The 44,550-nt window shown below is 70.8% G+C and carries 41 protein-coding genes; 20 read left to right on the forward strand and 21 right to left on the reverse strand.

Annotated elements, in window-relative coordinates:
• Both IF12_RS23510 and IF12_RS0122080 read right to left on the reverse strand, forming a co-directional pair.
• A partial coding sequence (locus IF12_RS23510; RefSeq protein WP_035750096.1) for a hypothetical protein occupies positions 1-282 on the reverse strand: 282 nt, incomplete at its 3' end.
• Between the two features lie 445 nt (positions 283-727).
• Entirely contained in the window at positions 728-1,810 is a 1,083-nt protein-coding gene (locus tag IF12_RS0122080) for a nicotinate-nucleotide--dimethylbenzimidazole phosphoribosyltransferase (protein ID WP_030162408.1), read from the reverse strand.
• Between the two features lie 50 nt (positions 1,811-1,860).
• On the opposite strand from IF12_RS0122080, the gene dapF reads away from it, so the two are divergent.
• Entirely contained in the window at positions 1,861-2,643 is a 783-nt protein-coding gene (dapF, locus tag IF12_RS0122085; RefSeq protein ID WP_030162410.1) for a diaminopimelate epimerase, read from the forward strand.
• Positions 2,644-2,980: 337 nt separating this feature from the next.
• Here dapF and IF12_RS0122090 read toward each other — a convergent pair whose 3' ends face one another.
• Positions 2,981-4,369 (reverse strand): NAD-dependent malic enzyme, encoded by a 1,389-nt coding sequence (locus IF12_RS0122090; RefSeq protein WP_030162412.1) that lies wholly within the window; start codon positions 4,367-4,369, stop codon positions 2,981-2,983.
• A 205-nt stretch (positions 4,370-4,574) separates the two neighbouring features.
• Here IF12_RS0122090 and hflX point away from each other — a divergent pair, with 205 nt between their 5' ends.
• Together hflX and IF12_RS0122100 are read left to right on the forward strand one after the other, a co-directional pair.
• Entirely contained in the window at positions 4,575-5,999 is a 1,425-nt protein-coding gene (hflX, locus tag IF12_RS0122095; protein WP_030162414.1) for a GTPase HflX, read from the forward strand.
• Between the two features lie 71 nt (positions 6,000-6,070).
• A complete protein-coding gene (locus IF12_RS0122100; RefSeq protein ID WP_133884228.1) occupies positions 6,071-7,861 on the forward strand; it encodes a hypothetical protein in 1,791 nt (596 codons plus the stop codon).
• Between the two features lie 13 nt (positions 7,862-7,874).
• On the opposite strand, the gene lexA is transcribed toward IF12_RS0122100, so the two are convergent.
• A complete protein-coding gene (gene lexA, locus IF12_RS0122105) occupies positions 7,875-8,531 on the reverse strand; it encodes a transcriptional repressor LexA (RefSeq protein WP_051704768.1) in 657 nt (218 codons plus the stop codon).
• Between the two features lie 441 nt (positions 8,532-8,972).
• On the opposite strand from lexA, the gene nrdR reads away from it, so the two are divergent.
• From nrdR to IF12_RS0122135, 6 genes are all read left to right on the forward strand, one after another.
• Positions 8,973-9,437, forward strand: coding sequence for a transcriptional regulator NrdR (gene nrdR / locus IF12_RS0122110; RefSeq protein WP_030162417.1), 465 nt, complete (start codon positions 8,973-8,975; stop codon positions 9,435-9,437).
• Positions 9,438-9,500: 63 nt separating this feature from the next.
• Positions 9,501-12,350 carry a vitamin B12-dependent ribonucleotide reductase gene (locus IF12_RS0122115; protein ID WP_030162419.1) on the forward strand — a complete coding sequence of 950 codons (2,850 nt, stop codon included), beginning with the start codon at positions 9,501-9,503 and terminating at the stop codon, positions 12,348-12,350.
• Between the two features lie 72 nt (positions 12,351-12,422).
• Positions 12,423-13,088, forward strand: coding sequence for a phosphotransferase (locus IF12_RS0122120; protein ID WP_030162421.1), 666 nt, complete (start codon positions 12,423-12,425; stop codon positions 13,086-13,088).
• A gap of 146 nt (positions 13,089-13,234) precedes the next feature.
• Positions 13,235-14,437 carry an Hsp70 family protein gene (locus IF12_RS0122125; protein WP_030162423.1) on the forward strand — a complete coding sequence of 401 codons (1,203 nt, stop codon included), beginning with the start codon at positions 13,235-13,237 and terminating at the stop codon, positions 14,435-14,437.
• A gap of 35 nt (positions 14,438-14,472) precedes the next feature.
• Positions 14,473-15,069: a TetR/AcrR family transcriptional regulator gene (locus IF12_RS0122130; protein WP_030162426.1), complete on the forward strand. Its 597-nt coding sequence runs from the start codon at positions 14,473-14,475 to the stop codon at positions 15,067-15,069.
• A gap of 17 nt (positions 15,070-15,086) precedes the next feature.
• Positions 15,087-15,998, forward strand: coding sequence for an alpha/beta fold hydrolase (locus IF12_RS0122135; protein WP_081913852.1), 912 nt, complete (start codon positions 15,087-15,089; stop codon positions 15,996-15,998).
• 49 nt (positions 15,999-16,047) lie between these two features.
• Here the strand turns inward: IF12_RS0122135 and IF12_RS27095 are convergent, their stop codons facing one another.
• From IF12_RS27095 to IF12_RS26370, 5 genes are all read right to left on the reverse strand, one after another.
• A complete protein-coding gene (locus IF12_RS27095) occupies positions 16,048-16,965 on the reverse strand; it encodes an FHA domain-containing protein (protein WP_156036881.1) in 918 nt (305 codons plus the stop codon).
• Positions 16,966-17,053: 88 nt separating this feature from the next.
• A complete protein-coding gene (locus IF12_RS24535) occupies positions 17,054-18,121 on the reverse strand; it encodes a PP2C family serine/threonine-protein phosphatase (RefSeq protein WP_081913854.1) in 1,068 nt (355 codons plus the stop codon).
• Between the two features lie 12 nt (positions 18,122-18,133).
• Positions 18,134-20,539, reverse strand: coding sequence for a serine/threonine-protein kinase (locus tag IF12_RS0122150; protein ID WP_051704772.1), 2,406 nt, complete (start codon positions 20,537-20,539; stop codon positions 18,134-18,136).
• A gap of 10 nt (positions 20,540-20,549) precedes the next feature.
• Positions 20,550-21,533: a glutamate ABC transporter substrate-binding protein gene (locus IF12_RS26365; protein WP_030162439.1), complete on the reverse strand. Its 984-nt coding sequence runs from the start codon at positions 21,531-21,533 to the stop codon at positions 20,550-20,552.
• Complete coding sequence (locus IF12_RS26370) at positions 21,530-22,912, reverse strand: hypothetical protein (protein WP_030162441.1); 1,383 nt, start codon at positions 22,910-22,912, stop codon at positions 21,530-21,532. Before IF12_RS26370 ends, IF12_RS26365 begins: the two co-directional genes overlap by 4 nt.
• A gap of 183 nt (positions 22,913-23,095) precedes the next feature.
• Here IF12_RS26370 and IF12_RS0122165 point away from each other — a divergent pair, with 183 nt between their 5' ends.
• From IF12_RS0122165 to IF12_RS0122175, 3 genes are read left to right on the forward strand one after another with little or no spacing between them, the layout of a single operon-like run.
• A complete protein-coding gene (locus IF12_RS0122165) occupies positions 23,096-23,551 on the forward strand; it encodes a deaminase (protein WP_030162443.1) in 456 nt (151 codons plus the stop codon).
• 10 nt (positions 23,552-23,561) lie between these two features.
• Complete coding sequence (locus tag IF12_RS0122170) at positions 23,562-24,392, forward strand: sulfurtransferase (RefSeq protein WP_133884231.1); 831 nt, start codon at positions 23,562-23,564, stop codon at positions 24,390-24,392.
• The gene (locus IF12_RS0122175) at positions 24,389-24,994 is read left to right on the forward strand and encodes a hypothetical protein (protein WP_030162449.1); all 606 of its coding nucleotides are present in this window, start codon (positions 24,389-24,391) and stop codon (positions 24,992-24,994) included. Before IF12_RS0122170 ends, IF12_RS0122175 begins: the two co-directional genes overlap by 4 nt.
• A gap of 326 nt (positions 24,995-25,320) precedes the next feature.
• Here the strand turns inward: IF12_RS0122175 and IF12_RS0122180 are convergent, their stop codons facing one another.
• From IF12_RS0122180 to IF12_RS0122200, 5 genes are all read right to left on the reverse strand, one after another.
• Complete coding sequence (locus IF12_RS0122180) at positions 25,321-26,007, reverse strand: metal-dependent transcriptional regulator (protein WP_081913855.1); 687 nt, start codon at positions 26,005-26,007, stop codon at positions 25,321-25,323.
• 137 nt (positions 26,008-26,144) lie between these two features.
• Positions 26,145-27,113, reverse strand: coding sequence for a sigma-70 family RNA polymerase sigma factor (locus IF12_RS0122185; RefSeq protein ID WP_051704774.1), 969 nt, complete (start codon positions 27,111-27,113; stop codon positions 26,145-26,147).
• A 147-nt stretch (positions 27,114-27,260) separates the two neighbouring features.
• Positions 27,261-27,899 (reverse strand): trimeric intracellular cation channel family protein, encoded by a 639-nt coding sequence (locus tag IF12_RS0122190; RefSeq protein WP_231492682.1) that lies wholly within the window; start codon positions 27,897-27,899, stop codon positions 27,261-27,263.
• Positions 27,900-27,967: 68 nt separating this feature from the next.
• Positions 27,968-28,243 (reverse strand): DUF3039 domain-containing protein, encoded by a 276-nt coding sequence (locus IF12_RS0122195; protein ID WP_051704776.1) that lies wholly within the window; start codon positions 28,241-28,243, stop codon positions 27,968-27,970.
• A gap of 84 nt (positions 28,244-28,327) precedes the next feature.
• A complete protein-coding gene (locus IF12_RS0122200) occupies positions 28,328-28,654 on the reverse strand; it encodes a DUF3099 domain-containing protein (protein WP_030162460.1) in 327 nt (108 codons plus the stop codon).
• Positions 28,655-28,714: 60 nt separating this feature from the next.
• Here IF12_RS0122200 and dtd point away from each other — a divergent pair, with 60 nt between their 5' ends.
• Positions 28,715-29,137, forward strand: a complete 423-nt coding sequence (dtd, locus tag IF12_RS0122205; RefSeq protein WP_030162462.1) for a D-aminoacyl-tRNA deacylase — start codon at positions 28,715-28,717, stop codon at positions 29,135-29,137.
• A 207-nt stretch (positions 29,138-29,344) separates the two neighbouring features.
• A complete protein-coding gene (locus IF12_RS0122210) occupies positions 29,345-31,051 on the forward strand; it encodes a DEAD/DEAH box helicase (protein WP_369807744.1) in 1,707 nt (568 codons plus the stop codon).
• A gap of 187 nt (positions 31,052-31,238) precedes the next feature.
• Here the strand turns inward: IF12_RS0122210 and IF12_RS0122215 are convergent, their stop codons facing one another.
• The 3 genes from IF12_RS0122215 to IF12_RS26375 all read right to left on the reverse strand — a co-directional run bounded on the left by IF12_RS0122215 (position 31,239) and on the right by IF12_RS26375 (position 34,122).
• Positions 31,239-31,478, reverse strand: a complete 240-nt coding sequence (locus tag IF12_RS0122215; protein ID WP_030162469.1) for a hypothetical protein — start codon at positions 31,476-31,478, stop codon at positions 31,239-31,241.
• Between the two features lie 347 nt (positions 31,479-31,825).
• Positions 31,826-33,481: an RNA polymerase sigma factor gene (locus IF12_RS0122220; RefSeq protein WP_197034841.1), complete on the reverse strand. Its 1,656-nt coding sequence runs from the start codon at positions 33,479-33,481 to the stop codon at positions 31,826-31,828.
• Between the two features lie 152 nt (positions 33,482-33,633).
• On the reverse strand, positions 33,634-34,122 hold the full coding sequence (locus IF12_RS26375) for a LytR C-terminal domain-containing protein (RefSeq protein WP_197034842.1): 489 nt from the start codon (positions 34,120-34,122) through the stop codon (positions 33,634-33,636).
• A gap of 377 nt (positions 34,123-34,499) precedes the next feature.
• Between IF12_RS26375 and IF12_RS0122230 the strand changes: the two genes are divergently transcribed.
• On the forward strand, positions 34,500-34,796 hold the full coding sequence (locus IF12_RS0122230) for a DUF4193 domain-containing protein (RefSeq protein ID WP_030162474.1): 297 nt from the start codon (positions 34,500-34,502) through the stop codon (positions 34,794-34,796).
• A 96-nt stretch (positions 34,797-34,892) separates the two neighbouring features.
• Here the strand turns inward: IF12_RS0122230 and IF12_RS0122235 are convergent, their stop codons facing one another.
• Positions 34,893-35,375 carry a DUF3093 domain-containing protein gene (locus tag IF12_RS0122235; RefSeq protein WP_030162477.1) on the reverse strand — a complete coding sequence of 161 codons (483 nt, stop codon included), beginning with the start codon at positions 35,373-35,375 and terminating at the stop codon, positions 34,893-34,895.
• Between the two features lie 268 nt (positions 35,376-35,643).
• Between IF12_RS0122235 and dut the strand changes: the two genes are divergently transcribed.
• From dut to IF12_RS0122250, 3 genes are all read left to right on the forward strand, one after another.
• Positions 35,644-36,120: a dUTP diphosphatase gene (dut, locus tag IF12_RS0122240; RefSeq protein ID WP_030162478.1), complete on the forward strand. Its 477-nt coding sequence runs from the start codon at positions 35,644-35,646 to the stop codon at positions 36,118-36,120.
• Complete coding sequence (locus tag IF12_RS0122245; RefSeq protein ID WP_051704785.1) at positions 36,113-36,859, forward strand: DUF3710 domain-containing protein; 747 nt, start codon at positions 36,113-36,115, stop codon at positions 36,857-36,859. Before dut ends, IF12_RS0122245 begins: the two co-directional genes overlap by 8 nt.
• A gap of 337 nt (positions 36,860-37,196) precedes the next feature.
• A complete protein-coding gene (locus tag IF12_RS0122250; RefSeq protein WP_231492683.1) occupies positions 37,197-37,970 on the forward strand; it encodes a DUF3159 domain-containing protein in 774 nt (257 codons plus the stop codon).
• Positions 37,971-38,044: 74 nt separating this feature from the next.
• On the opposite strand, the gene IF12_RS0122255 is transcribed toward IF12_RS0122250, so the two are convergent.
• A complete protein-coding gene (locus IF12_RS0122255) occupies positions 38,045-39,187 on the reverse strand; it encodes a lytic polysaccharide monooxygenase (RefSeq protein WP_081913859.1) in 1,143 nt (380 codons plus the stop codon).
• Between the two features lie 315 nt (positions 39,188-39,502).
• Entirely contained in the window at positions 39,503-40,609 is a 1,107-nt protein-coding gene (locus tag IF12_RS0122260; RefSeq protein ID WP_030162486.1) for a lytic polysaccharide monooxygenase, read from the reverse strand.
• Positions 40,610-40,958: 349 nt separating this feature from the next.
• On the opposite strand from IF12_RS0122260, the gene IF12_RS0122265 reads away from it, so the two are divergent.
• Entirely contained in the window at positions 40,959-42,149 is a 1,191-nt protein-coding gene (locus IF12_RS0122265) for a class I SAM-dependent RNA methyltransferase (RefSeq protein ID WP_081913860.1), read from the forward strand.
• 41 nt (positions 42,150-42,190) lie between these two features.
• Positions 42,191-42,919 carry a hypothetical protein gene (locus IF12_RS0122270; RefSeq protein ID WP_030162492.1) on the forward strand — a complete coding sequence of 243 codons (729 nt, stop codon included), beginning with the start codon at positions 42,191-42,193 and terminating at the stop codon, positions 42,917-42,919.
• Between the two features lie 9 nt (positions 42,920-42,928).
• Here IF12_RS0122270 and IF12_RS0122275 read toward each other — a convergent pair whose 3' ends face one another.
• Positions 42,929-44,107, reverse strand: coding sequence for a DUF5685 family protein (locus IF12_RS0122275; RefSeq protein WP_030162494.1), 1,179 nt, complete (start codon positions 44,105-44,107; stop codon positions 42,929-42,931).
• Positions 44,108-44,550: the final 443 nt, after the last annotated feature.

Raw genomic sequence — 44,550 nt, forward strand, 5'->3', positions numbered from 1 at the left:
GGCGATGGCCGAGGCGGTGTTGAACGTGAAGTCGAACTGCGACAGCAGCAGGTCGCGCAGGGCCGAGAACCCGAACTCGGTGCGGTGCAGGTTCGCCGCTTGCATGTCGATGACCGAGCGGAGCACTACCGCGTGCTGGGTGTTGATCAGGTCAGCGGCCGTATCGAGTGCGGAGCGGATCGCTTGGGCCTGAGCGCGGCGGCCAGCGCCCGCGCTGTGCAGGGAGCGGGAGGCCGAGGCAGTGGCGTCGGTGCCTGCGAGGGTGCAGGTGCTGGTGTCCATGAGCGCGGCCTCCTCTCAGTCCGATTCTCGTTGGTGTGTTTGTTTTTCGGTTTCTTGTACTGAGTCAATGATGACAGGCCGTGGGGGGAGTGGCATCACCTGGAAGGGTGAATTCCATTGAGGATTATTCACGGCGACCATGAGATCGTTTGGGCCGCAGTGCAAGTCGCGCCATCCTCCTCCCCCTTGTCGCTGCCCGCCTTGACCGCAACCCAACGATCACCCCACGGCCGCAAGCAGACCAGAACAAATGCGGACCTCTTCGTCGCTGCCGCTCTCACCCGAATCCACCCACCACCCCACAGCCGCAAACCGACCCCCGCCAATCACGGACCCCTTTGTCGCCGCCATCAGTAACCCCGCCCCTAACGCCACTTCTACACGCGAACGGCGCCCGGCCCCCGGGATCGCCGGGTTCCGGACGCCGCTTGCGTCAGTTTGGGAGTCAGTCCTCGGTCTCTGCCTCGGGCTTCGCGGTGGGGGCGTTCGTCTCCGGAGCCTCCTCAGCAGGTTCGGGCGCCGCCGCCTCCTCCTCCTCTGCGGGCATCGGGAACGACTGGGCGATCCTCAGGCTCTGCTGGACCAGGTCCCAGCCCAGCGGGAGCGCCGCCGCGTCGGGCAGATCGAGCTCGAAACCGAAGTCGTCCGCCAGGCCGCCCTGCTTGGCCAGCTTGGTCACCACCGGGTGCGCGGACCGGTTGGGCGCATAGCACCACTTCGGGGAGGCCAGGCCGAAGTCGCGGGCGATCATCATGGCCGCCAGCGCCGCCGGTCCGTCGATGAGCATCGCGGTCGAGCGCGTCGCGGCCGTGAAGATCGCGGCGGCCATGGTGCCGATCGCGGCGCCGCCCAGGCGCGCGACCAGCGCCTCCGGGGTGCGCTTGAAGCCCCGGTTGAAGGCCACATGGTCGCGCAGGGCCGCGACGCGGCCCATCCAGGCCGAGTCGAAGACCGATCCGCCCGGGGCGTGGAGCGTCGGCATGTAGGAGGTGATGTCCTCCTTGGCGATGTAGGAGCAGACGGCGACCGAGGCGGTGGACGCGCCCGCGCCGAGCGCCGAGATGAGGAGCAGGTCGGCGCCCTCGTCGATCGCGCGGTCGGCGCTCTCACGTCCGAGGCGCAGCGCGGCCTCCAGCTCGGTGTCGTCCAGGAGCGGCCCTTCGACGCCGGTGCTGGCGCCGGTGCGCACGACGGTCACCGGGAGCCCGGAGCGGGCGGCGTGCTCGGCCAGCGCGCCCTCGCCCTTCTCCAGGGCCGCGGCCTGCTCATCGACCGGGGCGTAGTCGCCGGTGTCCCAGCCGTCGGGGTAAGCGCCGGCGAACAGGAGCATCCGCGGGGCCGCGAACGGCTCGGGCGCTTCGGTGGCCTGCATGCGGGCGGCCCAGCCTATGGCGGTCTGGAGGCTGCCGAGTCCGGCGCTTTCGATGAGGGCGTCTTGGAGCCGCGCGTTGGCGCGGGTGGTCCACACCCCGTTGGGGAACTTCGCTTTGAGGTCGGCGAGGGGCCCGGCGTCGGTCGTCTGTGTCACGGCACAAGGCTAGCGCGAGAGTGATGGGGCACAATTGCCAAGTGACCACCATCGACTTCGCCAAGGGCCACGGCACCGGCAACGACTTCGTGATCGTGCCGGACCTGGAGGACGCCCTCCCGTTGAAGGACGCCCAGGTGGCGGCGCTGTGCGACCGCCGGTTCGGGATCGGCGGGGACGGGTTGCTGCGCGTGGCGCCGTCTGACGACGCGGCGGCGGCGTTTTTCATGGACTACCGGAACGCGGACGGTTCGATCGCGGAGATGTGCGGCAACGGCGTGCGGGTCTTCGTGCGGTACCTGCTGGAGCGGGGGCTCGCGGAGGGCCCGGAGATTCCCGTCGCGACGCGCGCGGGGGTCAAGACGGTGCTGGTGGATGGCGACGAGCTGCGGGTGGACATGGGCCCGGCGGTGTTCGGGCCGACCTCGCAGGCGTCGGTGGAGGGCTTCACCTGGCCGGGACAGGCCGTTTCGATGGGGAACCCGCACCTGGTGTGCCATCTCGGGGACGAGGCCGAGCTGGAGGCGTTGGAGCTGTTCCATCAGCCGCGGTTCGACGCGGCGGTGTTCCCTGAGGGCGTGAACGTGGAGTTCGTGGCCGGGACTGCGCCGCAGGTGCGGATGCGGGTCCACGAGCGCGGTGTTGGCGAGACGGCTTCATGCGGCACGGGAGCGTGCGCGGTCGCGGCGGTGGCGCTGCGCCACGCCGGGCAGGACACGGGCACGTGCAAGGTGGGCGTGCCGGGCGGGACGCTCACGGTCACGGTGACCGACGAGACGGTGTACTTGGCGGGCCCGGCGGTGATCGTCGCCGAGGGCGTGTTTCGCGTCTAGGCGAACGAATCGTGTGACGGGCGTATAGCCATCCCTAACCCCCACCCACCCGGGGGAACGGTAGGTCCCACTTTCCCGCTCGGGTACGACAAGAACGGCCCCCGCGGGCGCTGCTGTCGCCCGAAGGCGTGAGGGAACCCGAGTGCCTGACGCGGCTGCGGGCCGCAGGTGGCGGGCGACTCCGAGTGCCTGACGCGGCTGCGGGCAGCAAGCGGCGGGCGGTCCCGAACTCACGACGCGTCCTTGGTTCGCGCGTGGCCCCGGACGCCTTCGGCGTCCGGGGCCACTCCGCTTCAGCGCTTCTGCCGCTCGACTTGCCAATACCTCTAAACGGCCGTTACCGCATCACGCGCTTCACCGCCGCCGCGACCGCCGGGGCCACGTTCGGGTCGAAGACGCTCGGCACGATGTACGTCGCGTTCACCTTCTCCTCGCCCACGCAGTCGGCGATCGCCGTGGCCGCCGCCAGCGCCGCGTCGTCGTTCCAACCCCGCGCCTGCGCGTCCAGCAGGCCCCGGAACACGCCCGGGAACGCCAGCACGTTGTTGATCTGGTTCGGCTGGTCCGACCGCCCGGTCGCCACGATCGCCGCGTACCGCGCCGCCTCGGTCGGGCTGATCTCCGGGTCCGGGTTCGCCAGCGCGAACACGATCGGGTCCTTCGCCATCTTCGCCACGTCCGAGCCCTTGAGGATGTTCGGCGCGCTCACCCCGATGAAGATGTCCGAGCCCTCGACCGCGCCCGCCAGGTCCCCGGCGTAGTCGTGCTTGTTGAAGTGCTGCCCGAGCCACTTCCAGGTCTCGTTCTGGGTGTCGAAGCCCGCGTGCAGCGCCCCGTCGCGGTCCACCGGCACGATGTCGCCGATCCCGGCCTTCTCCAGCAGCCGCATGATGGCCGTCCCGGCCGCCCCGCAGCCGACGATCGTCGCCCGCACGTCCGCGAAGTCCTTGCCGACCACGCGCAGCGCGTTCGTGAGCGCGGCGAGCACCACGATCGCGGTGCCGTGCTGGTCGTCGTGGAACACCGGGATGTCCAGCCGCTCGCGCAACCGCGCCTCGATCTCGAAGCAGCGCGGCGCCGCGATGTCCTCCAGGTTGATGCCGCCGTAGGTCGGGGCGAGCGCGGTGACGATGTTGACGATCTCGTCGGTGTCCTGCGTGTCGAGGCACACCGGCCACGCGTCGACGTCGCCGAACTTCTTGAACAGGGCCGCCTTGCCCTCCATGACCGGCATCGCCGCGGCCGGTCCGATGTTGCCCAGGCCCAGCACGGCCGAGCCGTCGGTGACGACGGCGACGGTGTTGCGCTTTATGGTCAGGCGCCGCGCGTCGTCGGGGTTCTCGGCGATCGCCATGCACACGCGGGCCACGCCGGGGGTGTACGCCATCGACAGGTCGTCGCGGTTGCGCAGCGGCACTTTCGGGGCGACCTCGATCTTGCCGCCCAGGTGCATGAGGAAGGTCCGGTCGGAGACCTTCTTCACATCGAAGTCCGGCATGGCCTCCAATATGTGGGTGACCTGCTCGGCGTGCGAGGCGTCGGCGGTGTCGCACGTGAGGTCGACGGTCATGCGCTTGTTGTCGGAGCCGACCACGTCGAGCGCGGTCACGATGGCCCCGGCCTGCCCGACGACGGTGGCGAGCCGTCCCGCCGCCCCCGGATCGGCCGACAGCGCGAGCCGGACGGTGATGGAGAACCCGGCGCTGGGAAGACGGGCTGCAGTCATGCCGCTCCTTAGAAGTGCACTTCGTTGTGGACGCTTTGCTCGGATGTCTTGAATAATGCCACCGCCGCGCGACCTCCCGTCCCGGCCCTGCGCTGCGATCGGGGCCTCGCCGCCGCGGCCGTCCGCGGGAGCGCTGCGCACCTTCGCGCGCGGCGGTGGCCATATTCGTTCGCCGTTGTCACGCCCGCGTGTCAAGCTTGAGGCGATGCGCGAAGAGAATCTGAACCTGCAAGAAGACCTCCCGTCCGCCGACGCCCCCTCGACTGGGGAACTGGACCTGGAGGCGCGCCAGGCACTGCGGCGCGTCGCCGGGGTCGCCTCCACCGAGCTCGAGGACGTCACCGACGCCGAGTACCGGCGACTGCGCCTGGAGCGCGTCGTCCTGGTCGGCGTCTGGACTGAAGGCTCGATCGAGGATGCCGAGAACTCGCTCGACGAACTCGCCCAACTCGCCGAGACCGCCGGGTCCGAGGTCGTCGACGGCCTGATCCAGCGCCGCTCCAAACCCGACGCCGGCACCTTCATCGGCTCCGGCAAGGTCCAAGAGCTCAAGGACACCGTCGAGGCCCTCGGGGCCGACACGGTCATCGCCGACGGCGAGCTCTCCCCGGGCCAGCTCATCGCCTTGGAGAAGGCCGTCAACGTGAAGGTCATCGACCGCACCGCGCTGATCCTCGACATCTTCGCCCAGCACGCCAAGAGCGCCGAGGGCAAGGCCCAGGTCGAGCTGGCGCAGCTCCAGTACCTGCTGCCGCGCCTGCGCGGCTGGGGCGACGCGATGAGCCGCCAGGGCGGCGGCGCGGGCTCCAACGGCGGCGTGGGTCTGCGCGGCCCCGGCGAGACGAAGCTGGAGACCGACCGGCGCCGCATTCGCGCCAAGGTCGCCAAGCTCCGCCGCGAACTGGCGAAGCTCACCGTCACCCGCGAGACCAAGCGCGACTCGCGCACCCGCAACCGCGTGCCCGGCGTCGCGATCGCCGGCTACACCAACGCCGGCAAGTCGAGCCTGCTCAACGCCCTCACCGGCGCGGGCATCCTCGTCCAGGACGCCTTGTTCGCGACCCTGGACACCTCCACGCGCCGCTCGCGCACCGCCGAGGGCCGCGAGTACACCGTCACCGACACCGTCGGGTTCGTGCGCCACCTGCCGCACCAGCTCGTCGAGGCCTTCCGCTCGACCCTCGAAGAGGTCGCCGAGTCCGACCTCGTCGTCCACGTCATCGACGGCTCGCACCCCGACCCGATCGGCCAGGCCGAAGCCGTCCGCGAGGTGCTCGCCCAAGTCGGCGCCGAGGACGTCCCCGAACTGATCGTCGTGAACAAGGTTGACCTGGTCGAACCCGACGGACTGCTGCAACTGCGCTCGGACTGGCCCGACGCCGTGTTCGTCTCCGCCCGCTCGGGCGAGGGCATCGACAAGCTCCGCGACGCCATCGAACGCGCCCTCCCGCAACCGGACACCACACTGACCGTCTGCATCCCGTACGTGCGCGGCGACCTGGTCTCGCGCATGCGATCGCGCGGCGAGGTGCTCGCCACCGAGCACCGCGGCGACGGCACCGTCATCACCGCCCGCGTCGACGACGCACTGGCCGGTGAATTGCGAGCCTTCGTCCTGGAAACCGACTGAAACGCCGTGGTCCCGAACATGTCTCATGGGGGCCCCGCCGCTGACCCGGCGTGTTCTGGAACACTTGCGTGATGCGAGAGCGCCGTGTGGGCCGAGGGGCCCTGCCTGCGCGGCTCGTCGCCGGGGCGGCTGGTGTCGCGGTCCTGGTCACGGCCGCGCCCCCCGTGTACGCCCAGGACGAGGAGTCCGGCGGCGGGAGCGTGCTTTGCGACCTCCACGATCCACGGCTCGCCAGCCCCTCGGGGATCACCGCCGCCTCCGGCGGCGACGGCTGGTGGATCGTCTCCTCCGCGGAGAACCAGGACTCGACGCTGTCGATCCTGCGCGTCGGCGCCGACTGCAACCCGCGCGAGTCCGACGAGGTCTTCATCGACCACCAGCCCCGCGACCCCGAGGCGCTGGCGCTCGACTCCGGCGGGTTCATCTGGGTCGGCGACACCGGTGACGCGCTCAATCGCGACTGGATCACCGTCAACCAGATCGAGCCGTTGGACCCGGGCAACAACGTCGCCTACCGCTACGTCTTCCCCGGCCCGAACCAGGAGGTCGAGGCGTTCCTCATCCCTCCCGGCGACGCGAAGAAGCCCCTGTTCATCACCGCGGGCGACGGCGAGGCCGCGCTGCTGTACCCGCCGGGGGAGAACCAGACCGAGAACACGCCGCTGGAGAACGTCGGCACCGTGTCCCTCAGCGAGGGCGGCTCGGTCACCGGCGCGGCGCTCAACGCCGACGCCTCCAAGGCCGCGCTGCGCACCGCGAACGCCGTCTACGAGTGGACGGTCGAGGACGGTGACGTGATCGCGGCGCTCACCGGCGCCGAGCCGCTGGTCACCCCCATCGACGACGCCGGTACCGCGCAGGGCCTCGCCTACGACGCGGATGGGAACTTCCACACGCTGTCGTCCACGGACGGCGGCGACGGCGTCTTCGGGACCATCACCGCGCACGCCCCGGCCGCCCCCGCGCCCGAGGAGCCCGCCGACACCGGCGGCGACGAGGCCGCCGCCGAGAAGGAGGGCCCGACCCTCCTCGACCGCATCCTCGACCTCGGCTTCGACACGATCGTGAAGATCCTCGCGGGCATCGCGATCCTCGGCATGCTCGTCATGGTCCTGGGCATCATCGTCATCCGCAAGCACCGCAAAGCGCAGGGCGAGGACGAGGAGGACGAGACCGAGGAGGGCTTCGCCGCCGAGGAGTCGGGATTCGGCGAGGAGGAGGACGGGTTCCTCAAAGACCTCAAGGACGACCCGGTCGACCTGGGCCTCGACTCCGGGCAGCCCGACCCCGACCTCGGCCAGGTCGCCCGCGGCGCCGTCTACGGCGCCGCCCGGCCCGAACCGACCGGGAACGTCTACGGCGCGGCCAAGCCCGTCGAGCCCACTGGCAACGTGTACGGCGCCGCGCGCGCCGAACCTGCGCCCCCAGAGCCAGCACCGCGCCCTGAACCCACCGGGAACGTCTACGGCGCCAAGCCCGCTGCGCCCCCCGCGCCGCCGGTCAAACCCGCCGGCGGGGGCGTCTACGGCGCCGCCCGCGAGGAGCCCCAGTACGGGGCGTTCGAAGGCGGCGGCCACGGCAGCGTCTACGACAACGCCGGCCCCGGCCAGTCCTTCGCCGTCCGACCCGAACCCGCGCCGCGCCCCGAGCCGGCACCGCGTCCCGAACCGACCGGGAACGTCTACGGCGCGGCGGCCAGGCCGGTCCAGCCGGCCACCCCCGCGGGCGGGAGCGTCTACGGCGGGGGAGCGGCCAAGGGCTCGGTATACGGGGCCGGGAACGACGAACGGACCCCCGAAGCCGACGAAGGCTACTGGGGTCCGTCCGATGAAGGCGGACCCGCCCGCGGCCGAGGCCGCTGAGCGGGACTGCGGGTCAGATCTTCCTGAGGACCGCGACGATCCGGCCGAGGATCTCGGCCTCGGACGCGTCGATCGGGTCGTACAGGGAGTTGGCCGGAAGCAGCCACGGCTTGCCGTTCTTGCGCTTCCACGTCTTCACCGTCGCCTCCCCGTCGATCATGGCGGCCACGATCTCGCCGTTGAGCGCGTCGGGCTGCTGGCGCACGACCACCCAGTCGCCGTCGGTGATGGCCGCGTCGACCATCGAGTCGCCCTTGACGCGCAGGAGGAAGTGCACGCCCTCGCCGACGAACTCGGCCGGCAGGGGCATGACGTCGTAGTCGCGCTCCTCGGCCAGGATCGGCTGCCCCGCGGCGATCTCGCCGACCATCGGGACGTAGCGGGGGCGGGGGTGCTGGGAGCAGGTCTGGACGCCCCCGGGCGTCGGCTGGCGCACCCCGACCGCGCGCGGCCGGCCGGCCAGGCGGTTGAGGTAGCCCTTCCGTTCGAGCTGCTTCATCTGGTAGGCGACGGACGACGCCGAGGCGAGCCCGACTTCGGCGCCGATCTCCCGGACGCTGGGCGGATAGCCCTTGTTGTTGATGAACTCCTCGATGTACTCGAGGACTTGCTGCTGCCGACGCGTCAGCTTGCGCGTTTTCGGTCGGGCTGTGGTGGTCTCGCTGGCCACAGGAGGCTCCTGTAAGACAAATGGGACGGTATGTCTGATTCCGACAATGTAACTCAGCTACGCCGTCAAGTCAAACATTCGTGCGACATCGGCGTGTCGCGGCGCTGGTTGTACTGTGTTTTGGCGCGGTTTCACCCGTACGGGTGAACGATAGTCCGTCGCGTCGAGCCGCGGTGCGGCCGCCCCCGGCGGCGCCGTGATCACAGGGCACCGATCTGCGCTATTCTGGACACAAGATCTTGTGGTCTGTTGTATGGTCTCTCACTAGGTGTTGGGGTTTATGCACCGACCGGAGCGGCGGGAGGCAGACTGTGACCCGACTCGGCGACGAGCGGCGAGTCACGGCTTCACCCGGCCGCCGGACCTCGGCGAGACCGTGATCCGAGACCACTTCGCACGACCACGGCGCCGGAACCGAGGCCCCAGAAGGAGACTCTAGCGATGCGATGTCCTTACTGTCGTCATCCCGACAGCCGCGTGGTCGACTCGCGCGAGGCCGAGGACGGCAAGATCATCCGCCGCCGCCGGGTCTGCCAGCAGTGCGAGAAGCGCTTCACCACCGTCGAGGAGTCCATCCTCGCCGTCGTCAAACGCAGCGGCGCCACCGAGCCCTTCAGCCGCCGCAAGGTCGCCGGCGGCGTCCTCAAGGCCTGCCAGGGCCGGCCGGTCGACGCCGACGACGTGGCCAAACTGGCCCAGTCCGTCGAGGACGAGATCCGCTCCAAGGGCGTCGCCGAGGTCCCGGCCCACGAGGTGGGCCTGGCGATCCTCAAGCCGCTGCGCCAGCTCGACGAGGTCGCGTACCTGCGCTTCGCCAGCGTCTACCAGGACTTCGAGTCCCTCGAGGACTTCGAGGCGGCCATCGCGCAATTGCGCGAGGAGCACGCCGCCCGCAACGGCGGCTGACACCGCCGAACACCCACCGATTCCCACGCAACACCAGGCATGAGCAGAAACAGGGGCGAGAACATGCCGAAGACCGCCAAGGGCGCCGAAGGCGCCGCCAAGACCACTCCCAAGCAGGCGACCGAGAAGGGCCTCAAGGTGGAGCGCGTCTTCACCAAGCCGGGCGTGCACCCGTACGACGAGGTCGAATGGGAGTCGCGCGACGTCGTCATGACGAACTGGCGCGACGGCTCGATCAACTTCGAGCAGCGCGGCGTCGAGTTCCCGAGCTTCTGGAGCATCAACGCGACCCAGATCGTCACCTCGAAGTACTTCCGCGGCGCCGTGGGCACCCCGCAGCGCGAGACCGGCCTCAAGCAGGTCATCGACCGCGTGGTGACCGAGTACCACAAGGCGGGGGAGAAGAACGGCTACTTCGCGACCGCCGAGGACGCCCAGGTCTTCGCCGAGGAACTCACCTGGCTCCTGCTCCACCAGTACTTCAGCTTCAACTCCCCGGTCTGGTTCAACGTTGGAACCCAAGCGCCGCAACAAGTCTCGGCGTGCTTCATCCTCAGTGTGGACGACACCATGGAGTCGATCCTCGACTGGTACAAGGAAGAGGGCATGATCTTCAAGGGCGGCTCCGGCGCCGGGATCAACCTCTCCAAGATCCGCTCCTCCGCCGAACTGCTCTCCTCGGGTGGCAACGCCTCCGGCCCCATCAGCTTCATGCGCGGCGCCGACGCCTCCGCCGGCACCATCAAGTCCGGCGGCGCCACCCGCCGCGCCGCGAAGATGGTCGTCCTCGACGTCGACCACCCCGACATCGAGGCCTTCATCGACACCAAGGCCCGCGAGGAGGACAAGATCCGCGCCCTCCGCGACGCCGGATTCGACGTCGACCTCGGCGGCGAGGACATGTTCTCGGTCCAGTACCAGAACGCCAACAACTCCGTGCGCGTCTCCGACACCTTCATGAAGGCCGTCGAGGAGGGCACCGACTACGCCCTCACCGGCCGCCTCGACGGCGCGGAGATCGGCCGCCGCGACGCCCGCGAGGTCTTCCGCAAGATGGCGACGGCCGCTTGGGAATGCGCCGACCCCGGCATCCAGTACGACGACGTCATCAACGACTGGCACACCAACCCCAACACCGACCGCATCTACGCGTCTAATCCTTGCTCGGAGTACATGAGTCTCAACGACTCCTCGTGCAACCTCGCGAGTCTCAACCTCATGAAGTTCCTGGCCGACGACGGGTCCTTCGACGTCGACCGGTTCGTGAAGACCGTCGAGTTCGTCATCACCGCCATGGAGATCTCGATCTCCTTCGCGGACTTCCCGACCGAGAAGATCGGGCAGACCACCAGGGACTACCGGCAGCTCGGCATCGGCTACTCGAACCTGGGCGCGCTGCTCATGGCCTCCGGCCACGCCTACGACTCCGAGGAGGGCCGGTCCCTGGCCGCCGGGATCACCGCGCTCATGACCGGCGTGTCCTACCGCCGGTCGGCCGAGATCGCCGGAGTCGTCGGGCCCTACGCGGGCTACGAGGCCAACGCCGAACCGCACCAGCGGGTCATGCGCAAGCACGCCGAGGCCGCGAAGGCGGTGCGGACGTTCGGCGACGTCGACGCCACGGTCCTGGAGGCCGCGAAGTCCGAATGGGACAGGGGCAACGCCATCGGCGCGCAGAACGGCTGGCGCAACGCGCAGGCCTCGGTGCTCGCGCCCACCGGCACCATCTCGTTCATGATGGACTGCGACACCACCGGCATCGAGCCGGACCTGGCGCTCGTGAAGTTCAAGAAGATGGTCGGCGGCGGCTCCATGGAGATCGTCAACCAGACCGTTCCCCGCGCGCTCGAACGCCTCGGCTACGACGAGGGCGAGCGCGACGCGATCGTGGCGTACATCGCCGAGCACGGGCACGTCGTCGGCGCCCCCGCGCTCGAGGACGAGCACTACTCCGTGTTCGACTGCGCCATGGGCGAGCGCTCGATCTCCCCGATGGGGCACGTCAACATGATGGCCGCCGTGCAGCCGTTCCTCAGCGGATCGACGAGCAAGACGGTGAACCTGCCCGAGTCCGCCACGGTCGAGGACATCGAGGAGGTCTACTTCCAGGGCTGGAAGCTCGGCATCAAGGCGCTCGCGGTCTACCGCGACAACTGCAAGGTCGGGCAGCCCCTGTCCGCCAAGAAGAAGGAGATCGACAAGGCCGTCGAGGAGGCCGTGGAGAAGGTCGTCGAGACCGTCTCGGCGCACGCCCCGGTGCGCCGCAAGCTCCCCAAGAAGCGTCCGAGCCAGACCATCTCGTTCACCGTCGGCGGCGCGGAGGGCTACATGACCTCCTCGTCCTACCCGGACGACGGCCTCGGCGAGGTCTTCCTCAAGATGTCCAAGCAGGGCTCGACCCTCGCCGGCGTCATGGACGCGCTGTCGGTGTCGATCTCGATCGCCCTCCAGTACGGCGTCCCGCTCGAGAAGTACGTCGAGAAGTTCACCAACATGCGCTTCGAGCCCGCCGGCATGACCGACGACCCGGACATCCGCATGGCCTCCTCGCTGGTGGACTACATCTTCCGCCGCCTGGCGCTGGACTACCTGCCGTACGAGGAGCGCGCCGCGATCGGCATCCTCACCACCGCGGAGCGCACCGCCGAGCTCAACGGCGAGACCTTGCCGCTGAACGACAAGGTCGCGCAGCCCGAAGTGGACCTCGACGCCCTCCGGGCCTCGGCGCCGATCGAGGAGGCCGTCACCGAGCGGGCCCAGATCGAGTCCAAGCCCAAGCGGCTCGACGTGCTGCACTCGGCCCAGGCCCGCAGCGCCGACGCGCCGCTGTGCATGAACTGCGGCACCAAGATGCGACCGGCCGGCTCCTGCTACGCCTGCGAAGGCTGCGGGGCCACCAGCGGTTGCAGTTAGCAGCCGAACGGTTCAGGGGCGGGCCCGCACGGGCCCGCCCCGATCCGTACGCTCCGATGTGAAAGGCCCCCAATGGAACTGATCGGCGCCGGCCGCGAATCGAAGGTCTACGCGCTCGACGAGCGCACCGTCCTGCGCCGCAGCGGCTTCGACGTCGGCGGCGAGGCTTGCGTGATGCGCCATGCGCGCGAGCTCGGCATCGACGTCCCCCGGGTCGTGGACGTCTCGGGCGGCGACCTCGTGATGGAGCGCCTGCACGGCCCGACGCTCGCCGCCGAACTGATCGCCGGACGCCGCACACCGGCCGAGGCGTCCGCGGTGATGCTCGGCCTCCTCGACCGGCTCCACCGCCTCGACGCGCCCGACTGGCTCCCCTCCTCGCCGCGCGGCCTGGACCTCGACGGCCTCCCCGGACCGGCCCGCCTCCTCCACCTGGACCTCCACCCGGAGAACGTGATCCTCACCGACCGGGGCCCGGTCCTGATCGACTGGGCCAACGCCGCGGCCGGGCCCGCCGAGTTCGACACGGCCGTCACCTGGGCGATCATGGCCGGTGTCGACCTCGCGGCGGCCGGCCTGCCGCCCGAAGCGGCCGCGGCCTTCCGCGGCGCGCTCCTGCCGCCCCTTCGCGCCGCCGTCTCCGAACCGGCGCTCGCCCTCGCCGCCGCCTACCGCGAAGCCGACCCCAACGTCGGCCCGGACGAGGTGCGGGCGCTCGCCGACGCGCTCGCGGCCTGATTTCGATCGCATTGCGTAAGGGCCTCAAAACAACCCAAGACGGGTCGAAGCGCCGCTTCTGCGCGTCATAGACTCCCCCCTATGCAAACCGTTCCCCCGGACCCTGACGGCTCGTCCGCGCCGCCGAGAGCGCTTGCGAGCCGCACATGAGCACCGCCTGGATCGACCCCGCGGCTGCCGCGGCGAGCCTCACCGCCTCCGGCGCGACCCTCGAACCCGGCGCGGCCCTCGCGGTCTACCGACTCGGCAGGACCTCCTTCCGCACCGCCGTCGTGCGCCGCGTCGACGACGCGTACGTGGTCGTCGCCGAGCGCTCGCAGTCGATCGGCGGCGACGAGTTCGACGACCTCCTCCTCGCCTACCTCTCGGGCCGCCACCGCGACGCCGACCGCCGCTTTTGGGACCGCCTCGACGGCACCGACGAGGCCGACCTGCGCCTGCGGCGGACCCTGCTCGCCAAGATCAAGCGGGCCCGTGAGCAGCTTTCGGGGCAGGACTTCACCGTCATCACCCTCCCCGTGGCCGACCTCAAGCTCTCCTTGACCCGCGAGGAGCTCGAATCGCGCCTCCGGGGCGTGGTCGAGGAGACCGTGGACCTCACCGAGGAGGCCCTCGCCGAGGCCGGTACGGCGCCGCAGGCCCTCGCGGGCCTCCTCATCGTCGGCGGCGCCGGGCGCACCCCGCTCGCGTCCGAGTCGCTGCGGCGCCGGTTCGGCGTCGAGCCGGTCCACGCGGCGGGCGACGTGCGCGCCGTGGAGACGCCCGTGGAGACGCGGGAGCTGCCGGTCCAATCCGAGGAACCCGAGGCCCCGCGGCCGCGCTCGGCTCGCCCGCTGGCGATCCTGGTGGCCCTGCTGGTGCTCGTCGGCGCCGTGGCCGCCTTCGGGACCCGGCTCGGCGACCACGAGCCGCCCTCCGGTTCGGGGGCCGTGGCGACCGCCCCCGGCGAGCACCCGGAGCCCACCGGCGCGATCGACCCGACCGAGACCGACCCGGGCGGCAGCGGCGGCGAGGAGAGCCCCAGCTCGCCCAGCCCCGAGTCCGAGGAGGTCCCCGCCGACCCGACCAAGTCCCAGCCCGCCGGGGAGGCGACGACCACGTCGAGCCCGCGGACCGGCCCGGTCCCCGACGTGGTCGGCCTGTCGACCGCCGAAGCGGTCGCGGCCATGGACGAGGCCGGGTTCGCCGAGGTCGACCTGGAAGGGCAGCGGCGCGCGTTCCTGGACTTCTCGCACGACGACTGCGAGGTCATCGAGCAGAGCCCCGCGCCGGGCACGAACCTCCAGTTCGCCTCCGCGGTCACCGTCACCTTCTCGCACAGCGGCGACGAAGAGGGCTGCGAGGCCTGACCCACTTTCAAGCACGGTCGTGCTATTTTTGAGCGGTGCGCAAAGGCGAACTCACCAGACAGGCCATCCTCGACGTGGCGGTCCGCATGGCCCGCTACTCGGGGCTGTCGGGCCTGACCATCGGGTCCCTCGCCGCGGCCGCCGACATGTCGAAGTCGGGCCTCTTCGCGCACTTCCGCTCCAAGGAGGCCCTCCAGCTCGCCTGCATGGAGCGCAACTCCGAGCAGTTCATCGACGAGGTCTTCCGCCCCGCGCTCGGCAAGCCGCGCGGGATCGCGCGCCTCCAGGCCCTGGTCGAGAACTGGATGGCCTGGTACTCCCGGCCGGGCGGGTGCCTGTACCTGGCGGCCGCCGCCGAGTTCGACGACCTGACCGGCCCCCTGCACGACCTCATGGTGGCCGAGCAGCGGCAACTGCTCGACTCGCTCGCCCGCATCGCGGCCACGGCCGTGGAGGCGGGAGAGCTCGACGAGGACACCGACGTCTTCCAGGTCGCGCAGGAGGTCTTCGGGATCCTGCTGTCCTACAACTGGATGAGCCGCATCCTGTCCTATCCCGACGCCGCCGACCGCGCTTGGGCGGCGTTCAACCGGCTGATCGACAGCCACGCCGTCGCCAGTCGTCGCGTCTGACCAGGAAGGCAACACCCATGGCCAATTCCCAGGCCCCTTCGGCGAAAAAGAAAAGCACGACCGTTCGTGCCCCTTGGTACGTGCGCTCGGGTTTCGCCGCCGCCGAGCGCGTCGCGCCCGGACCGGCCGCGAAGCTCCTGTGCGAGATGTGGTTCCGGCTCCCGGCCGGGCCCGAGAAGCGCCTGCGCGGCGAGGCTCCCGCCGGCTCCGCGGTCTTCGAGGTCGACTGCCTCGGCACCACCGTGTGGGGCTACGACTGGGCCCCCGCGAACACGCCTGAGGCCCCGCTGGTCTACCTCGTCCACGGCTGGGGCGGCTCCACCGGCGACTTCAAGTTCATCGCCGCGAACCTCGTCGCCTCCGGCTTCCGCGTGGTCGCCTTCGACGCCCCCAGCCACGGCAACTCCGGCGCCGGCCCGTGGGGCGAGCGCCACGCCAACGGCCTCCACCTCATCGAGGCCATGTCGGTGGTCCTCGACAAGTTCGGCGCGCCCTACGCGGTCACCGCGCACTCGATGGGCTGCCTCAGCGCCGTCCACGGCATGGTCCTCAACGGGGTGGAGCTCAAGGAGACCCGCCTGGCGATGCTCGCGCCGTTCATCGGCGGCGTCGAGGGCTTCCGCGACACCATCGGCGCGATCGTCCCGGTGGGGCCGCGCATCATGGAGCGCCTGGCGCCGCTCGGCGAGGCCAAGGCCGGTATCAAGCTCGACGACTTCTCGCTGCACGGCATCGAGGTCGACTCGCCGGCGCTCATCGTCCACGACAGGGGCGACCGCCCCAACCCGTTCCGCCACGGCGAGCGCCTCGCCGAGACCTGGCCGAACGCCGACCTCATGGCGACCACCGGCCTCGGCCACCGCAAGGTCCTTGCCAACCCGGCCGTCAGCGGCCGCGTGACGCAGTTCCTCAAGGCGGGCCTCGCCTAGAACGACGAAACGGGGGCCGGGTCTCAGACCCGGCCCCCGTCTTCGCGTTCTAACCCTCGTAGTGGATCGTCAGGCGCGTCCACGCCCCGATGTTGACGTAGGTGCCGTCGCCGATCGGGAACTCCACGTTCGGCGCCAGCGGCTCGTCCGAGCCGTTGAGGAATGTGCCGTTGGAGGAGCCGACGTCCATGATCGTCCACGAGCCGTCGGGCTTGGCGAACAGCTTCGCGTGCTGCGCGCTCACGCCCGGGTCGGCCACGTCGCCCGACAGGTCGATGTCGGGGGTGACGCCCCGCTTGGCGCTGTAGCGGCCGATCGTCAGCTCGCCCTTGTCGAGCGGGAAGCGGCGCGGCTTCGCGAACGACGGGTACTGGAGCTGCGAGGCCCCGTCGGAGGCCGCGACCTTGTTGAAGTAGCCCTGGTCGGCGGTCACCGCGGTGCCCCAGCGGGTGGCCGACTGGCCGGGCGGGGCGTAGTTCGAGGCGAGGTCGCTCGGCTGCGCGTCCGGCATCGAGAAGCCGCCGGTCGGCGAGGCCGAGGGCGGCGCCGAGGTCGGGGCGCCGAACGGCGCCGACGGCACGCCCGGAGGCGGGCCGGGCGGGGCCGAGGTCGGCGCCGCGCCGTACGCCTGCTGGGCGTAAGGGTCCTGACCGTAGCCGGGCTGCTGGCCGTAGGGGTCCTGCGGCTGCGAGGGCTGCCCGTAAGGGTCCTGCCCGTAGCCGCCGGGCTGCTGCTGGCCGTAAGGGTCCTGCTGCTGCGGCTGCTGCCCGTACGGGTCTTGGCCGTAGCCGGGTTGCTGGCCGTAGGGGTCCTGCGGCTGCGAGGGCTGCCCGTAAGGGTCCTGCCCGTAGCCGCCGGGCTGCTGCTGGCCGTAAGGGTCCTGCTGCTGCGGCGGGCGTAGCCCTGGCCGAAGGCCGGGGACTGCGGGGGCTGGCCTTGCTGCCAGGCCGGGTTGGGCGTACCGCACTGTTCGCAGAACTGCGCCTGCGGGAATGCCCCGCACGCACATTGGTACCCGCCCGGCTGTGGGGCACCGCCGTAGGTCGGCTGGTAGGTCAAGGTCGTCCCCCTCCAAGCATTTGGGTGTACTCGGCCTCACTGACGACACCGAGCAGCGCGGCGGTCTCGTCACCCTGAACCGGGGCGTCCGAGCCGGCATGCTCACGGGCATGCGCTTCGGCCTGGACCGAACCGGGGGATTCGAGTTCCACCACCGCGACACTGATGTTGTCATGCCCGCCGTTGGCGAGCGCTTGTCGTGTCAACGCTACCGCCTTGTCGCCAACACTGCCGTCCGGCAGTGGCAGAAGGTCGTGATCGTCATTGAAGTAGCGCGACAGACCATCGCTGCACACTACGACATGCCCGCCGCCCAAGTCCATCCGGAGCAGGTTCGGATTCAGGCTCGGCGCGTCCGCCCCGAGCCACGCGAGCAGGGCTTTCGCGTACGGATTCTTGTACCGCTCGTCGGCCGGGTCCACGCCCTGATACTCCAGCCTCGCCTGGATCGTGTCGTCCACGGTGAGGCACCGGGCCTCCTTCTCGCCGGCCCAGTAGGCCCGGGAGTCGCCGACCCAGCACAGGACCGCCTGGTTCCCCTCCACGACCGCCGAGACGTACGTCGAGGACGGCGGCGAGTTCGGGTACTGCTTGCCGACCGCGGCCACGGCCGAGTGGGCCGCGCCCACCCCGCGCCGCGAGGCGTCCTCGGCCGACAGGCCCTCGCCGAGGGCCGCGCGGATCTCCGTGACGGCCGCCTCGACGCCGGCGAGCGAGGCCCGCTCGGAGTCCGAGGCCCCCGAGACGCCGTCGCACACGACCGCGATCTTGCGCCCGTCGTCGGCGACCGCGATCGCGATCGAGTCCTGGTTGTAGTGGTGGCGCTTGCCCACGTCGGTGGCCGCGCCGATGCCCGGCAGCGTGAACGACAGGTGGTCGTCCGAGCCGCCCGGGTGCTCGCGGTTCTCCTCGACCGCTGCGGAGGACAGCCACGGGGCCTCTTCGGCCGGGACCGCGAACTCCTCCAGGTCGCCGCCGCAGTCCTCGCAGTAGCGGCCGAGGTCGGCGGGTAGCCCGCAGGCGGTGCACCGCTTCGCGGCGCCCAAGGTGGGTGAGGGCTGCATGGGGCTCCTTCGCTACAGCATCGTGCGGGGGCGGTGGCGGTTGGCCAGGTCGAAGTAGTACACCTGGTCCTCCCGGCGGGTGCAGGCGTGGGCGAGATCACGGTAGGACCGCTCCAGCGCCAGGCGCAGCTCCCGCTCCTCCGGCTGCGCGCCGAACACGCGCGGATCGGCCGCCGGACCGGTGCGCTGCACCGTGTCCAGCGCCTGGTGGAGGATGCGGGTCGACACCAGGTGCCGGCGCCGCGGCTCGAGTTTGAGCTCGTCGAGGCGTCCGGCCATGTGGTGCAGGTCCAGCAGCGACGGCGGCGAGGTCCGGCTGTGCAGCGCGGTCTGGATCGCCGCGGTCTGCGCGATCCCGTACTGCGCGGAGGTCTTCGGCACCTGGTGGAGCGCCGAAATCGCCTCGGTCGAGTTGCCGTCCAGGTCCAGCAGCCGTGCCCGACCGTACGCCGCCGACACGAACCGGTGGTCGCACGTCCAGATCCGCGTGTAGTGCGGCAGCGCGAGGTCCCGGCGCCCGGCCAGCTCGGCGCAGGCCGCCAGCGCCAGGCGCGGGGCGAGTTCGCCGGGGAGGTGGGAGTAGACGGCGTCGAAGTGGGCCGCGGCGGTGTGGAAGTCGGCGGCCAGCAGCGAGATGGTGCCGCGCAGCCAGGTGACCTGCCAGGTGTTGCCTTCGCGTTGGGCGAAGTGGTCGAGTGCGGCGGCGGCCTGGTGGAGGTCGCCGGCGTTGACGAGGGTGCGGACGCGCCGCAGTTGCACTTCGGGGCTCTGGACGGGTGCGGAGGCGAGTTCGGCGAGGATGCCGCCGGCGTCGGTGGCCTGGAGGGTGGCGAGGAAGGCGGCCATGGGGTCGGCGAGGTCGACCATGGGCACGGGCAGGGAGTGGGCGACGTCGAAGGGGTCGCCGACGGCGTGGATGTCGTATTCGACGTCGGGTTCGCCGAAGACGGCCTGCTCGCCGCTGAAGAGCGTCGAGGGTTCGGAGCGCGGTTCGCCCTTTTGGACCGATTGGACCTCGTGGAGGACGCCGCGGACTTGGGCGCGCATGTCGTCGGCGTCTTGGAAGCGCGAGCGTGGTTCGAGGTTGCAGGCGCGCAGGAGGAGGCGGTGGAAGGAGCCGAACTCGGCGAACTGGGGGGCTTCGGTGGCGGGGGGCAGGCTGTCGCGGTAGGCACCGGTGAAGCCCTTGAAGTCGAGGGCGAGGACGGCCATGGAGCGGCCGATGGTGTAGAGGTCGGAGGTGATGGAGGGGCCGACGGAGAGGATCTCGTCGTTGGGCACCGAGTAGCCGGGGGTGCCGTAGATGGCCGATTCCATGTCGTCGACGTGGCGGACGGCGCCGAGGTCGATGAGTTTGAGCCAGGTCTCGACGTGGATGACGTTGTCGGGTTTGAAGTCGCAGAACAGCAGGCCGCGGTCGTGGAGGTAGGAGAAGGCGGGGAGGAGTTCGGCGGTGTAGGTGAGGACCTGCTCGAGGGAGAGGGGGCGGCGTTCGCCTTGGTCGTCGAGGGTGTCGCGGATGTCGCGGAGGGACTTTCCGGCGATGTACTCCATGACGATGTAGGACTGGAGCTGGCCTGAGCGGGGGTCGGCGGCGGTGACGAAGTCGTGGATGTCGACGACGTTGGGGTGGTCGATGCCGACGAGGAAGCGCCGTTCGTTGATGGCCGCTTCGATGGCGTCTTCGTCGGAGGTGTTGATGAGGCCTTTGATGACGACCCAGCGCTGGGTGAGGTCGTCGGCGAAGTTCTTGTCGTTGGCGAGGTAGATCCAGCCGAGGCCGCCGTGGGCGATGGCGCCGAGCACTTCGTAGCGTTCGGAGAGGAGGTCGCCGGGTTGGAGGGCGGGGGTGAACCAGTAGCGGGTGCGGCAGTAGGGGCAGTAGCCGTCGACGCGTCCGGCGCGGCCGGCCTGGGGGCGTCCGACGGGTTTGCCGCAGGAGGAGCAGAAGCGTTTGTGCTCGGGGACCTGGGGGATCTCCATGACCGCTTCGGCGGGGTCGCGCGGGGGGATGGGCGGCATGTCGGAGAGGCCGCCGCGTTGGCGGGCGCTGGTGGTGGTGGAGCGGGTGACGGGGCCGGTGATCGGCTGGGGGAGTGGCGCGGCGGGGGCCCGGTGGGGTGCGGGCGGCGGGGAGGGCATGGCGACCCCGGGCGCGATCTGCTGCGACTGGATCGACGGGGGTTGGGAGGGGTGCGGGTGCGGCGCGCCTTGGGGGTGGGGTGAGACGGGTGGTGACATCGGGGGCATGGCGGCGGTCCCGGGCGGGCCGGGCGGCGGGGGCGCGAAGCCGGGCGTGGGGCCCGGGTTCGGCGTGTTGAGTCGTTTGCGGACCCTGAGGGTGTCGGTGGGGTCTTCGGGCTGCTGCTGGCCCGGGAGGTACCGCTGGGTGTGGTCGGGCGGCTGCTGGTCGCTCATGGCGGTTCCCTCAATCCCGGTAGACGGCGGTCGGGGCGTTGGCGTCGGTGCCGAGGGGGACCTTGAGCCATTCGTCGTAGGAGGTCTTCCAGGTGCCGTCGGCGATGAGGTCTTCGAGGGCGCCGTTGACGAAGCGGGCGAGGTCGGTGTTGCCCTGCTGGACGCCGATGCCGTAGGACTCGACGGAGAAGGTGTCGCCGACGATGTGGAGGGTCGGGTCCTGGACGGCCATGCCGGCGAGGATGGTGTCGTCGGTGGAGATGGCGTCGACGGTGCCCTGCTGGAGGAGCAGGAGGCAGTCGTTGAAGTCGGGGACGGTGACCTGTTGGACCTGGTCGTTGGCGGCGGCGATGTTGCCGCCGGAGGTGGAGGTCGCGCCGGTGCACACGCTGTGGTCGGCGGTGAGGTCGGCGACTTCGTCGATGCCGGAGTCCTTGGCGACCAGGAGGCGCTGTCCGGCGCGGAAGTACTCGGCGGAGAACTCGATGTCGTTCCAGCGTTCGCAGTTGATGGACATGGTCCGCACGACGAGGTCGACGCGGTCTTCCTGGAGGAAGGTGACGCGGTCGCCGGAGGTCATGGGGACCCACTGGATGGTGACGTCGGGTCCGAGGAGGGCTTCGGCGACGGCGCGGGCGATGTCGATGTCGAAGCCTTCGAGGCGGTTGGTCTGGGGGTCGCGGTAGCTCATGAGGTTGGTGGACTGGCTGACGCCGATGGCGATCTGGCCGTCGTCGTCGAGGTCGGCGATGGCCTGTTCGGCGGTGACGGTCCCGGGCGCGTAGGAGGCGAGCGGGTCGCAGCTGGTGTCGGGGGTGGAGGCGGCGACTTCGGGGTCGAAGTCGATGCCGGAGGGCAGCGGTGTGGGGACGTCGACCTGGGGCGGTTCGATGTTGGCCGGTCCGGCGCAGGCGGCGAGGAGTCCGGCGAGGGCGCAGGCGGCGGCGAGTCGGGCCGTCCGCCGGCGCGGGGCGTGGTCTCGGTGCTGGTTCATGCGTAGTACTCCGCCACTCGCATCTGGATGCCGACCGCGGTGCCGATGAGGGCGAGCAGGGCCAGGGCCGCGAGTCCCGCGGCGGCGCCTGAGAGGGCCCTGCGGGCGTCGGCGGTGGCCTCGGTGAATCGTTCGGCGCTGACGTCGGTCGCTTCGGTGAGGGAGGCGTTGAGGGCGTTGAAGGAGGTGGAGAGGCTGCCTTCCTCTTCGCCGACCGCGAGTTCGACCGCGTCGGTGTACCGGCCTTCGGTGGCGAGCTTGACCACTTCGCTGTGTCCGGCGCTCCAGGTCTCGGTGGCCTGGCGGGCGGTGTCGACGGCGTCGGCGAGGTCGGGGTCGTCGGCGAAGGCGGCGTTGAGCTGGTCGAGGAGGCCGCCGGAGGCGACGAGTTCTTCCATGTGGGTCGCGTAGCGTTCGGCGGCTCCGGCGTCTTCGCCGCGGGCGATGAGCAGGAGCGATTCTTCGGCGCGGGCCTGCTGGGCGCTGATCTCGGCCTGGGCGAGCAGCGCCAGCGGTTTCGCCCCGTCCTCGTGGGACCGGTTGGTGTGGTTCGCGGAGGTCAGCGAGGCCATCGCGAGCCATCCGGCGAAGCCGACGAGGAGGATCGTGGCGCCGACGAGTCCGAGGTTGAACACCCGGTTGGTCTTGCGCGAGAGCCAGACCTGCGCCCACAGGAGGGTCACGAGGGCCGCGGCGGCGAGGGCGGCGGCCACCCAGGGGAAGGCTTCGGCGCCCGAGCGGGACTCGCTGAGCTGGCCGAGCGCGTTGTCCTGGAGTTCGTGCGCGGCCGGGAGCATCTCCTCGCGCATGAGCGTGGAGGCCTGCTCCTGGTAGGTCGCGCCGACCGGCTGGCCGAGCCGGTTGAAGGTCCGGGCCGATTCGACCAGCCCGGTGTAGACCGGCAGGCGCGTGTTGAGCTCGGCGACGAGCTGGGCGTCCTCGGCGGTCTTGACCTCGCCGGCGGCCGTGGTGAGGGCGACGGTGGCGTCGCGCATGGCCTCGCGGTAGGTCTGGTTCATCTCGTCGGAGGGGGTGCCGGCGGTGAGGTAGGAGGAGGCCGCGGTCGCGTCGGCCTGGGAGAGCGCCTGGTACAGCTGGAGGGCGGCGACCGAGAGCCGCCCGGACTGGCTGGTGGTCTCCTCGATGACGGCGGACTTGGCGAGGATCGAGGTCATGCCGGTGATCCCGGCGCCGAGGAGGAGGGCGACGAGGACGGCCAGGAGGCCGCGCAGTTGTCCTGGGGTGTGCCGCAGGGCGGCGAGGGCGCGGTCGAAGCGCCGTCCTGGCGCGCCTCCGGCGGGCGGCTGCGCCGATTCACGGCTCGCAGGCGACGCCTGCGGCGGCGCCTGGTTCAGAGCTGGAGGGGACTGGACGGACAACTACTGCACCTCACTAGGTTTCACGTCTCGCTGGCTCTGGCGCGGCCGCCGTTGCCGCCGCAGCGCGCACGTCGGCGCGACCGGAGTGTCGGGGGACTCCCACATGGTATCGGCCCGCGGCAAGGATCGGTGACTACCGTCTCGCCGTGGCCGGCGCCGGGCCCGGGACGGTACGGTGGGCCCGTGCCGAACGCCGAACCACCGCCCACTCCGGACGACGAGTACTGGATGGGACGCGCCGTCGAGCTCGCCGGGCGCTGCCCGCCGTCCGCGACCGCCTTCAGCGTCGGCGCCGTGATCGTCGCGGACGGGCGCGCGGTCGGCGAGGGCTGGTCGCGCGCCGAGGACCCCCACGACCACGCCGAGGAGGTCGCCTTGCGCCACGCCGGCGCGGCGGCCCGCGGCGCCACCGCCTACTCCTCGATGGAGCCGTGCGGCTCTCGCGCCTCCCGGCCCGCCCCCTGCGCCCGCCTGCTCGTCGAAGCGGGCCTCGCCCGCGTCGTCTACGCCCTCGGCGAACCCGCGAATTTCGTCGACCGGCCCGGCGGCGACGCCTACCTCCGGGAGAACGGCGTGGCCGTGGCGGTCATGCCCGCATTCGCGGCGGCGGCCGAACGCCCCAATGCGCACCTCCGATAATGTGGGGCGCATGAGGCCACAGACCGACCCTCTCCAGACCGCCGAAGCGGCAGCCGCCGAGGCCGGAACGGTCCGCCTCGACGTCCGCTGGACTCTCGGCGGGCCCCCGCGCGAGGCCGACTACCGCGCCGGCCACCTGCCCGGCGCCGTATGGCTCGACTTCGACCGCGACGTGTGCGGCCCGGTGGGCCCCGTCGGCGGGCGCCACCCGCTGCCCGATCCCGCCGCGCTCCAAGCCGTCCTGCGCGCCGCGGGGGTGAACGACGACTCCCGCGTGCTCGTCTACGACGACGGCGACGGCGCCGCCGGCAAGCCGTCGGTGAGCATGTCCGCCGCCCGCACCTGGTGGACCCTCCGTTGGGCCGGCCTTGAGGACGTCCGCGTCCTCCAAGGCGGCTTCAACGCCTGGATCGCCGCCGGACTCCCGGTCGAGACCGAGACGCCCGCACCCGAACCGGGCACCGTCACCGTCACCCCCGACCACCTGCCCGTCCTCGACGCCGAGGACGCCGCCGCGTGGGCCGAGGAGCGCGAACTGGTCGACGTGCGCGCCCCCGAGCGCTACCGCGGCGAGAGCGAACCGGTCGACCCGGTCGCCGGGCACGTCCCCGGCGCGATCAACCTCTTCCTCGGCGAGGACGACCTCGCCGACGCCGACCGGCTGCGCGAACGCTACGCGAAGCACCCGGACGCGGCCTACTACTGCGGCTCGGGCGTCGGCGCCGCCCGCACCGCCCTGGCCGTCACCGCGGCCGGACTGCCGACACCGCCGCTGTACATCGGCTCATGGAGCGACTGGGTCTCGCGCGACCGCGAGGTCGCCACTGGGGAGGAACGATGAAGCGCCTGATCCTGGCACCCGCACTGATGCTCCTGGCGCTGGCGGCGTGCAGCGACGACGGCGGCGACGTCGACGAGCCGGTCGACACGGCCGCCGACGACGCCACGCCGTCGCAGGAGTCGAACGACCCGGTCGAACTCGACCTCGCCGAAGCCGACGGCGCCTGCCCGTTCATCGACTCGGCGGTGCTCAACGCGACCACCGGCGAGGAGTTCCGCTTCGCCTCGGGCGGGCCCGGCGAGGCCGCCGACGACGAGGACCCCCCGGCGCAGCTGACCTGCGCGGTCCAGACCGGCGAGGCCGCCTACCCCGACCTCACCTTGTTCATCATCGGCACCGAGGCCAGCGCCGAGGTCTACGAGGACGAGCTCAACGACAACGCCGAGTCGATCGACGACCTCGGCGAGGCCGCCTACTGGATCGTCCACACCGAGGACACCGGCGCCGGCCCGGCCCTGGAGATGGGCTGGTACGACGGCGGCACCATCTTCGAGATGCGCTACACCACCCCCGCCGAGACCGAGGCGGCGACGGTCGAAGGGCTCGTCGGCGGCTTCACCGAACTCGCCGTGGGCATCGCCCAGTCCTACGCCGACCGGTAGCGAACGCGAGAACGCCGCCGGACCCTCAGGGTCCGGCGGCGTTCTCGTACACGGCGTCTGCGGCCGGGAACGATAAATGAGCGCCCTCCCCGCCGGGGGTGCGAGGAGGGCGCTCAGGTGCGGAGTGCAGTTCAGGGGCGTTTCGGTCCCCGTACGCGGGTAGCGCCGCTACCTGCGCAATTGGAAACGTTTGCAACGCTTTGGTCAGCGTACTCCCCGGTAGTCCCTCGGTCAAGACTCTCGCGAGGACGCCTCATGACCCAGTGGACACGTGTGAACGACTGCGGCGCAAAGCGACCGCCGGAGACTCCCGGTGAACCGGTCGACTATTCGGCGGGAGCGGCGAAGATCTTCGCGGCGTCGTCGACCGACAGGCGGATGGTCTGCGAACCGGAGGTCACCGCGACCTCGCCGTCGAGCCGGTCGATCGCGACCTCCGCGCCCGGGTCCACGCCGGCCTCGTGGAGCGAGGCCAGCAGCTCGGGGTGGGTCTGCGCCGACTCGCACAGGCGCGTGACGCGCACCTTCGAACCGGGGGCGACCACGCTCATGGGCCGCTCGCCGGCCTCGTGCCCGACCGACTCGGCCGAGGCGTCGAGCTCCTTGAGACCGGGGATCGTGTTGCCGTAAGGCGAGCGGGTGGGGTGCTCCAGGAGGTCGTACACGCGCTTCTCCACCGAGTCGCTCATGACGTGCTCCCACTTGCAGGCCTCTTCGTGGGCCTCGGTGTAGGACATCCCGATGACGTCGACGAGCAGGCGCTCGGCGAGCCGGTGCTTGCGCATGACTGCGACGGCCTGGCGCCGCCCCTCCTCGGTGAGCTCCAGGTGCCGGTCGCTCTTGACGTTGAGCAGGCCGTGGCGCTGCATCCGGCCCACGGTCTGCGAGACCGTCGGTCCGCTCTGCTCCAGGCGCTCGGCGATCCGGGCGCGCAGCGCCGGGACGCCCTCCTCCTCGAGTTCGAGGATGGTGCGCAGGTACATCTCAGTGGTGTCGACGAGGTCCGTGGTCACAGCTTCGTTCCTTCACGTTGTCCGCCCGCAGGGCACCGAGCGGGGTGGGTCGAGTAGCCGCCAGACCCCCTGTCTGCGTCAATGGTATACGGCGATCACGCCGTCCAGGCACGCAGCCATACGGACATACGAGACGGTCAGGCCACGTAGTCGGCGAGCCGCCCGGCGTAGTCGGGCTGACGGAGACGGTGGAGCGCGTTCTTCTCGATCTGGCGCACCCGCTCGCGCGAGAGCCCGAAGTCGGCCGAGACCTCTTCGAGCGTGCGCTGACGGCCGTCGTCAATGCCGAAACGCAGGCGGAGCACGGTTTGTTCCCGCTCGGGCAGGCTCGCCAGCACGCCCGCGATGTGGCGCCGCAGCAGCGCGTACGACACCGCGTCGTCCCCGGCCCGCTCGCGCGGCAGGTGCGCGACCAGGTCGCCCAGCGCCGTCGAGTCGTCCTCGCCGACCGTCTGGTCCAGGCTCACCGGCTCCCGGTCGTACGACATGAGCTCCAGGACCTTGCCCGGGGTCACGTCCAGCTCGCGGGCGATCTCCTCGTAGCGCGGCTCGCGGCCCAGCTCGACCATGAGGTCCTGGCGGGCCCGGTTCATCCGCTTGATCTGGTCCACGGTGTGCGCCGGCACCCGGATCGTGCGCGACTGGTCGGTCACGGCCCGGTTGATCGCCTGGCGGATCCACCAGGTCGCGTACGTGGAGAACTTGTAGCCCTTCTGGTAGTCGAACTTCTCGACCGCGCGGATCAGGCCCAGGTTCCCCTCCTGGATCAGGTCGAGCAGGCTCAGCCCCGCGCCGGAGTAGCGCTTGGCGACGCTCACGACCAGGCGGAGGTTCGACTCCAGCATCCGCTGCTTGGCCGCGCGGCCCTCGGCCGCGATCCGGGCCAGGTCGCTGCGCAGGTCGGGGTCGGTGGTCTCGCTGATGCGGCAACCGGCCATGAGGCCGGCCTCGATGGCCTTGGCGCACTCGACCTCCTCGGAGGCGGTCAGGAGCCGGTGCTTGCCGATGCCGTTGAGATACGCGCGAACCGGATCGCCGGAGTACTCGGTCGCGCGCTGCGCCGGTCGCTGGGCCGGACGCTGACGGATGCTGTCGACAGGTGCCATCGAATTCGCCTTTCGCTGCATACCCCCCGGATGCGGGTGAACCCGCACCTGACCCGGCGGGCACCGGGGTCGGGTTACCAGCTTGCAGCGGATCCGGCGCTTTGCGATCCCCCAGGACGAAGGGTGGCACGAAGTCGGGAGACAGCATCACGATTTCGGTTTAGGGGCCTCCCACCGATACCTGATGGCCACCAAACGGACCACGAAGATCACCCCGATGGCGCTGAGCATCAGCGTCCAGTGGCCGATCTGCGACTCCCACCGGGCCCCCACGCCGACCATCACCGCGCCGATCGCGGCCGCCAAGGCGTAGAAGTCCTCGCGCAGCACCGCCGGGATCTCCTGGACCAGGACGTCCCGCAGGATGCCCCCGCCGATCCCGGAGAGTACTCCGACGATGCAAGCCGCGTAGACCGCGAAACCGAAATCGAGCCCCTTGAGCGTCCCGATCACCGTGAACAGCGCCAGACCGGCCGCGTCGAGCACCAGCATCATCGTCCGCACCCGCGACAGCGCCGGATGGAACCGGAAGACCACCAGCGCCGCGATCACCGCCACCAGCAGGTACCGCCAGTCGCTGAGCACCAGCGGCTTCGCGTCGATGAGCAGGTCGCGGAGCGCGCCGCCGCCCAGAGCGCAGATCGAGCCGATGACGACCACGCCGAACAGGTCGAGGCGCTTGCCGACCGCGGCGCTGGCCCCCGAGGCGGCGAACACCGCAGTCCCGACCAGTTCGGCGATCAGGCTCATCACGCTCGGATCGAACTCCAGAGAAGAAGGATCCACCTGAGCGTTATAGCAGGTAGATGCCGGTCACATGCCCCGTCTGAGCGAAGGTGAGAGCCAGGCGGCGCTCAGCGCTTCATCTTCGCGAAGATCTCCTTGCAGTTCGGGCAGATCGGGAAGCGGTCGGGGTCGCGCGAGGGCACCCACATCTTCCCGCACAGGGCCTTCACCGGGACGCCGTCGACCATGGCGGCCATGAGCTTGTCCTTCGGGACGTAGTGCGAGAAGCGGTCTTCGTCGCCGTCCTCGTAGGTGTAGTTCGGGTTGGTCTGGGTCTGCTCTTCGAGCAGGGTGGAACCACCGGTGGAGCCGCCAGTGTCACCAGTGGTGGGAAGTTCGCTCACGTCAACTCACTCCTCGTTCGCGGGCAAGATCCCGTCAATCTTGCCACGGCGCCCGCACCGACCCGCATTACGCGGGCCCGGCGCTCACTCCGAGTCGATCATCGGGCGCTCGGGCGCCTCCAGCGTCCGGGCCCGGCGCTGGTACTTCGTGAAGCGCGCCGGCTTCTTGCGCGCCAGCCGGTCGTTCGCCAGCAGGACCGCCAGCCACGGCAGGAGCGCCATGCCGACCAGGCACAGCGGAATCCACAGCCACAGGTAGGGCGCCTCGGCCATCACCAGGACGCCGCAGCCGATAACCAGCGCGATCCGGATCGACATCATCAGGACGTAGCGGATCGTGCGGAACCGCCGCTCCTCTTCCAGCGACATCGCCGCATCGGTGATGCTCGTTGCCTTCTCACGCCGTGCCACCCTGCGAGCCTACGCCCGCCCGAACGAAGGCCGCACCGGCGCCGTGAGAGCCTCTGATGCGTGAAAGCAGTAGTGCAGACCGTCGGCGAAGCCGAAGTCACGGTCGAGGGCGAGAGCGTCGGCGCGATCGGCGAGGGCCTGCTCGTGCTCCTCGGCGTCACCCACACGGATGGAGATGCGGAGGTCCGCTGGATCGCCGAGAAGCTCTGGTCGCTCCGGATCATGCGCGAGGAGCAGTCGGCGTCCGATCTGGACGCGCCGATCCTCCTGGTCAGCCAGTTCACCCTCTACGCCGACACCCGCAAAGGCAGGCGGCCCTCCTGGAACGCCGCGGCCCCCGGCCCGGTGGCCGAGCCGCTGTTCGAGGCTGTGGCCGCCCACCTGCGGTCCCTCGGCGCACATGTCGAGACCGGCAGGTTCGGCGCGATGATGGCCGTACGCAGCGTCAACCTCGGTCCCAACACGATCCTCCTGGAGCGGTGACCGCGACCCCGGATATTTATGGTCGGCAAGCAGGGGCCGTGGCTCTGCACATTTACGGCTGGCAAGCGGGCGCCGTGACTCCGCACAATTACGGCTGGCAAGCAGGCGCCGTGACATTGCCAATCCGGGGGCGGTAAGCGAGCGCCGTGAAGCTTCGGGCGTCCTAAGATCAACCGGGTCCACCGCCGTCCGAGAGGAGTCCGCATGATCCCGGCCGCCCCACCCGAGTCGCTTCCGTCGCTTCGGGTCTGGCAACGCAAGGCCATGGTCGCGTACCACCGGGGTCATTCGCGCGACTTCCTCGCCGTCGCCACCCCGGGCGCCGGCAAGACCACGTTCGCGCTGCGCATCGCCTACGACCTGCTCGCCGACGGCACCGTCGACACCGTCACCGTCGTCTGCCCGACCGAGCACCTCAAGGTGCAGTGGTCGGGCGCGGCGGCCCGCTTCGGCATCCAGCTCGACCCGTCCTTCCGCAACGCCGACGTCCACAGTGCCGCCGACTACCACGGCGCGGTCGTCACCTACGCGCAGATCGGCGCCGACCCGGCCGTCCACCGCCGCCGCACCCTCGCCCGCCGCACCCTCGTCATCCTCGACGAGATCCACCACGCCGGCGACGCCCGCACCTGGGGCGAAGGAGTCCAGACCGCCTTCGACGAGGCCGAGCGCCGCCTGGCGCTGACCGGCACGCCCTTCCGCAGCGACGACAACCCGATCCCGTTCGTGGAGTACGAAGAGGACCCGGACGGCGCGAAGCGCTCGCGGGCCGACGCGCTCTACGGCTACCGGGACGCGCTGGCCGACGGCGTGGTGCGCCCGGTCATGTTCATGGCCTACTCCGGCCAGGCGAAGTGGCGCACCAGCGCCGGCGACGAGCTCGCCGTGCGCCTGGGCCAGCCGCTGACCAAGGACCTCACGAGCCAGGCGTGGCGCACCGCGCTCGACCCGGAGGGGGAGTGGATCAAGCAGGTGATCCGGGCCGCCGACCGGCGGCTGTCGTCGCTGCGGGCGGCGGGGATGCCGGACGCGGGCGGGCTCATCATCGCCTCGGACCAGAACAGCGCCCGCTCGTACGCGGGCATCCTCAAGCGCGTCACCGGCAAGAGCGCGACGATCGTGCTGTCGGACGACGCGGGCTCCTCGGACCGGATCGCGAAGTTCGCCGACTCCGACGAGGAGTGGCTGGTCGCGGTCCGGATGGTCTCCGAAGGCGTCGACATCCCGCGCCTCGCCGTCGGCGTGTACGCCACGAACGCGCAGACCCCGCTGTACTTCGCGCAGGCCATCGGGCGCTTCGTGCGGTCGCGGCGGCCCGGCGAGACCGCCTCGGTGTTCCTGCCGAGCGTGATCCCGCTGCTGAGCCTCGCGGAGAACCTCGAGGCCGACCGCGACCACGTGATCAAGCCGAAGTCGCAGGACGAGGACCCCGAGCTGCTGCTGGAGCAGGCGCAGCGGGTCCTCGACGAGGGCACCGAGCTCGGCGGCCAGCGCGAGACGCTGGAGTCGAGCGCCGAGCTCGACCAGGTGATCTTCGACGGCGGCTCCTTCGGCCTGCCGGTGGAGGCCGGGAGCGCCGAGGAGCAGGAGTACCTGGGCCTGCCGGGGCTGTTGACGCCCGAGCAGGTGCACCTGCTGCTCCAGAAGCGCCAGCGAGAGCAGATGGCGAAGCAGCAGAGCGGGACGCGCACGGAGGTCGCCGAGCGCCCGGCGGAGCCGGCGATGACGAACGCGCAGAAGCGGCTGAAGCTGCGCAAGCAGTTGAACGCGCTCGTGGGGGCGCGCTCGTTCGCGACGAACGAGCCGCACGGGAAGATCCACGCGAAGCTCCGGTCGACCTGCGGAGGGCCTCCGAGCGCCCAGGCGACCATCGAGCAGTTGGAGGAGCGGATCGCCGCGATCCGCTCCTGGTGAGCCGCTGAGGCGGCCGCACGGCCTACGGGAAGCGACGACGCCCCCGCGCGAAGCGCGGGGGCGTCGTTCTCGTTGCGGGCGAGGCCGATGAGGCGGCGCTCGCGGTACGGTCCGCGTTCGCGGCCGAGACATGACAAGGGCCCGAGCGGGAATCCGCTCGGGCCCTTGCCCGTAAGTCTGGTCGCGCCTAGTTCTGCGAGGCCATGAGGTCGGTGCCGCGCCATTCGAATTCGGGGTCTGCCGTGAAGTCGATGGCGATCGGCACGAGCTTTTCGGCGAACTGATTCGCGTGGTGGCCGCAGAAGACGAGGTCGCCGCCTTCGGCCAGGGTGACGCGAAGCTTGGCCGCGGCGCTACAACGATCGCAGCGCTCGCCCGCGATCGGACGTTCCTCCGTCTGGGGCGGGGGCGTCAGGGTGGATGTCATACCAGGTCCTCCGCTGCGTTCGGTTGCGTGTCTGTGACACTCGGTTTATGTCGGCCCGTTGACCGGCACGTTCCGATCAACGCCTGCACTGTACTACCTCTTCCCGACACCGGCTGACTGAGACTCGGCTCACTCATCGGGTGCTCGGGATAGTTGCTCCACACCGTAGCCCACGGAATGCGGATCGACAACCCGGCCGAACCTCGGCCAGGCCCGATTTGTACCCGGGGAGCGGCCGCGCGAAACACCCGTTCGGGTGAGGCGCAGGCCTCATCGGGCGTGCGGGAGGCGCGGTATCCGGCTGCGGCGCGGGCGTTTTCGCGAGTGATGCGGCCCGGTTCGGGGGACTAGTCGAGGTAGTCGCGCAGGACCTGCGAACGCGAGGGGTGGCGCAGTTTCGACATGGTCTTGGACTCGATCTGGCGGATGCGCTCGCGGGTCACCCCGTAGACCTGGCCGATCTCGTCGAGGGTCCGCGGCTGGCCGTCGGTGAGGCCGAAGCGCAGTCGCACGACGCCGGCCTCGCGCTCGGAGAGCGTCTGGAGCACCTGCTGGAGCTGTCCTTGAAGGAGCGAGAAGGAGACCGCGTCGACGGCCACGATGGCCTCGGAGTCCTCGATGAAGTCGCCGAGCTGGCTGTCGCCCTCGTCGCCGATGGTCTGGTCGAGGCTGATCGGCTCGCGCGCGTACTGCTGGATCTCCAGGACCTTCTCGGGGGAGATGTCCATCTCCTTGGCGAGCTCGTCCGGGCTGGGCTCGCGACCGAGGTCCTGAAGCAGCTCACGCTGTATGCGGCCGAGCTTGTTGATGACCTCGACCATGTGCACGGGGATGCGGATGGTGCGGGCCTGGTCGGCCATGGCGCGGGTGATGGCCTGGCGGATCCACCAGGTGGCGTACGTGGAGAACTTGTAGCCCTTGGTGTAGTCGAACTTCTCGACGGCGCGGATGAGGCCGAGGTTGCCTTCCTGGATGAGGTCCAGGAACGCCATGCCGCGGCCGGTGTAGCGCTTGGCGAGGGAGACGACGAGTCGGAGGTTGGCCTCCAGGAGGTGGTCCTTGGCGCGGTCGCCGTCGCGGATGATCCATTCGAGGTCGCGGCGCATCTGCGTGGGGATCTCCCCGCCGCCCTCCTTGAGCTGCTTGAGGCGCTCGACGGCGTACAGGCCGGCCTCGATGCGCTTGGCGAGCTCGACCTCCTGGGCCGCGTTGAGGAGGGGCACCTTGCCGATCTGCTTGAGGTAGGCGCGGACCGAGTCGGCCGAGGCGGTCATCTCGGCGTCCTTGCGGGCCTGCTTGAGGGCCTCGGAGTCCTCCTCGTCCCACTCGAAGCCGTCCTCCTCCTCGTCGCCTTCGTCCTTCTTGGACTTGCGCGAGGAGGCGGTCTTCTTCGCGGCCTTCTTGCGAGTGGCCTTCTTGGCGGGGGCCGCGGCGGCGGCCTCGGCGAGCGCGTCCTCGGAGGCGGCGAGACCGGCCTCGTCGGGTTCCTCGGCGGCGCCGTCGGCGGGCGCGGCCTTCTTGGCCACGGCCTTCTTCGCCGCCTTCTTGGCGACGGCCTTCTTAGCGGTCTTCTTGGCCGCCTTCTTGACCGGGGCCTCTTCGGCGTCGGTCTCCTCCGCGGCGGGGGCCGCGGCGGCCTTCTTGGGGGCCTTCTTCACCGCGGCCTTCTTGGCGGCCTTGGCGGTGGTGGTCCTGGAGGAGGTGGCGGTGCGGGCGGCGGGGACGCGCTTGCGGGTGGAGGTCGAGCCGTCCACGACCACGGTCACGTCGGCCTCGGCCAGCGCACGGAGCACCTTCTTGCCCTCGGCGGGGGAGGACTGGGCCGACTCCAGAACCTGAGCGACCGTCGCGGACGTCAGTTGACCGTTGCTCTCTCGGGCCAGAGCGAGCAATGAGTCGGTCAGGGAATTGACGTCAGTGCCGGTGGGACGTGCGTCAGTCACGAGCAACCTTCCGAGGCAATGGCGGGCACGGCGCAGCCGGGCTCCATGGCGGGTGAGCATTGGATATTAGGTCGGCAGCCCAGGTCGGCACACGACCGGGCAGGCGTGAATTGTAGCGCCGAAAATCGTTATCGGCCCGTCCGCGGTGCCGTTTCGAGCTGTGTTTCCGCATTTTGAGTTTCGCTGTCGCAGCGCGTGGGGTGTGGCGGCGTCTATTCTACCGTGCAGGTGCCTTCGGGCGGATCGCCGATGCCGCCCTGCGCGAAGGACTGCCGCGCGTCGGACGCGGAGCGGACCTCTTGGAACTGCGCCCCGAGGATGATCGTGATGGGCTGTTCCCATTCGAGGTCGAAGTTGTCGTGGCCCTGGTAGAAGTACGCGTGCGTGTGGAGCCCGGCGGCGTACTGCTCGGGCCCGAAGAACACCAGGGCGGTGCCGTCGTAGGGCTCGTCGGCGTCGCCGGTGTCGAGCACGACGAACCCGCGGTCCTCAAGTTGCGAGGCGGCCTGGTCGGCCAGACCGGTGCGGTCGGTGCCGTTGAGGACGATCACCTCGATCTCGGTGGGGTCCGGGATCGGGGCGGTCTTGATCTCGATCGCGCCGGGCGGGCAGGAGCTGTTCGCCGACAATTGCGAGTCGTTCCGTATCGCCCAGTACGTGATCAGGCCCGCCACCAGTGCCAGCGCACAAAGTACCGTCAAAGCGCGGATACGAGCGATACGCACGGCTGCCTCCCCGAGTCTCCAAAAGCCCCAACTTGATGTCCGGCTCTTAGACGAGCCGGCGCCCCGCAAACGTTGCCACCCGAAGGCTATCGTGCGCCGAACGACTTGGTGGGCGAGAGGCGGTACACTCGCCGCCGCCGCCACAGGAGTGTTTCTCACCACAATGGGGATGAAAAACCCTGGGGGATCGTGTATAGGAATGGACTGCACGCGGTAAGGTACGCCGCCTGCAGGGGACGGAACCGAACCCGCCAGGAACCCGAGCCGAGCCGCTGTGTCACCCGAACACTCCAAGCGGCACCCGCTGCGCCGGGTTCCCGTGCCACCGAAGCAACCAATGGGAGTGGAAAAAGATGGCAACCGACTACGACGCCCCGCGCCGGGACAAGGAAGAGAACACCGGGCCCGACGGCATCGAAGCCCTCGCCAAAGGCCGCACCGATCAATCCGGGTCGGTGGACGTCGACGAAGCAGAAGTGGCCGAGAACTTCGAACTGCCCGGCGCCGACCTCGGAGACGAGGAGCTGTCGGTCAAGGTCCTGCCGATGCAGACCGACGAGTTCCGCTGCTCGAGCTGCTTCCTGGTCCACCACCGCAGCCAGTTCGCCAAGGAGAAGAACGGGCAGCCGATCTGCAAGGACTGCGCATAAATCGCAGGAGAGGCCCCTCAGACGGCGCACGGCTCGCGGGTTCGCCCGCGAGCCGTTTCGCTTCACACGAAAGCCTCCGGGCGCGCGGACGGGGCCTCAGACGGCCGGGGCGTCCGCACGAGACGACAGCAGCGCCTCGCGCAGGCGCTCGGGGCGGCGCGAGGCGACCACCCAGTACGGGGTCGGGTCCTCGGGGTCGTCGAGGACGACCCGCACGCCCCGGTTGATCCAGGGCCGCTGGACGACGAAGGCCAGAGGGTGCATCGCGACGCCGAGGGCGTCGGAGTAGGCGACCGGTTCGAGGATTTCGACGTCGGCCACGGCCGACATCGGCAGCCGCGCGTCGTCGACTTGGAGCCACGTCTCGCCCTCGGCCTCGACCACCCGCACCGGCAGCCGCCCGAGCCACCAGGCGCCGACCAGGGGGACGACCAGGATCACCAGGCTCGCACTCACCCGCCACCAGCGCATGTCGCCCATGTTCGACAAACCCGCGGCGATCAGCGCGAGCACGACCACGCCCAGCCAGCCGGCCGCCGGCAACCGCATCCGCTCGGCGTACCGCTCTCCACTCCTCATATCTGAGACCATAGTCCCGACTCGGCGACAGCGACCCGCCCGTATGTCGAGACACACGGCCGCGCCACCGGGCGGGGCCGTAGTTTTGTAGGGCACGGCGACGCATACCCGCCCGAAGGCCGACGCAGAGGGCGGAAGCCCGGGCGGAGCCGTAAGTTTGCACCACGGCGACGCGTAACCGCCTGAAGGCCGACACGCAACGTGGAAGCCGGGGCGGAGCCGTAATTGTGCTGAGCGTTGACGCGCGAGCGAGAGGAACCCATTGACGATGACCGCGGACGTGCCGGTCGCCATCCGGCGGCTCGACCCCGACCTGCCGCTGCCCGCCTACGCCCACCCGGGCGACGCGGGGGCCGACCTCTACGCCGCCGAGCGCGTCGAACTCGCCCCCGGCAGGCGCGCCCTCGTCGGCACCGGCGTCGCCGTGGCCGTCCCCGACGGGCACGTCGGCTACACCAACCCCCGCTCCGGACTGGCCCACCGGCTCGGCGTCACCATCGTCAACGCCCCCGGCACCATCGACTCCGGCTACCGCGGCGAGATCAAGGTCAACCTGGTCAACCTCGACCCCGAGCGGACCGCCGTCATCGAACGCGGAGACCGTGTCGCACAATTGGTCATCCAACCGGTTGTGCGGGCCCGTTTCACCGAGGTCGACGACTTCGCGCCGACCCAGCGCGGCGCGAACGGCCACGGTTCGACCGGCGGGCACCGCCGACTTGCAGAGGAGAACGAACGTGTTTAAGCGGCGACGGTCGTCGAAGAAGCAGCGCCCCACCGAGGGCGCCGTACTCGACTCGCTGGCCGAGAGCGGCTCGACCGCGCCTCGGGTCCACACGGACGGCCCCTACGACGCCGCCGACGCCCCCGAAGAGGGCGACGTGCGACGCATCGACCTCGGCGCCATCAAGCTCCCCGTCCCCAAGGGCGTCGGCTTCCAAGCCCAGACCGACGCCAAGGGCAACATCTCCCAGGTCCTGCTGACCACCGGCTCCTCTGCGCTCCAACTGCTCGTGCGCGCCGCGCCGCGCAGCGAGGGCATCTGGGAGGAGTTCCGCGGCGAACTCGCCGACCAGGTCACCGGCCAGGGAGGCCAGGTCGAAGAGGTCGAGGGCCGCTGGGGCACCGAACTGATCGCGAAGGTCGCCGGCAAGAAGGGCGCCAACTCGGTGCGCTTCTGCGGCGTCGACGGCCCCCGCTGGTTCGTCCAGGCAACCTTCCAGGGCCAGCGGGCCCTCGACGAGTCCGCCGCCCCCGAACTCGACGACGCCCTGCGCAACCTCGTCATCGACCGCGGCTCCACCGCGATGCCCGTCCGCGAGCCGCTGCCGCTGAAGCTCCCGCCGAAGATGGCCGAAGAGGCCGCCGCCCGCATCGCGCAGCGCAAGGCCGAAGGCGGCGACGGCAACCGCGCCATCATCGCGGCCGGGGACACGCCCAAACCGCAGGTGCGGCGCAAACCCTCCCCGCGCCCCAAGCGGTAAGGGCCGAGGCCCCCGGGCGGCTCAAGGACCCGCTCAGGCGCCCGGCCGCCCCTTCACGGGAGCGGCTCGCCTACAAGACCGACCTCGGCGACCGCCCGGCAGCCGCGGCCGCCGGGCGCTTTCGCACCGAATGCCCCGACGGCACCGGTCAGGTCGCATTGGTCTGGACGGGCCGACGGCGTATCGTGGGCTAGGAGGCCGGGGCCGGGCTCGTCGCGCGCGGACACGCCGCCCGAGCGGGCGACGGCCGCTTCGTCATCCACGACCCGACCTACGAACTGCGCCCCCGAGCGCGGACCTGTCGCCGAGGCACCGGCGACCGACCGGAAGGCCCGCATTGAGCACCGAGACGCCGACCCGCAAGCCCGACCCCGAGCCCCGCGAGGACGCCGAACTCGGTGAGCAGGACCCCGCCGAGACCCGCGACCAGAAGGACCCCGAGCCCCGGCCCGACCCCGACGACCTGCCGCCGTTCACCGAGCAGCTCTCGCAGCAGCTCGGCGGCGTCAAGGGCGTGGTCGAGGCCGCGGTGCCGATCACCCTCTTCGTGGTGCTCAACCCGCTCCTGCCCGACCAGATGGGGCCCCTCAGCGGCCTCCAGTGGGCCATCCTCCTCTCGGCCGCCTCCGCGCTGGCGATCGCCGCGTGGCGCGCGATCCGCAAGGAGCCGATCCGGCACGCCCTCAACGGCCTGTTCGGGATCGCGCTCGGCGCGTTCCTCGCCTGGCGCTCCACCGACGCACGCGACTTCTACCTGCCCGGGATCATCCAGGGCGCGATCTACGGGGTGCTGCTCATCGTCTCGGCGCTCGTGCGCCACCCGATCATCGGCTGGATCTACGCGGTGGTCGCCCAGGGCGGCAAGAAGGAGTGGCGGGACAACAAACCGCTGGTGGACGTGCTCAGCAGGGTCACGATCCTGTGGGGGATCGTGTTCATCGTCAAGAACGCCCTGCGGATCTGGCTGTACTACATCGACGCCGAGAACGCGCTGGGCCTGGTGACCCTCTTCGGGGGCTGGCCGGTCACGATCGCGCTGACGGCCTTCACGATCTGGGCGGTGCGCCGCCACATGAAGACCGTCGAGGCCGCCGGGGCGCCGGCGCTCTGACGCACGCGGACGGCGCGGGGCCGAGGGGCCCCGCGCCGTTTCGCGTCCGCGCCTGGGAGGCGCGCGAACGCCGTCTAGGCCGGGAGGCAGTCGAACTCAGGGGCGGCGCTCAGCGTCCCCGAGACGTTGAACCCGAACTCGATCGAGTCGCCGACGGCGATCTCCTGGTTCCAGGAGACCGGTGCGGCCATCTCCATCGTGCCCATCGTGGAGTACTCGGCGTTCCAGATCTGGCTGACCGTGACGCCGGTGCTCGGCCACTGCCAGTGCAGCATCCAGTTGTGGATCGCCTGGGTGCCGGTGTTGGCGACGGTCACCGTGACCCCGGCGCCCGAGCCCCAGTCGTTCACCGACGCGGTGGCGGTGCACTCGATCCCGGAGGGGCCGCCGGTGGTCGGCTCCTCAGTGGGCTCTTCGGTGGGCTCCTCGGTCGGGTCCTCGGTGGGCTCGTCCGGGGTGGTCGGCGGCTCGGTCGGCTGGCCGGAGCCGAACCACACGTCGGAGCACGAGTAGAACGACTGGTCGAAGTGGCTGGCCTGCCAGATCATGTACACGATGTGGTGGCCGGTGCGGCCGGGGGCGGAGACGTCGATGTCGACGAGGGTGCCGCCGCCCGAAGGGGGCGTGCGCCCGACGCCGGGGGCGATCCTGTCGGTCTCGGCGACCAGTTCGAGGTCGGCCCAGTCCAGCGCGTCGGTCTGGGCGTCGTAGCCCTGCCTCGTCACGTAGATCCGGTAGTAGTCGGCGCCGTGGTCGGCCTGGTCCCAGTTGGTGAACGTGAAGTTCGAGTTCACCTGGGTGGTCTTCCACGGCCCCGGTTCGTCGAGCGCGGCGTACCGGGTGCCGCCCGTCTGGCCGGCCGAGCAGAGCTGGTTGTCGGGGATGGCGCCCTGGTGGTCGCCGCCGACCTGCTCGAGGTAGAGGCCGTTCCAGTTCCACATGGCACTGGGGTCGTTCTGCCAGGCGCCCCAGCACATGGGGTCCTCGTTCGCCATGGCCGGGTTCTGGAAGTCGTCGCCCCAGCGCTCCCAGCAGCTGTAGTGCCGCGAGGAGGGGCCGATGGCGGTGCCGTGGCTGGAGGCGGGCTGGATGAACAGCACCGCGGCCGAACCGGCCGCGAAGAGCGCGGCGACGAGGAGGACGAGGCTGCGGACGCGGCGACCGCCGGGTCGCGGCGGATCGTGGCGGTCGGGACCGAATCTTCGGAGATTGAGCATAGTAGCGCTCCCAAAATGTAGGAACATTGACACTTTTCAATGTAACTGGCTCGAAGTGCGCATGTAAAGGGCATCGGGATTATTTTTGACGACTGACCGATCGAATTCGGGTCGGAACCGGCCCGGGCGCGGTTCGAGGGCCGGCCAGGACCGCTCGCGGCCCTTCGGCGGCTTTCGGGCACAAGGGAGCGGCCCCGGCCGCGAGGGCCGGGACCGCGTGGTACCGCCGGGGTTCTCAGGAGCGACGCCCGCTGTGGAGCGTCGCCCGCTCGGGGGCGGTTGCCTCTACTCGTCGCGCCTTCTCAGGCGTGCCGCCTAAGAGGCGAGGCAGTCCAACTCGGGCATCGCCGTGAGCGCGCCGTCGACGTTGAACCCGAAGGACACCGAGCTGCCGGGCTCGATGACCGAGTTCCAGCCGACGGGAGCGATCATCTCCGAAGTGCCCATCGTGGAGTACTCGGCGTTCCAGATGTTGCTCACCGAGACGTTCGAACTCGCCAGCCACTGCCAATGGAGCATCCACGCGTGGACGGTCCTGGTCCCGGTGTTGGCCACCGTGACCTCGACGGTGGCGCCGTTGCCCCAGCTGTTGACCGAGGAGGTGGCCGCGCAGCTCAGGTCGCCCGGAGGCGTGGTGGGGTCGGTCGGCTCCGGGTCAGTGGGCTCGGGGTCGGTGGGGTCGGGGTCGGTCGGGTCCGGGTCAGTGGGCTCGGGGTCGGTCGGCTCGGGGTCGGTCGGCAGTTCGCCGGGGCCGCCCTCGCCGAACCACACGTCCGAGCAGGAGTAGAAGGTCTGGTCGATGTGGCTGGCCTGCCACACGACGTAGACGATGTGGTGGCCGGTGCGCCCGGGGGCGCTGACGGGGATGTCGACCGGCTCGCCCGGCAGGTACACGCCGGTGGAGACCACGCGCTCGAGGTCGCCCCAGTCGAGGGCGTCGGTCAGCGCGTCGTAGCCCTGCTTGGTCACGTACACCCAGTAGTAGTCGCCGCCGTGCGTGGCGGTGTCCTCATAGTGGAGCGTGAAGTTGTTGGCGAGCGGCGTGGTGTGCCACGGGCCGGGCTCGTCGAGCGAGTTGTAGCGCCCGCCCTCGGCCTGTCCGCCCGAGCAGAGCTGGTTGTCGGGGATGCGCGACTCGTGCTGACCGGCCATGCCCTCGCGCAGGAGGCCGTTCCAGTTCCACATGGTGCTCGGGTTGGCCTGCCAGGCCTGCGCGCACATGGGGTCGGTGTCGGCCATGTTGGGGTTCAGGTGGTCGTCGCCCCAGCGCTCCCAACAGCTGTAGTGGCGGGCCGCGGGGCTGGTGACGGTGCCGTGGGCGGAGGAGGGCTGCACGAAGAGGAACGACGCGACCCCGGCCGCGAAGGCCGCGGTGACCGCGATGATCAGCGTGCGTAGGCGATGACGGGATGGTCTGAGCATGGTAGCGCTCCCAGAATATAGGAATATTGAGGACTATCAATATAACCTGTGTCACGTCCAGATGTAAAGTCCGCCCCCGACCTTTCGCCGCAAAAGGACGAACCGGAACCAACCGAGTCCGCCTGGGGCGCGTGTGGCTCATCGCCCGCTTCGAGGGTGTTCGGCCCGCCGCCGCGCACGCCCCCGCCCGCCGCCGGACCCGCCGGGTAGGGTCGCCCCGGGGCCCGAAAGCCGATGTCACACCTGCGCGGCGAAGCCGCGGACCGGCCCGGCCGGCCCCGTATCCTGGCGTGCGGCCCGCTGAGCGTCAGTCGGCGCCGCAGCCGTTCCAGACCAGAGGATGAGGACGATGATCGTCACCGTAGGAGACGTCGCCGCAGGAGGCCACTGCGTGGCCCGCGTCGACGGCGAGGTCTACTTCGTCCGGCACGCCCTGCCCGGCGAGACCGTCCGCATCGAGGTCACCGACCGCAAGAAGCGCTTCGCGTTCGCCGACGCCGTCGAGGTCATGGAGGCCTCGCCCGACCGCGTCGAGCCCCCGTGCGCCTTCGCCGGCCCCGGCAAGTGCGGCGGCTGCGATTTCCAGCACGCCGCGCCCGAGGCGCAGCGCCGCCTCAAGGCCAAGGTCCTGTTCGACCAGCTCACCCGCATCGGCGGCATCGACCCCGCGCTCCTCGAAGGCGTCGAGGTCGAGGAGCTGCCGTGGGAGGAGGGCGCGCTCGGCTGGCGCACCCGGATGCAGTACGCCGTCGACGCCTCCGGGCGCCCGGGCCTGCGCAAGCACAAGTCACACGACCTCGTCCACATCGACCGGTGCGCCATCGCTACCGAGCGCATCCGCGAATCGGACCTCCTCGAGAAGGACTGGGACGGCATGGGCGCGGTCGGCGTCGTCGACGCCGACGAGGACCGCCTCGCCGTCTACACCCAGCTGCGGCGCACCGCCCGGCCGCACCACAAGAGCGGCCCCAAGCTCGTCCACCAGAAGGTCGAGGGCCAGGAGTACGAGCACGTCTTCGAGATCGGCTTCGACGGGTTCTGGCAGGTCCACCCCGCCGCCGCGCCGACGTTCATCGCGTGCGCCCTGGAGTTCCTCGAACCGCGCGAAGGCGAATCCGCCTGGGACCTCTACGCCGGCGCCGGACTCTTCGCCTCCGGGCTCGCCGCCGCGGTCGGCGAGACCGGCCGCGTGGTGGCCGTCGAGAACTCGCCCGCCTCGCGCACCGCCGCGAACCTCGCCGAATGGAAGAACGCCGGGGCGATCGAAGGGGACGTGGCCGCCATCGCGCCCGACCTCGGCTCGGTCGACCTCGTGGTCCTCGACCCGCCGCGCAGCGGCGCCGGCCCGGAGGTCGTGCTCGCGCTCGGCGAGGCCAGGCCCAGGGCGATCTGCTACGTCGCCTGCGACGCCGGCGCCCTGGCGCGCGACGCGAGCGACCTCGCCATCGAAGGCTACGAACTCAAGCGCCTCCGCGCCTTCGACGCCTTCCCGATGACCCAGCACTTCGAGACCGTGGCACTCTTCGAACCGGTCGACTGACCGCACACGCCTTGACCGACCGCACTCCTCGGAGCCGATCGATGACCCTTCCCCCCGACCCGACGCGCGCCGCCGACCCCTACCGGCGGTCCGGCCCCGCGCACCCTGGTGGTGCGCCGCAGCCGCAGTCCTTCCAGTACCGCCCGCACGACCCCTACGGGGCCTTCGCCGCCGGACGGCCCTCCGGACCGGTCCTGCCGCCGCCGCCCACGTTCGCGCAGCGCTGGGGCATCCGCGGCCGCGAAGGCCGCCCGCGGCAGATCACCGTGATCCTGCAGGCCCTCTGGATTCACCTCGCGATCACCGCCCTGACGGTCCTCGTCGGACTCTCGGTCGCGCTCCTGGCCTTCGCGGCCCTCTCGTTCGCCGGATTCTTCACCGGCGTCCTCCTCGGCCTCGTCGTCGCCGCAGCGAACGCCGCCCTCATCTGGGCCGTCGCCAAGGAAGAACTGGGCCGCTTCGGGTTCCAGGACTCGCGCACAGTGTTCTACATCGGACTCGGCCTGCTCGCCCTCAACGCCCTCACCGGCGTCTTCAGCATCCTCAGAATCCTGCCCTCGCTCGCCCAGCTCCTCGCCGTGGCCCTGTGCCTGGTCCTGCTCCACACCCGACCCGCCAAGGCCTGGCTCGAACGGCCCGGCAACCGGCCCCGCAAGGCCCCCGACCAGCGCCCCGACTCGCCGATCGGCATCGATCCGCCACCGCCGGTCTGGCGCGACGCCCACCTCGACCCGCGCCCGAACGGCCCGCGGCCCCCGGCGCCGCGGTAGCCGAACGGCTCAGTCGCAGCTGCAATCGCAACCGCCGCAGCAGCCGCCCCCGTCCGAATCGCCCCCGCAGCACTGGCAGCAGTTGCAGCACTCGCACCACCCGCAGTCGCAGCAGTCGCGGCAGCAGCCCTCGCGCCCGCGACCGCTCCACGGGCCCTCGTAATGCTCGGCGCAGCACAACTGACAGGTGCAGCACAGGACCGCGAAACCGCACAGCCCGGCCCAGAACCCGCGCCGCCGCGGCGGATCGCCGATCTCGTCGCCGGGGTGGAGATCCGCGCGGCGCGGGATGCCGCGGACCTCATGGCTCCGATCCGGCTCGTGGTAGCTCGCACAGGTCGAACCGAAGGCCTTCGCGACCGCGTGGCGGGCGTACCGGTCGAGCAACAGACCCGTCAACGAAGCGTCCAACAGCGAAGCGGACGCCAAGGCCGCCTTCATGTCCGCGAGCGCCCCGCGCGCCAGCGCCCGGGCGCCCTCCACGCCGGCACCGGTCGCGGCCAGCGGATTCCAGGCCCCGCGCTCGGCGTCCTCGTCGAAGTCGTCGGCGGCATCCAGCAGATGCGCGAGCCGCCCGAACGCCGTCCCGGCGGCCCGGAACGCCTCGGCGTTGCCCGGCTCGCCGCCGAGCGTCGCCGCGTGCGCGAACAGCGCACCGGTCGCAGTCTCCGTCGGCGCGGTGACGGCGGTGAGCGGCGTGCCGGGCCCGCAGGACGCCTCGATGTCGCGCTGGCCCTCGATCACGGCGACGAGCGGTTCGACGTCGAGGCCGATCGAGCCGCCGATCGACGCGGCCTTGCGCCGCAGCCGACCCGCGGTCACGCCCGCCAGGCCCCGCGCGCCGGGCCGGGCGACGATCCCGTCGCCGTCCTCGACGTGGTCGCGCAGCTTCGCCGAGGCCAGCAGCAGAGAGGCGGTGGCCGCCAGGCGCGGCCCGCCTCCGGTCGCGACGCGCTGGCGGCGCATGCCGCGCAGGGCGCAGGGCCCGGCGTCGCGCGCGTCCGAGTCGGCGCCGAGCTGGGCTTCGACGAGGACCGAGAGGGCGAGGGCGTCGTAGTTGGTGGTGAGGCGCGCGAAGTGCCCGGCGTCGTCGCGCAGTTCCAGGCAGAGACCGCAGAAATGCCCCATCCAGCGGGGCTTGAGGTCGTCGGGGGTGCGCGAGGGGCAGGGCGCGAGGATGCCGAACAACGGGTCTCCTAGCTCGTCGGCGGCGCGCCGAGCGGGCTCGGGCGTGCTGCGGGGTGCGTCGCCCGGGGATTCTATAGCCGGGACGCAACGCGACCGCCGAGCGCGGGTCGGCGGTCGCGTGCGGGAGGCCCGAAGAGTCTTGGACGCTCGGCGAGGAGTCCTCGCGAAGCGTCTCAATACATTAGCACATCCGCATGAATGGAGTGGCGTTTCGCGCAGTGAGCGTGCTCGGTTCGGTAGGTACGGATCGGGTCGGCGGTGCGATGGCGGCGTTGGCCAGGGAACGCGTCCGGTGGGAGTGAGCGGGCGGGCGGTGTGAAACGTGGGATGAGGGCGGGTGCGCCGGCCCCCGGGGTCGGGTGTGTCGGGTGCCGGGTCCCCCCGATGCAACGATGACGCGGGGGTCCGACACTCGTTTGGGGCGTGGGGCGTGGGGCGTGGGG

Source organism: Glycomyces sp. NRRL B-16210, assembly GCF_000719515.1.
In the GTDB taxonomy this organism is placed as follows: domain Bacteria; phylum Actinomycetota; class Actinomycetes; order Mycobacteriales; family Micromonosporaceae; genus Glycomyces.

Excerpts from the sequence above, each read along its gene's own strand:
- IF12_RS24535 (WP_081913854.1), bottom strand. The coding sequence starts at position 18,121 with ATGCAGCCCTCACCCACCTTGGGCGCCGCGAAGCGGTGCACCGCCTGC.
- IF12_RS0122125 (WP_030162423.1), top strand. The coding sequence starts at position 13,235 with ATGAGCACCGCCTGGATCGACCCCGCGGCTGCCGCGGCGAGCCTCACC.
- IF12_RS0122260 (WP_030162486.1), bottom strand. The coding sequence starts at position 40,609 with ATGCTCAGACCATCCCGTCATCGCCTACGCACGCTGATCATCGCGGTC.
- nrdR (WP_030162417.1), top strand. The coding sequence starts at position 8,973 with ATGCGATGTCCTTACTGTCGTCATCCCGACAGCCGCGTGGTCGACTCG.
- IF12_RS0122185 (WP_051704774.1), bottom strand. The coding sequence starts at position 27,113 with ATGGCACCTGTCGACAGCATCCGTCAGCGTCCGGCCCAGCGACCGGCG.
- hflX (WP_030162414.1), top strand. The coding sequence starts at position 4,575 with ATGCGCGAAGAGAATCTGAACCTGCAAGAAGACCTCCCGTCCGCCGAC.
- IF12_RS0122135 (WP_081913852.1), top strand. The coding sequence starts at position 15,087 with ATGGCCAATTCCCAGGCCCCTTCGGCGAAAAAGAAAAGCACGACCGTT.
- IF12_RS0122215 (WP_030162469.1), bottom strand. The coding sequence starts at position 31,478 with ATGACATCCACCCTGACGCCCCCGCCCCAGACGGAGGAACGTCCGATC.
- IF12_RS0122170 (WP_133884231.1), top strand. The coding sequence starts at position 23,562 with ATGAGGCCACAGACCGACCCTCTCCAGACCGCCGAAGCGGCAGCCGCC.
- IF12_RS0122270 (WP_030162492.1), top strand. The coding sequence starts at position 42,191 with ATGACCCTTCCCCCCGACCCGACGCGCGCCGCCGACCCCTACCGGCGG.
- IF12_RS0122220 (WP_197034841.1), bottom strand. The coding sequence starts at position 33,481 with ATGCTCACCCGCCATGGAGCCCGGCTGCGCCGTGCCCGCCATTGCCTC.
- IF12_RS0122115 (WP_030162419.1), top strand. The coding sequence starts at position 9,501 with ATGCCGAAGACCGCCAAGGGCGCCGAAGGCGCCGCCAAGACCACTCCC.
- IF12_RS0122175 (WP_030162449.1), top strand. The coding sequence starts at position 24,389 with ATGAAGCGCCTGATCCTGGCACCCGCACTGATGCTCCTGGCGCTGGCG.
- IF12_RS0122100 (WP_133884228.1), top strand. The coding sequence starts at position 6,071 with ATGCGAGAGCGCCGTGTGGGCCGAGGGGCCCTGCCTGCGCGGCTCGTC.
- IF12_RS0122265 (WP_081913860.1), top strand. The coding sequence starts at position 40,959 with ATGATCGTCACCGTAGGAGACGTCGCCGCAGGAGGCCACTGCGTGGCC.
- IF12_RS0122120 (WP_030162421.1), top strand. The coding sequence starts at position 12,423 with ATGGAACTGATCGGCGCCGGCCGCGAATCGAAGGTCTACGCGCTCGAC.
- IF12_RS0122235 (WP_030162477.1), bottom strand. The coding sequence starts at position 35,375 with ATGAGGAGTGGAGAGCGGTACGCCGAGCGGATGCGGTTGCCGGCGGCC.
- IF12_RS0122150 (WP_051704772.1), bottom strand. The coding sequence starts at position 20,539 with ATGAGCGACCAGCAGCCGCCCGACCACACCCAGCGGTACCTCCCGGGC.
- IF12_RS26365 (WP_030162439.1), bottom strand. The coding sequence starts at position 21,533 with ATGAACCAGCACCGAGACCACGCCCCGCGCCGGCGGACGGCCCGACTC.
- IF12_RS0122255 (WP_081913859.1), bottom strand. The coding sequence starts at position 39,187 with ATGCTCAATCTCCGAAGATTCGGTCCCGACCGCCACGATCCGCCGCGA.
- IF12_RS0122090 (WP_030162412.1), bottom strand. The coding sequence starts at position 4,369 with ATGACTGCAGCCCGTCTTCCCAGCGCCGGGTTCTCCATCACCGTCCGG.
- dut (WP_030162478.1), top strand. The coding sequence starts at position 35,644 with ATGACCGCGGACGTGCCGGTCGCCATCCGGCGGCTCGACCCCGACCTG.
- IF12_RS0122230 (WP_030162474.1), top strand. The coding sequence starts at position 34,500 with ATGGCAACCGACTACGACGCCCCGCGCCGGGACAAGGAAGAGAACACC.